The 55,212-nt window shown below is 58.2% G+C and carries 56 protein-coding genes and 2 pseudogenes (1 of these 58 only partly in view); 24 read left to right on the top strand and 34 right to left on the bottom strand.

The window, feature by feature from the left end; all coding sequences use genetic code 11:
- Positions 1–343, bottom strand: the 5' portion of a protein-coding gene (locus tag ACR0C3_RS18540) for a ribokinase (protein WP_480759860.1). The gene continues 530 nt to the left of window position 1, outside the view; only the first 343 of its 873 coding nucleotides appear in the window; the start codon lies at positions 341–343; its stop codon lies beyond the left edge, outside the window.
- On the bottom strand, positions 340–2,601 hold the full coding sequence (locus ACR0C3_RS18535; protein WP_480760008.1) for an NADP-dependent malic enzyme: 2,262 nt from the start codon (positions 2,599–2,601) through the stop codon (positions 340–342). Before ACR0C3_RS18535 ends, ACR0C3_RS18540 begins: the two co-directional genes overlap by 4 nt.
- 161 nt (positions 2,602–2,762) lie before the next feature.
- Between ACR0C3_RS18535 and mutS the strand changes: the two genes are divergently transcribed.
- A complete protein-coding gene (mutS, locus tag ACR0C3_RS18530; RefSeq protein ID WP_480760006.1) occupies positions 2,763–5,378 on the top strand; it encodes a DNA mismatch repair protein MutS in 2,616 nt (871 codons plus the stop codon).
- A gap of 58 nt (positions 5,379–5,436) precedes the next feature.
- On the opposite strand, the gene ACR0C3_RS18525 is transcribed toward mutS, so the two are convergent.
- Together ACR0C3_RS18525 and hrcA are read right to left on the bottom strand one after the other, a co-directional pair.
- Positions 5,437–6,000 (bottom strand): nucleotide exchange factor GrpE, encoded by a 564-nt coding sequence (locus ACR0C3_RS18525; RefSeq protein ID WP_170470713.1) that lies wholly within the window; start codon positions 5,998–6,000, stop codon positions 5,437–5,439.
- 10 nt (positions 6,001–6,010) lie between these two features.
- Complete coding sequence (gene hrcA, locus ACR0C3_RS18520; RefSeq protein ID WP_480759859.1) at positions 6,011–7,075, bottom strand: heat-inducible transcriptional repressor HrcA; 1,065 nt, start codon at positions 7,073–7,075, stop codon at positions 6,011–6,013.
- A gap of 112 nt (positions 7,076–7,187) precedes the next feature.
- Between hrcA and rph the strand changes: the two genes are divergently transcribed.
- From rph to ACR0C3_RS18500, 4 genes are read left to right on the top strand one after another with little or no spacing between them, the layout of a single operon-like run.
- A complete protein-coding gene (rph, locus tag ACR0C3_RS18515) occupies positions 7,188–7,901 on the top strand; it encodes a ribonuclease PH (RefSeq protein WP_170386956.1) in 714 nt (237 codons plus the stop codon).
- The gene (gene rdgB, locus ACR0C3_RS18510; RefSeq protein ID WP_480759857.1) at positions 7,898–8,509 is read left to right on the top strand and encodes an RdgB/HAM1 family non-canonical purine NTP pyrophosphatase; all 612 of its coding nucleotides are present in this window, start codon (positions 7,898–7,900) and stop codon (positions 8,507–8,509) included. Before rph ends, rdgB begins: the two co-directional genes overlap by 4 nt.
- A complete protein-coding gene (gene hemW, locus ACR0C3_RS18505; RefSeq protein ID WP_480759856.1) occupies positions 8,502–9,656 on the top strand; it encodes a radical SAM family heme chaperone HemW in 1,155 nt (384 codons plus the stop codon). The genes rdgB and hemW overlap by 8 nt, the downstream gene beginning before the upstream one ends.
- 3 nt (positions 9,657–9,659) lie before the next feature.
- A complete protein-coding gene (locus tag ACR0C3_RS18500) occupies positions 9,660–10,013 on the top strand; it encodes a YbaN family protein (protein ID WP_170660972.1) in 354 nt (117 codons plus the stop codon).
- Here ACR0C3_RS18500 and ACR0C3_RS18495 read toward each other — a convergent pair.
- From ACR0C3_RS18495 to ACR0C3_RS18465, 7 genes are all read right to left on the bottom strand, one after another.
- Positions 10,003–10,899, bottom strand: coding sequence for a ParB/RepB/Spo0J family partition protein (locus ACR0C3_RS18495; RefSeq protein WP_480759854.1), 897 nt, complete (start codon positions 10,897–10,899; stop codon positions 10,003–10,005). The two genes, ACR0C3_RS18500 and ACR0C3_RS18495, sit on opposite strands and share 11 nt — an antisense overlap.
- Positions 10,900–10,919: 20 nt before the next feature.
- On the bottom strand, positions 10,920–11,723 hold the full coding sequence (locus ACR0C3_RS18490; RefSeq protein WP_170380205.1) for a ParA family protein: 804 nt from the start codon (positions 11,721–11,723) through the stop codon (positions 10,920–10,922).
- On the bottom strand, positions 11,716–12,327 hold the full coding sequence (rsmG, locus tag ACR0C3_RS18485) for a 16S rRNA (guanine(527)-N(7))-methyltransferase RsmG (protein WP_480759853.1): 612 nt from the start codon (positions 12,325–12,327) through the stop codon (positions 11,716–11,718). Before rsmG ends, ACR0C3_RS18490 begins: the two co-directional genes overlap by 8 nt.
- Positions 12,324–14,192, bottom strand: coding sequence for a tRNA uridine-5-carboxymethylaminomethyl(34) synthesis enzyme MnmG (mnmG, locus tag ACR0C3_RS18480; protein ID WP_480759851.1), 1,869 nt, complete (start codon positions 14,190–14,192; stop codon positions 12,324–12,326). The genes rsmG and mnmG overlap by 4 nt, the downstream gene beginning before the upstream one ends.
- A 12-nt stretch (positions 14,193–14,204) precedes the next feature.
- Entirely contained in the window at positions 14,205–15,491 is a 1,287-nt protein-coding gene (gene mnmE, locus ACR0C3_RS18475; protein WP_480759850.1) for a tRNA uridine-5-carboxymethylaminomethyl(34) synthesis GTPase MnmE, read from the bottom strand.
- 30 nt (positions 15,492–15,521) lie between these two features.
- Positions 15,522–16,793, bottom strand: coding sequence for a transcription termination factor Rho (gene rho / locus ACR0C3_RS18470; RefSeq protein WP_170765196.1), 1,272 nt, complete (start codon positions 16,791–16,793; stop codon positions 15,522–15,524).
- 135 nt (positions 16,794–16,928) lie between these two features.
- Positions 16,929–17,378, bottom strand: coding sequence for a CopD family protein (locus ACR0C3_RS18465; RefSeq protein WP_480759849.1), 450 nt, complete (start codon positions 17,376–17,378; stop codon positions 16,929–16,931).
- 404 nt (positions 17,379–17,782) lie between these two features.
- Between ACR0C3_RS18465 and ACR0C3_RS18460 the strand changes: the two genes are divergently transcribed.
- Genes ACR0C3_RS18460 through dnaQ form a run of 4 tightly spaced genes read left to right on the top strand, consistent with a single transcriptional unit; the run spans position 17,783 to position 20,517 of the window.
- A complete protein-coding gene (locus ACR0C3_RS18460; protein ID WP_480759847.1) occupies positions 17,783–18,382 on the top strand; it encodes a Maf family protein in 600 nt (199 codons plus the stop codon).
- On the top strand, positions 18,379–19,212 hold the full coding sequence (locus tag ACR0C3_RS18455) for a shikimate dehydrogenase (protein WP_480759846.1): 834 nt from the start codon (positions 18,379–18,381) through the stop codon (positions 19,210–19,212). The genes ACR0C3_RS18460 and ACR0C3_RS18455 overlap by 4 nt, the downstream gene beginning before the upstream one ends.
- Positions 19,209–19,802: a dephospho-CoA kinase gene (coaE, locus tag ACR0C3_RS18450; RefSeq protein WP_480759845.1), complete on the top strand. Its 594-nt coding sequence runs from the start codon at positions 19,209–19,211 to the stop codon at positions 19,800–19,802. Before ACR0C3_RS18455 ends, coaE begins: the two co-directional genes overlap by 4 nt.
- Positions 19,795–20,517, top strand: a complete 723-nt coding sequence (dnaQ, locus tag ACR0C3_RS18445; protein WP_209252559.1) for a DNA polymerase III subunit epsilon — start codon at positions 19,795–19,797, stop codon at positions 20,515–20,517. The genes coaE and dnaQ overlap by 8 nt, the downstream gene beginning before the upstream one ends.
- Positions 20,518–20,542: 25 nt before the next feature.
- Here the strand turns inward: dnaQ and secB are convergent, their stop codons facing one another.
- Positions 20,543–21,052: a protein-export chaperone SecB gene (gene secB, locus ACR0C3_RS18440; RefSeq protein ID WP_170380195.1), complete on the bottom strand. Its 510-nt coding sequence runs from the start codon at positions 21,050–21,052 to the stop codon at positions 20,543–20,545.
- Between the two features lie 54 nt (positions 21,053–21,106).
- On the bottom strand, positions 21,107–21,607 hold the full coding sequence (locus tag ACR0C3_RS18435) for an FxsA family protein (RefSeq protein ID WP_480759844.1): 501 nt from the start codon (positions 21,605–21,607) through the stop codon (positions 21,107–21,109).
- Positions 21,608–21,715: 108 nt separating this feature from the next.
- Between ACR0C3_RS18435 and ACR0C3_RS18430 the strand changes: the two genes are divergently transcribed.
- The 3 genes from ACR0C3_RS18430 to ACR0C3_RS18420 are packed head-to-tail and all read left to right on the top strand — an operon-like array spanning position 21,716 to position 23,996.
- Positions 21,716–22,375, top strand: a complete 660-nt coding sequence (locus tag ACR0C3_RS18430; RefSeq protein ID WP_170643411.1) for a Tim44/TimA family putative adaptor protein — start codon at positions 21,716–21,718, stop codon at positions 22,373–22,375.
- Positions 22,372–23,409 (top strand): murein transglycosylase A, encoded by a 1,038-nt coding sequence (mltA, locus tag ACR0C3_RS18425; protein ID WP_480759843.1) that lies wholly within the window; start codon positions 22,372–22,374, stop codon positions 23,407–23,409. Before ACR0C3_RS18430 ends, mltA begins: the two co-directional genes overlap by 4 nt.
- Positions 23,409–23,996 carry a Smr/MutS family protein gene (locus tag ACR0C3_RS18420; protein ID WP_480759842.1) on the top strand — a complete coding sequence of 196 codons (588 nt, stop codon included), beginning with the start codon at positions 23,409–23,411 and terminating at the stop codon, positions 23,994–23,996. Before mltA ends, ACR0C3_RS18420 begins: the two co-directional genes overlap by 1 nt.
- Before the next feature lie 52 nt (positions 23,997–24,048).
- Here the strand turns inward: ACR0C3_RS18420 and ACR0C3_RS18415 are convergent, their stop codons facing one another.
- Both ACR0C3_RS18415 and hslU read right to left on the bottom strand, forming a co-directional pair.
- Positions 24,049–25,077 (bottom strand): alpha/beta hydrolase, encoded by a 1,029-nt coding sequence (locus ACR0C3_RS18415; RefSeq protein ID WP_480759841.1) that lies wholly within the window; start codon positions 25,075–25,077, stop codon positions 24,049–24,051.
- 181 nt (positions 25,078–25,258) lie between these two features.
- Positions 25,259–26,566 (bottom strand): ATP-dependent protease ATPase subunit HslU, encoded by a 1,308-nt coding sequence (gene hslU / locus ACR0C3_RS18410; protein WP_170640847.1) that lies wholly within the window; start codon positions 26,564–26,566, stop codon positions 25,259–25,261.
- 203 nt (positions 26,567–26,769) lie between these two features.
- Between hslU and ACR0C3_RS18405 the strand changes: the two genes are divergently transcribed.
- Both ACR0C3_RS18405 and ACR0C3_RS18400 read left to right on the top strand, forming a co-directional pair.
- On the top strand, positions 26,770–27,168 hold the full coding sequence (locus ACR0C3_RS18405; protein ID WP_480759839.1) for a DM13 domain-containing protein: 399 nt from the start codon (positions 26,770–26,772) through the stop codon (positions 27,166–27,168).
- A gap of 105 nt (positions 27,169–27,273) precedes the next feature.
- Positions 27,274–28,515, top strand: coding sequence for an MFS transporter (locus ACR0C3_RS18400; protein ID WP_170380187.1), 1,242 nt, complete (start codon positions 27,274–27,276; stop codon positions 28,513–28,515).
- 96 nt (positions 28,516–28,611) lie between these two features.
- Here the strand turns inward: ACR0C3_RS18400 and hslV are convergent, their stop codons facing one another.
- Positions 28,612–29,163: an ATP-dependent protease subunit HslV gene (gene hslV, locus ACR0C3_RS18395; RefSeq protein WP_480759838.1), complete on the bottom strand. Its 552-nt coding sequence runs from the start codon at positions 29,161–29,163 to the stop codon at positions 28,612–28,614.
- A gap of 197 nt (positions 29,164–29,360) precedes the next feature.
- On the opposite strand from hslV, the gene ACR0C3_RS18390 reads away from it, so the two are divergent.
- The gene (locus ACR0C3_RS18390; protein ID WP_170380185.1) at positions 29,361–29,555 is read left to right on the top strand and encodes a DUF1127 domain-containing protein; all 195 of its coding nucleotides are present in this window, start codon (positions 29,361–29,363) and stop codon (positions 29,553–29,555) included.
- Positions 29,556–29,611: 56 nt separating this feature from the next.
- Here ACR0C3_RS18390 and ACR0C3_RS18385 read toward each other — a convergent pair whose 3' ends face one another.
- The 10 genes and pseudogenes from ACR0C3_RS18385 to regB all read right to left on the bottom strand — a co-directional run bounded on the left by ACR0C3_RS18385 (position 29,612) and on the right by regB (position 42,215).
- Positions 29,612–29,974, bottom strand: coding sequence for a Lin0512 family protein (locus ACR0C3_RS18385; protein ID WP_480759837.1), 363 nt, complete (start codon positions 29,972–29,974; stop codon positions 29,612–29,614).
- Positions 29,971–30,321: a Lin0512 family protein gene (locus ACR0C3_RS18380; protein ID WP_170641065.1), complete on the bottom strand. Its 351-nt coding sequence runs from the start codon at positions 30,319–30,321 to the stop codon at positions 29,971–29,973. Before ACR0C3_RS18380 ends, ACR0C3_RS18385 begins: the two co-directional genes overlap by 4 nt.
- A gap of 68 nt (positions 30,322–30,389) precedes the next feature.
- Positions 30,390–30,731: pseudogene (gene trxA / locus ACR0C3_RS18375) on the bottom strand (thioredoxin); the annotation flags it as partial.
- Positions 30,732–30,770: 39 nt separating this feature from the next.
- On the bottom strand, positions 30,771–34,130 hold the full coding sequence (addA, locus tag ACR0C3_RS18370; RefSeq protein ID WP_480759835.1) for a double-strand break repair helicase AddA: 3,360 nt from the start codon (positions 34,128–34,130) through the stop codon (positions 30,771–30,773).
- The gene (gene addB, locus ACR0C3_RS18365; protein WP_480759833.1) at positions 34,127–37,051 is read right to left on the bottom strand and encodes a double-strand break repair protein AddB; all 2,925 of its coding nucleotides are present in this window, start codon (positions 37,049–37,051) and stop codon (positions 34,127–34,129) included. The genes addA and addB overlap by 4 nt, the downstream gene beginning before the upstream one ends.
- The gene (locus ACR0C3_RS18360) at positions 37,044–37,730 is read right to left on the bottom strand and encodes a nucleotidyltransferase family protein (RefSeq protein ID WP_480759832.1); all 687 of its coding nucleotides are present in this window, start codon (positions 37,728–37,730) and stop codon (positions 37,044–37,046) included. The genes addB and ACR0C3_RS18360 overlap by 8 nt, the downstream gene beginning before the upstream one ends.
- Entirely contained in the window at positions 37,727–38,731 is a 1,005-nt protein-coding gene (locus ACR0C3_RS18355; protein WP_480759831.1) for an aminoglycoside phosphotransferase family protein, read from the bottom strand. The genes ACR0C3_RS18360 and ACR0C3_RS18355 overlap by 4 nt, the downstream gene beginning before the upstream one ends.
- Positions 38,728–39,201 (bottom strand): tRNA (adenosine(37)-N6)-threonylcarbamoyltransferase complex ATPase subunit type 1 TsaE, encoded by a 474-nt coding sequence (gene tsaE / locus ACR0C3_RS18350; protein ID WP_480759830.1) that lies wholly within the window; start codon positions 39,199–39,201, stop codon positions 38,728–38,730. Before tsaE ends, ACR0C3_RS18355 begins: the two co-directional genes overlap by 4 nt.
- A 41-nt stretch (positions 39,202–39,242) precedes the next feature.
- On the bottom strand, positions 39,243–40,751 hold the full coding sequence (locus ACR0C3_RS18345) for a PAS-domain containing protein (protein WP_480759829.1): 1,509 nt from the start codon (positions 40,749–40,751) through the stop codon (positions 39,243–39,245).
- A gap of 66 nt (positions 40,752–40,817) precedes the next feature.
- Positions 40,818–42,215: a sensor histidine kinase RegB gene (gene regB, locus ACR0C3_RS18340; RefSeq protein ID WP_480759827.1), complete on the bottom strand. Its 1,398-nt coding sequence runs from the start codon at positions 42,213–42,215 to the stop codon at positions 40,818–40,820.
- 90 nt (positions 42,216–42,305) lie between these two features.
- Between regB and ACR0C3_RS18335 the strand changes: the two genes are divergently transcribed.
- On the top strand, positions 42,306–42,932 hold the full coding sequence (locus ACR0C3_RS18335) for an SCO family protein (protein WP_480759826.1): 627 nt from the start codon (positions 42,306–42,308) through the stop codon (positions 42,930–42,932).
- A gap of 81 nt (positions 42,933–43,013) precedes the next feature.
- Positions 43,014–43,568, top strand: coding sequence for an ActR/PrrA/RegA family redox response regulator transcription factor (locus ACR0C3_RS18330; protein ID WP_050604676.1), 555 nt, complete (start codon positions 43,014–43,016; stop codon positions 43,566–43,568).
- A gap of 44 nt (positions 43,569–43,612) precedes the next feature.
- Here ACR0C3_RS18330 and ACR0C3_RS18325 read toward each other — a convergent pair whose 3' ends face one another.
- The 3 genes from ACR0C3_RS18325 to ACR0C3_RS18315 all read right to left on the bottom strand — a co-directional run bounded on the left by ACR0C3_RS18325 (position 43,613) and on the right by ACR0C3_RS18315 (position 45,798).
- Positions 43,613–43,972, bottom strand: coding sequence for a CHAP domain-containing protein (locus ACR0C3_RS18325; protein WP_480759825.1), 360 nt, complete (start codon positions 43,970–43,972; stop codon positions 43,613–43,615).
- A gap of 441 nt (positions 43,973–44,413) precedes the next feature.
- The gene (locus ACR0C3_RS18320; RefSeq protein WP_480759824.1) at positions 44,414–45,127 is read right to left on the bottom strand and encodes a DUF2059 domain-containing protein; all 714 of its coding nucleotides are present in this window, start codon (positions 45,125–45,127) and stop codon (positions 44,414–44,416) included.
- Between the two features lie 77 nt (positions 45,128–45,204).
- Positions 45,205–45,798 (bottom strand): HD domain-containing protein, encoded by a 594-nt coding sequence (locus ACR0C3_RS18315; RefSeq protein WP_480759823.1) that lies wholly within the window; start codon positions 45,796–45,798, stop codon positions 45,205–45,207.
- A gap of 201 nt (positions 45,799–45,999) precedes the next feature.
- Here ACR0C3_RS18315 and ACR0C3_RS18310 point away from each other — a divergent pair, with 201 nt between their 5' ends.
- The 3 genes from ACR0C3_RS18310 (at position 46,000) to ACR0C3_RS18300 (ending at position 48,568) form a co-directional block, all read left to right on the top strand.
- On the top strand, positions 46,000–46,314 hold the full coding sequence (locus tag ACR0C3_RS18310) for a hypothetical protein (protein WP_170550925.1): 315 nt from the start codon (positions 46,000–46,002) through the stop codon (positions 46,312–46,314).
- A gap of 105 nt (positions 46,315–46,419) precedes the next feature.
- Positions 46,420–47,808: an adenosylhomocysteinase gene (gene ahcY / locus ACR0C3_RS18305; protein WP_480760005.1), complete on the top strand. Its 1,389-nt coding sequence runs from the start codon at positions 46,420–46,422 to the stop codon at positions 47,806–47,808.
- A gap of 13 nt (positions 47,809–47,821) precedes the next feature.
- Positions 47,822–48,568: an extensin-like domain-containing protein gene (locus tag ACR0C3_RS18300; RefSeq protein ID WP_480759822.1), complete on the top strand. Its 747-nt coding sequence runs from the start codon at positions 47,822–47,824 to the stop codon at positions 48,566–48,568.
- Between the two features lie 35 nt (positions 48,569–48,603).
- Here ACR0C3_RS18300 and ACR0C3_RS18295 read toward each other — a convergent pair whose 3' ends face one another.
- Positions 48,604–49,680, bottom strand: coding sequence for an L-dopachrome tautomerase-related protein (locus ACR0C3_RS18295; RefSeq protein ID WP_480759821.1), 1,077 nt, complete (start codon positions 49,678–49,680; stop codon positions 48,604–48,606).
- A gap of 91 nt (positions 49,681–49,771) precedes the next feature.
- On the opposite strand from ACR0C3_RS18295, the gene ACR0C3_RS18290 reads away from it, so the two are divergent.
- Complete coding sequence (locus tag ACR0C3_RS18290) at positions 49,772–50,662, top strand: LysR family transcriptional regulator (RefSeq protein ID WP_480759820.1); 891 nt, start codon at positions 49,772–49,774, stop codon at positions 50,660–50,662.
- 115 nt (positions 50,663–50,777) lie between these two features.
- On the top strand, positions 50,778–51,119 hold the full coding sequence (locus ACR0C3_RS18285) for a DUF2853 family protein (RefSeq protein ID WP_170380170.1): 342 nt from the start codon (positions 50,778–50,780) through the stop codon (positions 51,117–51,119).
- Positions 51,120–51,338: 219 nt separating this feature from the next.
- Here the strand turns inward: ACR0C3_RS18285 and ACR0C3_RS18280 are convergent, their stop codons facing one another.
- Genes ACR0C3_RS18280 through tsaD form a run of 4 tightly spaced genes read right to left on the bottom strand, consistent with a single transcriptional unit; the run spans position 51,339 to position 54,088 of the window.
- Positions 51,339–51,761 carry an EVE domain-containing protein gene (locus ACR0C3_RS18280; protein ID WP_480759819.1) on the bottom strand — a complete coding sequence of 141 codons (423 nt, stop codon included), beginning with the start codon at positions 51,759–51,761 and terminating at the stop codon, positions 51,339–51,341.
- Positions 51,761–52,030 (bottom strand): YciI family protein, encoded by a 270-nt coding sequence (locus ACR0C3_RS18275; protein WP_170765276.1) that lies wholly within the window; start codon positions 52,028–52,030, stop codon positions 51,761–51,763. The genes ACR0C3_RS18280 and ACR0C3_RS18275 overlap by 1 nt, the downstream gene beginning before the upstream one ends.
- 1 nt (position 52,031) lies before the next feature.
- Complete coding sequence (locus ACR0C3_RS18270; protein WP_480759818.1) at positions 52,032–52,994, bottom strand: NAD(P)H-dependent glycerol-3-phosphate dehydrogenase; 963 nt, start codon at positions 52,992–52,994, stop codon at positions 52,032–52,034.
- Entirely contained in the window at positions 52,991–54,088 is a 1,098-nt protein-coding gene (gene tsaD / locus ACR0C3_RS18265) for a tRNA (adenosine(37)-N6)-threonylcarbamoyltransferase complex transferase subunit TsaD (protein WP_480760003.1), read from the bottom strand. Before tsaD ends, ACR0C3_RS18270 begins: the two co-directional genes overlap by 4 nt.
- 97 nt (positions 54,089–54,185) lie before the next feature.
- Between tsaD and ACR0C3_RS18260 the strand changes: the two genes are divergently transcribed.
- Together ACR0C3_RS18260 and ACR0C3_RS18255 are read left to right on the top strand one after the other, a co-directional pair.
- A complete protein-coding gene (locus tag ACR0C3_RS18260) occupies positions 54,186–54,899 on the top strand; it encodes a uroporphyrinogen-III synthase (protein WP_480759816.1) in 714 nt (237 codons plus the stop codon).
- A gap of 54 nt (positions 54,900–54,953) precedes the next feature.
- Positions 54,954–55,212: pseudogene (locus tag ACR0C3_RS18255) on the top strand (hypothetical protein); the annotation flags it as partial.

The raw sequence follows: 55,212 nt of genomic DNA, 5'->3' as shown, positions 1-55,212 counted from the left end.
TGTCCAACGCGTGGTTAGCGCCGGGGTAGAGGATGATAAGGTTCTCGCCCTGCGCGTCCACAGCAATGATCGCGTGACCGGTCGGCACATCCACCTCAGCGATGAACCGCGTGTCGACGCCATATTCCGTCAGCCGATCCTTGGCCCAGCGCCCATCCGGACCGACAGCACCGATATGGCTGACCCGGGATCCCGCGCGCGATCCGGCAACGGACATATTGGCCCCTTTGCCGCCCAGAAAACGCTCAAGGCCGTCTGCCGCCAAGGTCTCCCCCGCCGCAGGCAGGTGCGGCAGGCCGTAAACCATGTCGGCGTTGATCGAGCCTAGGTTCCAGATCGTCATGACTTGCCAATATCGCAGGAGGCCAGAATGGCCATGTTCAGGATATCATTGGCCGTCGACACGGTCGAACAGATCTGAATCGGCTTATCGACACCAGACAGGATCGGGCCGATCACGGTGGCGCCGCCCATTTCTTGCATCAGTTTGGTCGAGATCGAGGCCGAGTGCCGCGCGGGCACGATCAGGATATTGGCCGGGCCGGTCAGGCGCTGGAACGGGTATCCGGCCTGCTGGTCCACGTTCAGGGCAACATCGACGGTCATCTCGCCTTCGTATTCGAAATCAACGCCGCGCTGGTCCAGAACCGCAGGCGCGCGGTGCATCTTTTCGGCCCGCTCTGAGACCGGATAGCCAAAGGTCGAGAAGCTGACAAAAGCCACGCGAGGTTCAAGCCCCATATGGCGGGCCACGTCGGCCGAGCGTTCAGCGATATTGGCCAAATCGTTCTCATCCGGCCATTCATGCACAAGCGTATCACCGATCAGAACAATGCGCCCCTTGTGCAGCAACGCCGTCACGCCCGCCGCGCCATGGGCGGCGTCGGCGTCAAATACATGGTTGATCCGGTCCAGCACGTGGGCCGATTTGCGTGTCGCCCCCGTCACAAGGCCGTCGCCATGCCCATGCGCCAGCATCAGGGATGAGAACACATGCCGATCCCGGGCCGCCAGACGGTGGATATCCTTGGGATCAAAACCTTTGCGTTGCAAACGGTTGTACAGGAAATTCGAATAGGTCTCGAGATGCGAGGTGTTGGCGGCGTTCACCACCTCAAGTTCACGCACCGCATCGCCCAGACCAGCCTCTTCCAGCTTGGTTTTCACATCATCTGGACGGCCCACAACCAGCGCCTTGCCAAAGCCCGAGCGCTGATAGATCACCGCAGCGCGCAACACGCGCGGATCGTCTCCCTCGGCAAAGATCATGCGGCTTTGTGCCTGGCGGGCACGGGCGTTCAGGCCGCGCAAGATGCTGGCGGTCGGGTCCATGCGGGATTTGAGGCTCAGCTCATACGCCTCCATGTCGATGATCGGACGGCGGGCCGCTCCGGTATCCATCCCGGCCTTTGCGACCGCCGGAGGGATGCGGTGGATTAGGCGCGGGTCAAACGGTGTCGGGATGATATAGTCCCGACCAAAGGTAAGCGACTTGCCATAGGCCATGGCGACCTCATCCGGCACATCCTCACGGGCCAGACGGGCCAGAGCATGGGCACAGGCGATCTTCATTTCGTCATTGATGGCGCGCGCATGGATATCCAACGCACCTCGGAACAGGTAGGGGAAGCCCAGAACGTTGTTCACCTGGTTCGGATAGTCGCTGCGGCCTGTGGCAACGATCGCATCAACGCGGACCTCATGCGCCTCTTCCGGCGTGATCTCAGGATCCGGGTTCGCCATCGCGAAAATCACCGGATTGTCGGCCATGCTGGCAACCATATCCTGCGTCACAGCCCCCTTGACCGAAACGCCCAGGAATACATCCGCACCCTTCATAGCATCTTCAAGCGACCGCAAATCGGTTGAGATCGCATGGGCCGACTTCCACTGGTTCATACCCTCGGTCCGGCCCTGATAGATCACGCCTTTGGTGTCACAGACAATGCAGTTCTCATGCCGCGCACCCATCGACTTGAGCAGCTCGATACAGGCGATGCCCGCAGCACCTGCACCGTTCAGAACGATCTTAACATCTTCAATTTTCTTGCCCGAAATATGCAGCGCGTTCAGCAGACCCGCTGCACAGATCACCGCCGTGCCGTGCTGGTCATCATGGAAGACGGGAATATCCATCTCTTCTTTCAGGCGCTGTTCGATGATGAAACATTCCGGCGCCTTGATGTCTTCGAGATTGATGCCACCAAAAGTCGGCCCCATCAGACGCACCGCGCGGCAGAACTCATCCGGGTCCTCGGTGTCCAATTCGATATCGATCGAATTCACGTCGGCGAACCGTTTGAAAAGGACGGATTTCCCCTCCATCACCGGTTTCGACCCCAGCGCGCCAAGATTTCCAAGGCCCAGCACGGCGGTCCCGTTCGAAACCACGGCCACAAGGTTGCCCTTGTTGGTATAATCATACGCCGTTTCAGGCGCTTCGGCGATAGCCTCGCATGGCACCGCCACACCCGGGCTATAGGCCAGCGACAGATCGCGTTGCGTGGTCATGGGAACAGTGGCCTGCACCTCCCACTTGCCGGGGGTCGGGTCGAGGTGAAAGGCCAGTGCCTCTTCTTTGGTGATCTTCGCTTTGGGCATCTTAAATGTCGTTTCCATGACTTCGGGGCTGATGCGTCATAGCGCAGCCACGCGCGGGCCTCAACGAGAATGAGTTTTCGGCTTTTACAGAAGATGGGGGATTTGTAAGGTCACGTCCGGAACACGCCAGAAGGGGGCCGCTTTTGTCCACAGTCACGCCGATGATGGCGCAGTACCTCGAGATCAAAGAGGCCCATGCCGACGCCCTTCTGTTCTACCGAATGGGCGATTTCTACGAGATGTTCTTCGAGGACGCCGTTAACGCCGCCGAAGCGCTGGACATCGCCCTGACCAAGCGCGGCAAACACAATGGTAACGATATCCCGATGTGTGGTGTCCCGGTGCATGCGGCCGAGGGCTATTTGCTGACCCTCATCCGCAAAGGGTTTCGCGTGGCCGTCTGCGAACAAATGGAAAGCCCTGCGGAAGCGAAGAAAAGAGGCTCTAAATCAGTGGTAAAGCGCGATGTCGTGCGTCTAGTGACGCCCGGCACGCTGACCGAAGACGCCCTGCTTGAAGCCCGCCGCCACAACTTTCTGGCCACCTATGCCGAGGTCCGTGATGAGGCCGCACTGGCCTGGGCCGATATCTCGACCGGGGCGTTTCACGTGATGCCTTTGACCTCCGTGCGGCTCAGCCCAGAGCTGGCGCGGCTTGCCCCATCCGAGCTGATCGTTGCTGACGGGATGGAGCAGTCGCTGAATGAAACCGTCCGCGACCTTGGGATTTCTCTGACGCCTGTCGGGCGGGCCAGTTTCGACAGTACCGCGGCGGAAAAACGCATATGCGGGCTGTTTCACGTGGGCGCGCTGGAGGCGTTCGGGTCCTTTGGTCGGGCTGAGATTTCGGCAATGGGTGCCCTGATCGACTATCTTGAGATCACGCAGAAGGGCAAACTGCCCCTCCTGCAAATACCCCTCAAGGAATCCGAAGACCGCGTGGTACAGATCGATGCCGCCACGCGCCGCAATCTGGAGCTGACCCGGTCTCTGTCGGGCAGTCGCGCCGGATCGTTGTTGTCGGTGGTTGACCGCACAGTCACGCCGGGCGGGGCACGGTTGCTGGAACAACGCCTCTCAAGCCCGTCCCGCAATTTGGATGTGATCCATGGCCGTCTCGACGCCGTCAGCTTTGCCGCCGAAGATAGCTTGATCGCCTCGGACCTGCGCGAGGCCCTGCGCAAAACCCCCGATCTGGACCGCGCCCTATCTCGCCTGTCGCTTGAACGTGGCGGGCCCCGCGATCTGGCTGCCATCCGCAACGGCCTGACCCAAGCCGCTGCAATTGCGGGCATCTGCGAAAGACTGAATCTACCTGTTTTGCTGGCAACTGCCTTGCAAAACCTTGTTGGCTTCGACGACCTTTTGAACCTGCTGGATGAGGCTTTGGTGGCCGAACCACCCCTGCTGGCCCGCGACGGTGGCTTCATCGCCCCCGGCTTTGACCCCGAACTGGACGAAGCGCGCACCCTGCGCGACGAAGGCCGATCTGTCATTGCCGGGTTTCAGCAGAAATATGCGGAACATACCGGCATCACCTCGCTGAAGATCAAGCACAACAACGTGTTGGGCTATTTCATCGAAACCACGGCTACGCATGCCGAGAAGATGCTGAACCCGCCGTTCTCCGAGACCTATATCCATCGCCAAACCACTGCTAATCAGGTGCGGTTCACGACTGTCGAACTCTCGGAGATCGAAACCCGTATCTTGAATGCTGGAAATCTGGCTTTGGAGGTCGAAAAGCGGCTCTATAAAAGGCTTTCTGACGAGATTTTGGCCCTTGCCGCCCGCCTCAATCAAGCCGCCCGAGGACTGGCCGAGCTAGATCTGACCACCTCACTGGCCGATCTCGCACGCGGTGAGGCTTGGTGTCGCCCGCAGGTAGATACTTCGCGCGCCTTTGAGGTTCAGGGCGGACGCCACCCGGTGGTCGAACACGCGCTGCGCCAGCAAAGCGGCGATGCCTTCGTCGCAAATGACTGCGATCTCAGTGCCGAAGACGGGGCCGCAATTTGGCTGCTGACCGGTCCCAACATGGCCGGTAAATCAACTTTCCTCCGCCAGAACGCTCTGATCGCCCTACTGGCCCAAATGGGCAGCTACGTCCCTGCGGAACAGGCCCATATCGGCCTTGTCAGCCAGCTTTTCAGCCGTGTCGGAGCATCAGACGATCTCGCCCGAGGCCGCTCGACCTTCATGGTCGAAATGGTCGAAACTGCCGCCATTCTGAACCAAGCCGATGACCGCGCACTGGTCATTCTGGATGAAATCGGCCGCGGAACCGCCACCTATGACGGCCTCTCCATCGCCTGGGCCACGCTGGAGCACCTGCACGCTGCCAACCAATGCCGTGCCTTGTTTGCCACGCATTACCACGAACTCACCGCGCTTGCTGGAAAGCTCAAAGGCGTCGACAACGCCACTGTGGCCGTGAAGGAATGGGAAGGTGAGGTCATCTTTCTTCATGAAGTCCACAAAGGCGCCGCCGACCGATCCTATGGCGTGCAGGTCGCCCAACTGGCGGGTCTGCCCGCCTCAGTCGTTGAACGTGCCCGCATCGTGTTGGATCAACTGGAAAAAACCGAGCGTGAGGGCGGTAAACAAAAATCCCTGATCGACGACCTTCCGCTCTTCTCTGCCGCTCCACCACCGCCGCCGCCTGCGCCGAAAGCCTCACCAGTCGCAGACATGCTGAACGACATCCTGCCAGACGAGCTGACCCCCCGCGAAGCACTCGACTTGATCTACAAACTGAAAGAAGCGGCCAAATCCTGACCGCCCCTTCTTCTGTTCAAAAATACCTCCGCCGGAGGCTTGGCCTCGCAGAGGCCAATCAGCTCGCAGGTGTCGACGACACACCGACCTGCGCCGGGCGCAGCAAACGGTCGTGCAACATAAACCCTTCTGCAGAGACCTGAATGATGTCCCCTGCGCGGGTTCCAGGCACTGGCGCTTCAAACATCGCCTCATGCACATTCGGGTCGAACCGATCCCCAACCTCGGGCGTGATCACTTCGATCCCGTGCTTCTGAAATACGTCCTTAAGTGCGCGCATTGTCAGCTCAACACCTTCCAGCAAACCAGCAGCCACTTCTTTCTGCTCATCGGTCGCTGCTTCAAGCGCGCGTTTCATGTTGTCATAAACCGGCAGCATGTCGCGGGCCAGTTTCGACCCACCATATTGCTCCGCGTCACGACGGGCCTTGTCACCACGCTTGCGCGCGTTTTCCGCGTCAGCCAAAGCGCGCATGAACTTGTCTTTGTAGTCATCCCGCTCGGCGCGCAACTCATCCAGTTCCAGCGCCTCGTCGCTGATCTCAGCGAACTCTTCGGCCAATTCTTCCGCTTCGGCCGCCATGATGTCGTCCAGAAATTCTTCGTTCTTGGGCTCTGCCATCTCTTACCCTCTAGCTCCGGTCGGATATCAGCTTGCCGACCAGTTGCGCCGTATAATCCACGATCGGTACGATCCGTCCATAATTCAAACGTGTGGGCCCGATGACCCCAACCGCACCAATTATCTTACGATCAGCGTTCATATAAGGAGACACCACCAAAGAGGAACCCGAAAGTGAGAAAAGTTTGTTCTCGGAGCCAATAAAAATGCGTACACCCTCGCCTTCCTCGGTCAATTCAAGGAATTCGGCAATGTCGCGCTTGCGTTCCAGATCATCGAACAAGGTGCGAATGCGGTCCAACTCCTCAGCCTCACCCGAATCTGCAAGAAGATTCGCCCGACCACGCACGATCAGACGGGCCGAGTCGCTTCCATCCCCGTCCCAGGCCGCAATCCCGCTTTCCACCATCTCTCGGGCCAGAATGTCGATCTCTTGTTTGCGGGCATCAATCTGCGACAGCATCTGACGGCGCACTTCGCTGAGGGTTCGCCCCTCGATCAGCGCATTCAGGAAATTCGCCGCCTCTCGCATCGAACTGGGCGTTTGACCCGGCGGCGGCGTGAAAAGCCGGTTTTCGACATGCCCATCCGAGAACACCAGAACCACCAACGCCCGGTCATGCGCCAAGGAAACAAACTCGATATGCTTGATCTCGGCCTCGTGTTTTGGCGTCAGAACCAGCGACGCGCCATGTGTCACGTGTGACAAGGCCGAGCCCACGCGATCCAGCATTCCGCCAACATCGCCTGCGTTAGAGCCTAAAGTCTCGTCCAGTTTTTGCCGATCGTCGGCGCCCAGATCGCCGACTTCAAGCAAACCGTCCACGAACATCCGCAGCCCCTGCTGCGTCGGAATTCGCCCTGCAGACACGTGGGGGCTGTCAAGCAAACCCAGAAACTCGAGATCCTGCATCACGTTGCGCACGGTCGCTGCGCTGACTTTTTCTGAGAGAGTCCGCGTCAGGGTGCGGCTTCCCACCGGCTCACCGCTGTCCAGATAGCTTTCGACGATCAGCCGAAACACCTCACGCGACCGGTCGTTCATCTCTGACAGAATTCTGCTGGCTTCGCTCATTCTCGGTCCCCTGCTGGACTGCCATTAAATCGCAGGTAAATGAAAGGTCAATCGGGGTTGCATCGTAATGCCGCAGGACGTTATCCCCAACCCAGCAAACAAAGGAATTCCCATGCGACCCTCAGGACGTGATCTAAACGAAATGCGCGACGTTTCAATCGAGACGGGCTTCACCAAACATGCCGAAGGGTCTTGCCTGATCAAGATGGGCGACACCCATGTGCTGTGCACCGCCACGATCGAGGATCGCGTGCCGCCCTTCATCAAAGGTTCGGGCCTTGGCTGGGTCACTGCCGAATACGGTATGCTGCCCCGCGCAACCAACACCCGGATGCGGCGTGAGGCGGCTTCGGGCAAGCAAGGCGGTCGTACCGTTGAAATCCAGCGCCTGATCGGTCGCGCCCTGCGCGCCGGCGTCGACCGGGTTGCATTGGGTGAGCGCCAGATCACCGTCGATTGCGATGTCATCCAGGCGGATGGCGGCACCCGCTGCGCCTCGATCACCGGCGGCTGGGTGGCGCTGCGTCTGGCCGTGAACAAGCTGATGAAAGCGGGCGACGTGATCTCAGACCCCTTGGTAGACCCTGTTGCAGCCGTTTCTTGCGGCATCTACGCGGGCCAGCCGGTGCTGGACCTCGACTACCCCGAAGACAGCGAGGCGGGCGTGGATGGTAACTTCATCATGACCGGCTCGGGCAAACTGATCGAAGTCCAGATGAGCGCCGAAGGCTCCGTTTTCAGCCGCGCGCAGATGGATCAACTGATGGATTTGGCCGAAAAAGGCGTGGGTGAACTGGCCGCAGCCCAAAAGGCAGCCACCGCATGACCCGCAAGTTCGACGGCGACAGGCTACTGGTCGCCACGCACAACAAAGGCAAGCTTGAGGAGATGGCGCATCTCCTCAGCCCCTTTGGCGTGACCGTGGTCGGCGCGGGTGAAATGAACCTGCCCGAACCGGACGAGACCGAGGATACATTCGTCGGCAATGCCCGGATCAAAGCGCATGCGGCCACGAAGGCCACCGGCCTGCCTGCCCTGTCGGACGATTCCGGGATCACCATCGACGCGCTGGACGGTGCGCCGGGCGTCTATACGGCCGACTGGGCCGAAACCGACAATGGCCGCGATTTCATGATGGCCATGACCCGTGCCAACAACGAATTGGAGGCGAAGAACGCCCCTCACCCGCGCGCCGCGCAGTTCCGCTGCACATTGGTTCTGGCCTGGCCCGACGGTCATGACGAAGTGTTCGAGGGCATCGCGCCCGGTCATCTCGTCTGGCCAATCCGTGGCAAGGACGGCTTCGGGTATGACCCGATGTTTGTCCCCGAAGGCCACGACATTACCTTTGCCGAGATGGATCGTTGGGAAAAGAATAAGATCAGCCATCGTGGTCGCGCGGTGGAGATGTTCGTGAAGGGCTGCTTTGACTGATGATTGGCGCAACGGGGGCTTTGGCCTGTATGTGCATTGGCCCTTTTGCGAGGCCAAGTGCCCCTATTGCGATTTCAACAGCCATGTTTCTAAAAATATTAATCAAAAACAATGGCTTGATGCTTATCTAGCCGAACTGCGCCGATCAGCCAGTGAAACGCCCGACAGGGTCCTCAATACGATCTTCTTTGGCGGTGGCACCCCGTCACTGATGAACCCCGACACCGTTTCAGCCGTCATTGACGAAGCCCGCAGCCTCTGGCGGCCCGCCAACGACATGGAAATATCGCTCGAGGCCAACCCCGGCTCGGTCGAGGCTGGGCGTTTTGCCACCTATCGTGACGCTGGCGTCAATCGGATTTCGATGGGTGTGCAGGCGCTGAACGATGAAGACCTCCGCCGCTTGGGCCGCATCCACACCGTCTCCGAAGCACGCGCCGCTTTCGACATCGCGCGCGCCTGTTTCGACCGCGTCAGTTTTGACCTGATCTATGCGCGCCAACACCAAACCCTTGAAGCTTGGCAGGCCGAGTTGACCGAAGCACTGTCAATGGCTGTCGATCACCTGTCGCTCTATCAGCTGACGATCGAGGAGGGCACCGCCTTTGGGGATCGCTATGCGGTCGGTAAATTGCGCGGTTTGCCCGAGGATGACCGCGCCGCCGATATGTATCTGGCCACGCAAGAGATCTGCGAGGCGCACGGACTGCCAGCCTATGAAGTCTCCAACCATGCCCGCCCCGGGTCCGAGTCTCAGCACAACCAGATCTATTGGCGCTACGGCGACTATGTTGGCATCGGACCCGGCGCGCATGGTCGTGTCACTTTGAACGGACGTAAATTCGCGACGGAGACCCATTTGTCGCCAAATACCTGGCTAAATGCGGTTTCAAACGGATCCGGAGAAAGTGATCGAACCGAGGTTTTTCCGGTGGAACAGGCAGCTGAATACCTTATGATGTGTTTGCGATTAACTGAAGGCCTAGATATGGAGAGGTTTAGCACTCTCTCCGGTTATCCTCTCCCACAAGACAAGCTCGAATCTCTCACCGACCTTGGCATGATAGAGGTGCCAGATACGCGTCTGAAGGCAACCAAAGACGGGCGTGCCGTTCTGAACGCGGTGATCCGCGAGTTGTTGGAGTAACCGATGCAGTACCTCTGGGCCGGTCTTGGTTTGCTCTGCGTCGCGCTAGCCATGGTCGGAGTGGTCTTGCCGCTTCTCCCAACCGTTCCCTTTCTGCTGCTAGCCGCGTTTTTCTTTGCCCGCTCATCGTCCCGGCTACACAATTGGCTTCTAACACATCAGGTGTTTGGTCCGATGATTATCGATTGGCAAAGCTCCGGCGCGATCCGCCCGAGCGCAAAAAAGGCAGCCACCGTGTCGGTCGCCGCCGTATTTGGTATCTCGGTTCTGCTGTCTTTACCGTCCTACGTCCTGATTATTCAGGCCGTGGTTCTGAGCGGCGTCATGATCTTTATCTGGACCCGCCCTAACGGCTGAGCTTAGCGCAAAGATCGTCCAACTGATCCAGGTTTTCATAGGTCAATACAACTTGGCCCGATTCTGTCCCGGCCTTGTGATTGATCGAAACCTTCATCGCCAAGATGGCTGAGAGGTCTTTCTCCAACGCGCGGGTATCTGCATCTTTACCTGCGTTCAGATCCCGAGACTTCGGCGCGTGACGATCACCTGAGCTCTGCTGTTGCTTTTTCACCAGGGCTTCTGTGGCTCGTACCGAAAGCCCCTCTTTCACGACCTGTTTGGCCAGTTCCGATGGATTCTCGGCCGTGATCAAAGCCCTTGCATGGCCAGCGGATAATTTCCCTTCGATCACAAAGGCTTGCACATCCATTGGTAGAGACAAAAGCCTCAAGAGGTTAGCGATATGGCTGCGACTTTTACCCAAAGCCTCGGCCAGTTTCTCCTGCGTGTGGCCGAAACGATCCATGAGCTGCTTGTAACCAGCCGCTTCTTCGACGGAATTGAGGTCCGCCCGTTGGATATTCTCGATAATCGCGACTTCCAGAACTTCGGTATCATCAAAGTCACGAATAATAACTGGAATATCATGCAGTTGCGCCATTTGCGCGGCGCGCCAACGGCGTTCCCCGGCAACGATTTCATACTCTCCGGCACCGATCGACCGCACGATCAATGGTTGGATGATTCCCTTTTCCTTGACCGAGGATGCCAACTCATCCAACTGCTCCGGCTGGAAAGTCCGGCGAGGCTGGTTCGGGTTCGCCTTCAGCTTTTCGATGGGAACCGTCATGTCCGGCCGGCGCGGCTCGGCCGGTGAGCGCCCATCGGTTTCCTGCGTGACATCCGCCATAAGGGCCGAAAGACCGCGACCAAGACCCCTGGGTTTCGCTTTTTTGGCGCTCATGTCGCCCTCCTCATTGTCGCTTAAGCGGCGACTTTGTTGTTCTTGTGCATGACTTCGCGGGCCAGATGACGATATGCCATCGCCCCAAGCGAGCCCGAGTCATATTGCAAAACTGGCAACGCGTAAGACGGTGCCTCACTGACCCGCACATTTCTGGGTATCTTGGTCTTAAAAACCATCTCACCCAAATTGTCACGTGCGTCTTTCTCGACCTGACGGGACAAGTTGTTGCGGTTGTCATACATGGTCAACACAATACCTTCGATTCTTAGATCCGGATTCGCAGTTTGGCGCACTTCTCGGATCGTCAGCATCAACTGAGACAAACCCTCCAGAGCAAAGAATTCACTCTGCAATGGAACAAGAACCGAATGCGAGGCAACCATTGCGTTTACCGTTAGCAGGTTCAAGGACGGGGGGCAGTCAATCAACACGAAATCCAGCTCGAATCCATCTATTGAGGTTTGTCGCAACGCATCATGCAACAGGTAGCTGCGTTTTTCGTTTGAAATGAGTTCAATATCCGCCGAGCTCAGATCGACAGTGGCAGGAATGACGAAAAGGCCACCTATCTCAGTCTCTTGTATGACCGCCTCCAGCGGTGCGTCGTCCAAAATAAGATCATAAGTGGTCCAATCCCGGTCTTCGACACCCAATCCAGTCGACGCGTTGCCCTGCGGATCGAGATCTACAACCAGAACCCGGCAGCCAGCTTCGGCCAGACCCGCGGCCAGATTTATAGCCGTCGTGGTTTTCCCAACTCCGCCCTTCTGATTGGCAACCGCAATTATCCGGGGCCCTGAAGGACGAGAAAGATCAACCACGAGATACTCCTTTGATTTTAAGGATTACGGCTTGGGGCTCTGTTAAACTTGTAATCGGCTCAACATCGAATTTCCATTCTTCCTGAGCCTCTGACAGTTCTTTTTTCCAGTTCGCGCCTTTCGGCAACAAAGCAGTGCCTTCTTCGCTTAAATGCCTGTCACAAAAGGACAATAACGTGCTTAGATCTGCCAAAGCGCGGGCTGATAGAATATCAGCTTCAAATGGATCAACGGATTCGATTCGCTTTGAAATAACTTGACACGTCACCCCACATTCACGAGCAACGTTCCTTAGAAAAGCTGATTTTCTCTGATCACTTTCGACGAATTTGAAACGGGTGTTTGGCGATTCTTCCAGTGCCAAAATTGCACACACCATCCCCGGAAATCCGCCTCCGGTTCCGATATCAACCCAGGTATCTGCGGCCATTGCACATCGGAATACCTGGACGGAATCCAGAATATGTCGATCCCAGATATCCTCCAGACTGTTCCTTGAGACCAGGTTGATCTTGGGATTCCAGCGTTTCACCAGCTCCACATACCTATCCAGCCGGTCGAATGTTTCACGTGAAACATCGAACTTGGAAAAATCAGGCTTCATGCTTGTTTAACTTTTTGATCACGCCGAAGTTTTGCCAAAACCAAGGTCAAGGCCGCGGGTGTAACGCCTTCCACCCTGCTTGCCTGAGCAATATTCCCGGGTTTTGCCTGAGACAGCTTTTGCTTCATTTCAGATGACAGACCATCCAGCGCGAAATAGTCGAAGTCTCTGGGAATCTGATAGGATTCATCCCTCTTCATTGCTTCGACATCCCGCTGTTGCCGTGCGATATAGTTTACGTATAGCGCATCCCTAGCGACCTGAAGCCGGATTTCTGGCGTCACCGTGTCCAGTTCGGGTATCAAGGGCAGCAGATCCTCATAAGCCACATCCGGAAAAGCCAGAATCGCCATTCCATCACGCCTATTCCCATCCTGATTGACATAAATACCGGCTGCCAGAACTTCTTTCGGCGTATAGGTTCTATCGCTCAGAAGAGATTTCGCGTTGCTCAATTGATCCATCTTTTCTGTGAAAGCTTGTCGACGCCTTCTTCCAACACAGCCCAACTGCAATCCAATTGGGGTCAAACGCTGATCTGCATTATCTGCTCGAAGTGACAATCTGAACTCTGCACGAGAGGTGAACATCCGATACGGTTCCGCAACGCCTCGGGTGGTAAGATCATCTATCATGACACCGATGTAACTATCGGCACGGGTGAAATGGATTGGCTCCTTGCCCTGAACAGCCAAAGCCGCATTGAGGCCAGCAACCATACCTTGAGCGGCAGCTTCCTCATATCCTGTGGTTCCGTTGATCTGACCCGCTAGATATAGGCCTGGAATTTCAGGCAGGGCCAAAGTCGCTGATAGGACACGGGGGTCTACATAATCGTACTCGATGGCGTAGCCGGGCTGCAGAATATCAGCATTCTCCAGACCTTTTATCGAACGAACATATTGTAGCTGCACATCCTGCGGCAATGACGTCGAAATACCGTTGGGGTATATCGTATGGTCGTTCACCCCTTCGGGCTCAAGGAAGATCTGATGCGAGTCTTTCTCTGCAAACCGAACGATCTTGTCTTCGATCGACGGGCAATATCTTGGACCCACCCCATCGATATGCCCGCCATACATCGCTGATTTGCTTAGATTCTTTTCAATTATTTCATGTGTCTGAGCGTTCGTATGGGTGATTCCACACGAAATCTGCGGCGCAACAACTGAAGTCGACAGAAACGAGAACAAGGTTGGTTCGTCGTCGCCGTCCTGACGTTCCAACCCTGACCAATCTATAGAGCGTCCATCCAGCCTCGGCGGGGTTCCCGTTTTCAAACGTCCAGTCGGAAGATCATAGGCGTCCAAACGTTCCGCCAGTCTCACGGATGGACGATCTCCCATGCGACCTCCGGGTCGCGAGACATCTCCGATGTGAATCACACCTCGAAGGAACGTGCCGGATGTAAGAATGACTGTCTTTGCTGAGATTTCCGAACCGTCGCCCAACCTAACGCCGGCTACTCGATCCTGATTCATTAGAAAGTCTACGACTTCGCCAACAATAACAGACAGGTTTTCTTGCCTATCCGTTTCCTTTTGCATCGCTGCTCGGTAAAGCGCCCTATCGGCTTGCGTCCTTGGACCCTGAACTGCTGGCCCTTTTCGGCGGTTTAGCAGCCGGAACTGTATCCCTGCTTGGTCTGCAACACGTCCCATGACGCCGTCCAAAGCATCTATCTCGCGAACTAAGTGGCCTTTACCCAATCCTCCGATTGCAGGATTGCAGGACATCACACCGATATCTGCCGCGGATAGCGTGACCAATGCTGTCGAAACGCCCATTCGGGCTGCAGCATGAGCAGCCTCGGTGCCCGCGTGCCCCGCGCCAATGACGACTACATCGAAGTCTGAATGTTTCACGTGAAACACTCCCTATTTTCCCAGACAGAAGCTCGAGAATATTTCGTCTAACAGATCCTCGACGCCTATTCTGCCCACTAAAGATTCAAGTGCGCGGATCGCAGTGCGCATCTCTTCTGCTGCTATATCATACAGGTCTGGACCCGATTCCAGAACCGACATTGCCGCAGTCAGAGCTTCCAAAGCTTTAATCAAAGCAGTACGATGACGTTCTCGTGTCGCAATACCATGACTAGTGGTACGATCACTCAGTACACGCGATATGTTGAAGATAAGTTGATCAATCCCCTGACCCGTTTTCCCGGAAACCCCACCGTCTTCTGAATTTCGAAGGTCCGCTTTCGGTGCCACCTGAATATCATCTGGCTGAATATCAACACCAAGATTCAACGGGTCGTCAGAAAGAAAAACACGCAAATCAGCAGATTCAGCGCGTTTCTTAGCCAATGCGATACCAAGGCTTTCAACGTGGTCGTCCGTATCACGCAGCCCGGCAGTGTCCAGTAGTGTCACTGGGAGTCCTGCCAGATCCATACGAACCTCGATGACATCACGCGTTGTCCCGGCATATTCTGATGTTATCGCGGCATCTCGACCTGCCAGAGCATTCAGCAAGGTGGACTTGCCCGCGTTGGGAAGGCCGACGATTGCAACTTCAAAGCCGGTTCTGATGCGTTCCGCGATCTGAACGCCATCTGCTTCGCGCTTCAAATCAGCCATAACGCCCGAGATCAGGTCGCGCACCTCAGGGGTAACGTCGGTTGGAACCTCCTCATCGACAAAGTCGATCACGGCCTCCAACAGAGAGGCAGCTCGGATCAGGTCCCTCCTCCATCGCTCGGCCAGGTTTCCCAACTCACCAGAGAGAATCGTTTGCGCCTGTTTGCGTTGGGCTTCCGTCTCGGCGTCGATCAAATCGGCAAGGCCTTCGACCTGGGCCAAATCCATCTTGCCGTTTTCCAACGCGCGGCGGGTGAATTCTCCAGGTTCGGCAAGACGCAGACCGTCCGTTTCCGACAAGCAGCGCATGACAGCATTGACCGAGGCCGTACTTCCGTGAATCTGCAGCTCAGCCACATCTTCACCGGTGAAGCTGGCCGGAGCCTTAAACGTCAACACCAGCCCATCATCCAGACGAGCACCGTCAGCATCCCGCAAAACCCGCAAAGACATCCCACGCGCTGGAAGTGCGCTGCCGGTCATCTCAGCCGCCGCTCGATGCGCGTCAAGACCAGAGAGGCGGATGATCGCCACCCCTGCTTTGCCTTGCGCGCTGGCCAAGGCGAATATCGTATCCATTCGAAGGCCTCGCGTCAGTTAAGACCTGTGTCAGGTGTTCATCGAATCGAAGAACTCGCCGTTTGTCTTCGTCTGTTTCAGCTTGGACAACAGGAACTCGATTGCATCGGTCGTGCCCATCGGGTTGAGGATGCGGCGCAGAACGAAGGTCTTGGCCAGATCGCCCTTGTCCACCAGCAGGTCCTCTTTCCGGGTACCGGACTTGAGGATGTCGATGGCCGGGAACACGCGCTTGTCTGCAATCTTGCGATCCAGAACGATTTCCGAGTTACCCGTGCCTTTGAATTCTTCGAAGATGACTTCGTCCATCCGGCTGCCGGTATCGATCAGCGCGGTGGCGATGATGGTCAGCGAGCCACCCTCTTCGATATTTCGGGCCGCACCAAAGAAGCGCTTAGGCCGCTGAAGAGCATTCGCGTCCACACCACCGGTCAGAACTTTACCCGAGGATGGGACCACAGTGTTAAACGCTCTACCAAGTCTTGTGATTGAGTCGAGAAGAATAACAACATCTCGTTTATGTTCGACCAGACGCTTGGCTTTTTCGATGACCATCTCGGATACGGCCACGTGGCGCGTTGCAGGTTCATCGAAGGTCGAGGAGACAACCTCACCCTTCACCGAGCGCTGCATGTCGGTCACCTCTTCCGGGCGTTCGTCGATCAGCAGGACAATCAGATAACACTCCGGGTGGTTCTGTTCGATCGAGTGCGCGATGTTTTGCAGGATCACGGTTTTACCGGTCCGCGGAGGCGCCACGATCAGCGACCGCTGGCCTTTACCGATGGGCGAGACCAGATCGATCACACGAGCCGACTTGTCCTTGATGGTCGGATCTTCGATCTCCATCTTCAGGCGCTCATCCGGATAGAGCGGCGTCAGGTTGTCGAACAGGATCTTGTGCTTGGCCTTCTCAGGATCTTCAAAGTTGATCTTGGTGACCTTGGTCAGCGCAAAATACCGCTCGCTATCGTCGGGCGCTTTGATTTCACCTTCAACTGTGTCACCGGTGCGCAATGAGTGCAGACGGATCATGTCAGGTGAGACATAGATGTCGTCCGGACCCGGAAGATAGTTGGCTTCGGGCGAGCGCAGGAAACCGAAGCCGTCCTGCAGGACCTCAAGCACACCATCGCCGCCAACAGTCCAGCCCTCATCCGCGCGTTCGCGCAGGATCTGGAACATCATCTCGCCTTTACGCATGGTCGAGGCGTTTTCGATCTCCAGCTCTTCGGCCATCGCCAGAAGATCTTTGGGGCTTTTGGCTTTCAGATCGGCCAGATTCAGGGATTCATTGGACATGATGCATACCTTCACCGCGGACTGCGGTTCGAAGTGGAATTTTAGTACGGAAAAGACGCCGCCCGGACGGGCGTGTTGTCCCCTACATAGTTGCGTCGATCTGCGGAGTCAAACAGGCCCGTGCTGGAATGGCCCTCAGAACTTCAGAATGACCGCCAGAACGATGACAACCATCAGAACGGTCGGAACCTCGTTCATCATGCGATACTGCCGCCCAGTGAGCTTATTTCGCCCCTCTGCGAAATCCTTGCTGCGGGCCAACAACCAATGATGAAACCAGGTCATGCCAATAACGGCTGCGCCTTTAAGCCAGGGCCATGCAAAATCCCAGCCGACGATACCGGGCGTGAACACCATGATCAGACCACAAACCCAGGCCACGATCATCGCAGGGCGCATGATCACGCGCAGCAGCTTCTCTTCCATTTCAAAGAAGATGGTTTCGGCCCCGTTAACCGATTGTGCCCTTTCTACGTGATAGACGAACAGACGGGGAAGGTAGAACAGTCCTGCCATCCACGAAATCACCGCCATGATATGAAGGGACTTTACCCACGGGTAAATCGTGAAAAGAAGATCAGTCATCTTGGCTCCGGGTGCTGCTCGGAACTCTCCCTAATAAAAAAATAAGAAAGAAGAAAGGAAGATGGTTTTGTAGGGTGGGTAAAATCCGTGGATTACTTTTTTACCCATTGGTTTCCCCCAGGTGGACAGTTTCGCACGAGATTTGAGTGATTCTGTGAATTTCAAAAATAATGAAATTAAAACATATAGTTAGTTCTGAAATCTGAGGATGTATCTGGGGATAACAGCTTGAACAATTCCAGATGTCCCGGTTATCCGCTGTTTCCAAGTTATCCTTACCCCGGCTGGATGATGTTTGAGCGACTCATGGAAGTTTTTCGCGAAATTCCCGGGCTTGCGTGTCAATCTGAAAACCATACAAAGCGTCCAAGACCGCTCAACGATTTGCCCACGGGGTTGTCCACATGTCTGTCCCCATCGTCCTGGCCTCAGGATCTTCCATTCGCGCGCAGTTGCTGGAAAATGCAGGCGTGCCTTTCTCTGTTCAGATCGCGCGCGTGGACGAGGATAGCATAAAGCGTGCCTTGTTGGCCGAAGGTGCCTCGCCGCGTGATATTGCCGATGCGCTGGCGGAAATGAAAGCGCGCAAGGTGAGTGACAAGACGCCCGGAGCGAAGGTGCTGGGCTGCGATCAGGTTCTGGATTTCGACGGCCAGCTGCTGTCGAAACCTCAGACGCCCGAGGACGCCTTTGCCCAGTTGAAGATGATGCGGGGCAAGCGGCACATGTTGCTTTCCGCGGCAGTGATCTATCAGGATGGTGAGCCGATCTGGCGCCATGTCGGCCAGGTGCGCCTGCGGATGCGGATGAGCTCGGATGCCTACCTGCGCGACTATGTCGACCGCAATTGGGACAGCATCCGCCACGCGGTGGGCGCATATAAGCTTGAGGAAGAAGGCGTGCGCCTGTTCGCGACCATTGACGGTGATTACTTTAACGTTTTGGGTATGCCACTGTTGGAGCTGCTCAACTATCTGGCTGTCAAAGGGGTGATTGATCAATGACGGACCACAAGATTCCTCTTGCCGGAGTGATCGGGCACCCGGTGGGTCATTCCCGCTCGCCCAAATTGCATGGGCATTGGCTGAAGACCTACGGGCTGGATGGGCACTATGTTCCCATGGATGTCGCCCCGGCTGATCTGGAGACCGTCCTGCGCACCCTGCCCAAGGCCGGTTTTGTGGGAACCAACGTGACGGTGCCGCATAAAGAGGCTGCCTTGCGTATTGCAGACCACGTCTCAGACCGAGCGACCGTGATCGGGGCCGCGAATACGCTGGTTTTCCGCGAGGACGGCTCGATCCATGCGGACAACACCGATGGATACGGGTTCATGGAGAACCTGCGCGCCGGCGCACCGGATTGGAACGCCAAGGATGGCCCAGCCGTTGTCTTTGGTGCAGGCGGAGCAGCACGCGCGGTGTTGCAGGCGCTGGCGGATGCGGGTGTGCCCGAGATTCTGCTGACCAACCGCACCCGCACCCGTGCCGATCATCTGAAAGAAGAATTCGGCCAGCGCATCACCGTTGTGGATTGGGTGCAGGCCGGAAACGTGATCGAAAACGCCGAGCTTGTGGTCAACACGACGTCTCTGGGCATGCAGGGCCAGCCCGAACTGCGGGTGCCATTGGATGGCTTGCAGCCGGGCGCCGTGGTGACCGATCTGGTCTACGCGCCGCTCAAGACCAACCTGTTGGAAACGGCGGAAGAGGCCGGATGCACCGTAGTCGATGGGCTGGGCATGTTGCTGCATCAGGCAGTTCCGGGCTTTGAACGTTGGTTCGGCGTACGCCCGGAGGTCAATGACGATTTGCGCGCGGCCGTTCTGGCATGAGTTTTGCGCTTGGCCTGACAGGCTCGATCGGGATGGGCAAAAGCACGACGGCGCAGATGTTCGTCGATGAAGGCTGTGCGCTTTGGGACGCGGATGCCGCTGTTCATCGTCTTTATGCCAAAGGCGGCGCGGCAGTTGGACCCATGGGTGAGGTATTTCCGTCGGCTGTCGTAGAAAGCGCAGTTAGCCGCGACGCTTTAAAACGGATTATTTCCGAAGACAGTTCTGCGTTGAAACAGATTGAGGCGATCGTTCATCCCCTGGTCGCCGCAGATCGCGCCGCGTTTCGCGAAAGTGCTGCGGCTAGTATTCTGGTGTTCGACATCCCCCTTCTGTTCGAAACGGGCGGTGAGGCCGCGATGGACGCGGTTGCTTGCGTTCGGGTATCGGCTGACGAACAAAAGCGCCGGGTGATGGAACGCGGCACGATGTCTGAGACTCAGTTCGAACAGATCCGCGCCAAGCAGATGCCGAATGACGAGAAATGCGCGCGGTCAGACTATGTGATAGACACCGACACACTGGACCATGCCCGCGCGCAGGTGCAGGATGTGGTCAGGCAAATACGGGCGGGGATGGCTGATGCGTGAGATTGTACTCGATACCGAAACCACGGGCTTTGATCCTGAAAGCGGTGACCGGATTGTCGAGATCGGCGCGGTTGAGCTGTGGAACCACGTGGCTACGGGCGAGACCTATCATGTCTATATCAACCCCGAACGCGGTATGCCGGAAGAGGCGTTTGGCGTGCATGGCATCGGCCCCGACTTGCTGGAAACCCCGCGCCCGCCCGAAAAAGGCGAGGTGACGCTGAAAGACAAACCGGTTTTTGCGAAGGTCGGTCAAGGGTTTCGGGATTTTGTTGGAGACGCGAAACTGGTGATCCACAACGCGTCATTCGACATGAAGTTCCTGAACGCCGAGCTGAAATGGATGGGCCTGCCGCCGATTCCGATGGACCAGGCGCTCGATACACTCGCCATTGCACGCAAACGGTTTCCGGGCTCTCCGGCGTCGTTGGATGCGCTGTGTCGGCGGTTCAATATCGACAACTCGAACCGGGTGCTGCACGGGGCCTTGCTCGACTCGGAAATTCTGGCCGAGGTCTATCTGGAGCTGATCGGCGGACGCCAACCGGATTTCGGCCTGTCCACCTCCGCCGCGTCCGGTGCGGGGGGTGCAGATGACTGGCGTCCGACACCGCGCGCAACGCCTCTGCCATCCCGGATCACCGAGGATGAGCGCGCAGCGCATGAGGCATTTGTCGAGAAACTGGGCGAAAGCGCCCTGTGGACCCGCGCCTGATCCGGTCAGGCACGGGTCAAGGAATTTAGGCGTCGGTCTGCTCGGCCTGTTCCGCCTGAGCGGCCTGACGGCGCATCAGCTCGTTGCGGTAAAGTGCAACGAAATCAATGTTGTCCAGGTTCACTGGCGGATAGCCGCCATCGCGGGTGACGTCGCTGACGATACGGCGCAGGAACGGGAACAGCATGCGCGGGCATTCGATCATCAGGAACGGGTGCAGCTGATCTTCTGGCACGCCTTCCACGTGGAACAGCCCGCAATAGTCCAGCTCGCACAGGAACAGAACATCGTCCATGCCCTTGGCTTTCGAGGTCAGCTTCAGCTTGATCGAAACTTCATACTGATGCTCGACCTGACGCTTTTTCGCGTCCAGGTTCACCTGAACCTGAATCTCGGGTTGTACGTCACCGGACACGCCTTTTTGCGCCATGACGTTTTCAAAGGACATATCACGAATGAACTGTCCCAGAACGCGCATCTGAACCTGAGGGGCGGCTTGGGCCGCAGTGTTTTCTGCAGCGTTTTCTTCGGCCATGGATCTACTCCAAAAATGAAATTCGACACTGCTTAGCAAGTTGCGCGCGGCACCTCAATGCTGGTGGGGACCTTCCACCCATTTTGACGGTTTCGAGGGGTCCTTGCGCGGGCGCACCTCGGTAAACTCGCCGTCAATCACGTCGCCTTGTTCAAACGGTTCGCGCGGCTGTTGAAAGCCCGCGCCCGGCCCCATCTGGAACTGGGTCACGGTCACCTTGGTCTTCAGATAGCGGAAAACAGCGATCCGCACGCCGGGGATTAACAATGCAAACCCAACGGCATCGGTGAAAAAGCCAGGTGTCAGCAGTAGTGCGCCGGATAGAAGGATCATTGCGCCATGGGCCAAGGGCTCAGTCGGGTCGTCCAGAGTGGCGAAGGATTGCTGCAATTGTCCAAGCGCCATGCGACCTTGTTTCCGTACCAATGTGGTACCCAAAACCGCTGTCAGAACCACGATGGCAAGGGTTGGCCACAGACCGATAAGACCGCCAACCTGGATGAACAGGGCGATCTCAAGGATCGGAACCAATAAAAATGCCAAGAACAGGTACATTTGCGTTATCCTTTACCTATGGCCGAACTGTGGACTTGCCACCAACTGTCACCTACATAGTGGCAGGAGGCCGCGTACACAAAGTCTCGGTTCTGAAAAGAGGATGAAATGAACGAACCCATGATCCAGCTGCTGGTACTGGCCGGAATTGCCGTTTTCCTGATCCTGCGTTTGAAAAGCGTGCTGGGAACGCGTGAAGGTTTCGAAAAACCCCCTGTTCCGCATCAGCCCGATGCGGGTACGTCCCGTCGTGATTTCGAGGTGATCGAAGGTGGTCCGGATCATGACATCACAGACCACGTCCCCGAAGACAGCGAGCAAGCGCAGACCCTGGCAGCGATGAAGCGGGTTGAGCCCAGTTTCTCGGTCAGTGAATTTGTTCAGGGTGCCCGCGGTGCCTATGAGATGATCGTGATGGGTTTTGAGAAGGGCAATTTGGATGAGATCCAGCCCTTCCTCGCCGAAGATGTGTTCGAAACCTTCGTCTCGGTTGTATCCGCGCGCGAAGATCAAGGCCTGACGATCGAGGCCGAGTTCATCGGCGTGCGCGAAACCACCTTGACCGATGTCTCCTTTGACAAGGACACCAACGAGGCCGAAATCACCATGAAATTCATTGGTGAGCTGACCTCGGTCGTGCGGGATCGTGGTGGTGACATCATCGAAGGCAACCCGAACACCGTGAAACGCCAAAAGGACAGCTGGACCTTTGCCCGCGTGATGGGCAAGGACGATCCGAACTGGCTGCTTGTTGCCACGGACGCATGATTGCAACACTCCGGTCGCTTATTCTGGTGGGTGCGATGACCACTGCCAGCGCCGCCGGAGCCGAGGCGACGCGGTCTGTTCTGTCGTTTGACGACCTGCAGGGCTGGGCCGAGGATGACCACGGCGCGGCCCTTTCCGTTTTTCTGAACACTTGCGGCGATCTGAACGACCCGGATTGGCGTGCACTTTGCGGTGTCGCCCGGACCTATGAGGGGGATGCCGCGCGGTCTTTCTTTGAACTCTTCTTCCGGCCCGTTTTGGTGGAGGACGGTAAGGATGGGCTGTTCACCGGGTATTTTGAGCCCGAGCTTGATGGCTCCAGAACCCGGACGGATCGGTTCAAGTACCCGATCTACAAGATGCCGCCCGAGGCGCGGGATGGGCCGTGGCTCAGCCGGCGCGAGATCCTGACCAGCGACGTGATGCAGGGCCGGGGGCTCGAGATCGCCTGGGTCGATGACCCGGTTGAGCTGTTCTTCTTGCAAATTCAGGGCTCTGGCCGGGTGCGCCTGCCGGATGGCGGTGCCTTGCGTGTGGGATATGGGGGCGCGAACGGGCAGCCCTACCGGTCCATCGGGGTTGAGTTGGTCCGGCGCGGCGCTTTGGGTGCCCACGCGGTCAGCGCGCAGATGATCCAGGCTTGGGTACGCAAGAATCCCGAAGCTGGGGCTGAGCTCTTGTTTCACAACCCCTCATACGTGTTCTTCCGCGAGGTTAGCCGGGTTGCGCCAGAACTGGGGCCTTTGGGTGCCATGAACCGGTCGATAACGACCATGCGCAGCATCGCGGCCGATCCTGCCTATACGCCGCTAGGTGCTCCGGTCTGGGTTGAGAAAGACGGCAAGAAGCCGTTGCGTCGTCTGATGATCGCGCAGGATACCGGTGCGGCGATCAAGGGCGCACAGCGGGCCGATATTTTCTTTGGAACGGGCGATGATGCAGGGCAAGCTGCCGGTCGGTTGAAAGACCCCGGTCGCATGGTCGTGCTACTGCCGATCCAGCGTGCCTATGCCATGGCGACGGATGACTACTAATGACCCGGCGCAAACTGACCAGCGACGAGATCGAGCTGTGGCGCAAGGTCGCCAAACAGGCTGAGCGGCTGCACCCCGAGACCCCTCAGACCGTGCATCCGACAACTCTGCCCAAACCCACGCCCAAGAAACTACCAAAACCCCGGATTGAAGCGTTTGAGCTGGGGCAGAACAAACCTTCCAAGCCTTCTTCCAACCGATTGAAGCCGTCGATCACCGAGACGCTGCGCGCCGCCCCCGTTCAGATGGACACCAAGACCTTTGGCCGCATGAAGCGTGGCAAGCTCAAACCCGAGGGCAAGCTGGACCTGCACGGGATGCGCATAGACACCGCGCATCCGGCGCTCGTGCGCTTTGTGCTAACGGCGCAGGCGCAGGGCAAACGCCTGGTTCTGGTGATCACGGGCAAGGGAAAAGACCGCGACGAGCCAGGGCCGATCCCGACCCCGCGGGGTGTGTTGCGCAATCAGGTGCCACATTGGCTGTCGATCCCGCCTCTGGCGCAGGCGGTGATGCAGGTGACACCTGCGCATATCAGCCACGGTGGGGATGGTGCCTACTACGTCTATCTGAGACGGGTCCGCTAGGCTCAGCCCGCCGACCGAGGAAGTCAGAGACCCTCTAGAAAGCCACTGATCCCTACTGAGTGGCGATCTGCGCCTGTCCGGTCTCAGACAGAACAACCTCGGTCGCACCCGAGGGGTTGCGTTGACTGCTAGGGATCAAATAATCGATTCCCCGGCGTCGGTTTCCAAGGGTGTTTCCAACACGCCGGGCTGAACTGAGCAGCGACAGCAAGGCGGGTGAGGTTGCAGCAACGAAATGCGAAGACTCAGCGTCGCTGTTGAAAGCGGTCGCGTCGATCACTTCGATCGGATAGTCGGCCAGCGCCTCGATGGTGCTGATATTTCCCAGCCGTTCGCTCCCCGGTGTGCCGCGAATCCGGGCCGAGATATTCAGGATTTTGTCCTTTTGCGAAACCATCACGACAAAGGGATCGGGCGGAGTTTTTATGCTGTCCATTTGCGAGCGAAACACGTCAATATCCAGATCGGGTGAGATCAGGAATACGCCATCAAGGTTGCGCCGCGACCAGCCGGGCGAGCGCAGCTCTGCCTGACGCATCATCTCCATGGACAAGGCACCGCCCATGGAGTGGGCGACCAGCACAACCCGTTTCACGCCGATGGATTTCAGGTCGCGGATTGTCTTCTCCAACCCGTCGCGGGCAAACAGCATGCTATCCAGGTCATAGGCATACCCTGCCCCGCGCGCCTGGCTGGGCCAGGAGTAAATCAGGACCGATCCGGGAATGTCCAGATCATGCGCCAACTGCGCCGCGCGAAACGCGGTCTCGGTATGGGTCGAGTTATATCCGTGCACGAAGATCGACACATCATCCTCTCCACGCAGCTGATTTGCCAGATCACGCGGGCCGGACAGATCTGTTGTGTTGGCCAAAACAAACTGCTTTTCCGGATTGGGGTTTGCATAAGAAAACTCCAACGTGCCTGGCGTGTGGTTTGGCGGGATTGAGACCGTCATTTTGTGGTACTGAACCCGCTCGCCCCGGTCGGCGTTAAACGTTCCGTCGGGGTTCCGCCCCCGGGTTGTGGCCGCGTAGACGGTTTCTGCGGATCCCACATTCAATGCGGATGGCACTGTCACCTGCGCAGTTCTGTCGACGCAAGCGCTCAGTGTAGCAACAGCAAGAAAGGCAATACTCAAACGCAACACGGCTCAACCCTCAAAGAAACAGAGTTTGAGTCACGGTTACCAGTTTCTGGTGCAAGGTCCAGCCGGAACGAAAATTCGCCGCCAAATCGGCGGCGAAATACAGCTGGATTTGTTACAATACGTAACGGCTGAGGTCGGCCGATTTCGTCAACTCGCCCAGATTGTCATCCACGAATTGCGCGTTTACCGTGATCTCGGTCCCGGCCTGATCGGGCGCGGTGAAAGAGAGTTCTTCGAACACGCGCTCCATCACAGTGTAAAGCCGTCGGGCGCCGATGTTTTCAACGGTCTGGTTCACATCCGCCGCAATCTTGGCTAGCGCCGCGATGCCGTCATCGGTGAAACTGACGGTGACCTCTTCGGTACCCATAAGGGCGGTGTATTGGAGGGTCAGCGCGTTGTCCGTCTCGGTCAGGATGCGCACGAAATCTTCTTCTGTCAGCGCGCGCAGCTCCACTCGGATCGGCAGACGGCCCTGAAGCTCGGGCAGCAGGTCCGAAGGTTTGGCAATGTGGAACGCACCCGAGGCGATGAACAGGATATGGTCGGTTTTCACCGGGCCATGTTTGGTGGACACGGTCGTGCCCTCGATCAGAGGCAGCAGATCGCGCTGGACCCCTTCGCGGCTGACATCGCCACCGCGCGCTTCCGCGCGCGCGCAGACTTTATCGATCTCGTCCAGAAACACGATGCCGTTCTGTTCGACCGACTCCAGCGCCACGCGGTTGACGGTTTCATCATCCAGCAGCTTGTCGGCCTCTTCCCCGATCAGTAGGTCATAGCTTTCGGCCACGGTTACTTTCTTTTTCACCGTGCGGCCGCCGAAGGCCTTGCCGAAGATATCGCCCAGATTCATCATGCCCATCTGGCTGCCGGGCTGGCCGGGTACGTCAAACATCGGCATCGGGTTTGAGGTGTCAGATAGCTCCAGCTCGATCTCTGTGTCGTCCAGCTCACCCGATTTCAGCTTCTTGCGGAACATTTCACGGGTCGCTTCGCGTGCATCGGTGCCAGCGATGGCTTCGATCACGCGATCCTCCGCGGCCTGATGGGCGCGGGCCTTCACATCTTCGCGCATGTACTCGCGGGTCTGGATGATCGCGGCATCGGCCAGATCGCGCACGATCTGTTCCACGTCGCGACCGACATAGCCGACTTCAGTGAACTTGGTGGCCTCGACCTTGATGAAGGGCGCGCGGGCCAGTTTGGCCAAACGGCGGCTGATTTCGGTTTTTCCGACGCCGGTGGGGCCGATCATCAGGATGTTCTTGGGGTAGACCTCATCCCGGATATCATCGGCCAACTGCTTGCGTCGCCAGCGGTTGCGCAGAGCCACGGCCACGGCGCGTTTGGCGTCTTTTTGCCCGATGATGAAGCGGTCCAGTTCCGAGACAATCTCGCGCGGGGTCAGGTCGGTCATATGTGTTTTATCCGTCTGTTTCGAAGCGGAACCTAATCATACGTCGCGAAAACACAAGCCGATCACGAAATCATCACGACAACTCACAGAAGACACACGGATATTCGTAGTGATGTGAATCGCCATGCGAGGGTCGCGTACGGCATAAAAAATGGCGACGGGCAAACAGGCCCGTATCTATCTTATGGAGATACCGCATCATGATGACTCGTCGTTCTCTTTTCGTGAAAGCCGCTGCCACCGGCGCTGCCCTGACCCTGGCCGGCACCACGGCTTCTGTGGCCGGTGGAGCCAAAAAGAAAGGCACGTTCGAGGGCCGTTCGAACCACATCACCACCGGTTCGGTGAAACTGGTCAAGGATGGCGATCGCTACATTGTTGAACTGGGCAAAGACTTTTCGCTGGATAACGGCCCCGACCCGCGCGTTGCATTTGGGAAAGACGGCAGTTACGCCCCGGACAGCAAACTCGGCGCGCTGTTGCACCTTGCAGGTAAGCAATCCTATGCCGTCCCACCGACCATGGATGTGTCGGGATACAACGAAGTATACATCTGGTGCGAGGTCGCCGGAGTACCTCTCGGCGTAGCATCGCTGAAGTAATCAGGTCGTCAGAGGTCGGGTTCTCCGGCCTCTGACACACTGTTAGGTAACGGCACAACTGTCTGCTACACTCGCCCCAAGTTATTGGAACCGGGGGCGTTTTTCATGACCAAGATTGCCAAGATCACCCTGTTGTTTGTGGTGTTTGTGGACCTGATCGGACAAGGGCTGGTCTTTCCGATCATCAACTCTCTGATCATGGAGACGAAGTCCGGTTTTCTGCCTGAAGGCACACCCGACGGCCGTCGCCATTTCTACTATGGGCTGGTGATCGGGTGTTTCTTCCTGTCGTGGTTTCTTGGGGTCGTTTACGTCTCGAAGGTCTCGGATTCCATCGGGCGCAAGAACGCGCTTCTGGTTTGTCTGGGCGGAGCGTTGGCAGGCTACGCCATTACCATCGCCTCGCTCTACCTCGACAGTCTGTTGCTGCTGATCCTGGGCCGGTCGATCACTGGTTTTACGGCTGGCAACCAGCCTATCGCGCAAGCGGCGATGATTGACGGTAGTACCGATGCTGCCGATCGTGACCGCAATATGGGGTATATAGTGACTGGCGTCAGCTTTGGCCTTGTCGGAGGGCCTATCATCGGCGCCGTACTGTCGGATTCCGCCTTGTTGGGTAGTTTTGCCACGCTCAGGACACCCTTCTATGGCGCCTTTGTTCTGGTGCTGATCGCCATCTTCCTCGTGCTGGCCTTCTTCAAGGACACCCGCAGCGAACGCGCGCCCTTTGTCTTTCGCCCGCGCGATATCACCGACAGCCTGATCGCTGTACGTGGCCATCCGATGGTTCTGAAAATCCTGCCGGTCTACTCGTTCTTCATGATCGCCAACGTCACCTTTTATGTGTTCGTCGACAATTTCCTGACCAGCCGTTTCGGTTATGGCGTGATCGGAGGCAGTATGGCTATGGTCGTCATCGGCTTTGCGCTGGCCTTTTCCAGCACCTTCCTTGTGAAACCCGCGCAAGAGAGGTTCAGCAAGCACAAGATTATCTATGTCTCACTGATCACGATGGTGATCTGCGGGCTTGCGTTCGCCTTCAGCCCCAGCGGCGCGCTGAGTTACATTCCGGTCTTCTTCTTTTACTTCTTTTTCGGGGTTTCATACCCGACCCTTCTGGGCCTGTTTTCATCCAGCGTCAGCGAGGCGGACCAGGGTTGGGTCATGGGTGTGACCACCGCAGTCTTTTGCCTTGCCGGAGGGATCATGTCCCTGATCGGCGGAGGGTTGATGAGCATCGACATCCGCGTGCCCTACTACATCGTGATCATCGCCGCGATCTTCGGCCTGATCGGGATGCACCGCCGCTGGAAAGGGAAAGAGATCAAAGCGCTGTTAGCTTGAGGCAGTCTACCGTTTGACTTGAATCGAAATACGCTGCCCTTCCCTTCGGTCGAAGGCGCATTTCGATTCAGTGTTTTTGGTGAAACGCAGAACGCCCTAGATCGTCTCGACCGTCAGGTTGCCGTTGGTATAGACGCAGATGTCGGCAGCAATCGCCATTGCCTCGCGCGCAACCGTTTCGGCAGGCTTGTCGCTGTCCATCATCGCGCGCGCAGCGGCGAGGGCGAAGTTGCCGCCCGATCCGATGGCGGCCACGTTGTGTTCCGGCTCCAGCACGTCCCCTGCCCCGGTGATCACCAGTAGGTCCTTGCCATCGGCGACGATCAGCATTGCCTCAAGCTTTTGAAGGTATTTGTCGGTGCGCCAGTCCTTGGCCAGCTCGACCGAGGCGCGGGCCAGTTGGCCGGGGGTGGCTTCAAGCTTGGCTTCCAGCCGCTCGAGCAATGTGAACGCATCCGCCGTCGATCCGGCGAAGCCTGCCACGACCTCGAATCCACCGGGTGACAGGCGGCGGACCTTGCGGGCGGTGCCTTTGATCACGGTCTGGCCCAGGCTGACCTGTCCGTCGCCGGCAATCACCACCTGGCCGTCCTTCTTGACGCCAATGATCGTTGTGCCATGCCAACCGGGAAAATCGCTGTCTGCCATCAGGGCCTCCGTTCATCACTGGGACCCTATATGGGCCGGAGCCAGCGCCAACGCAACTGTTCACAAACTGCCCAAAAGATATGCAAGAAACGCAGATCGGGTCTACCAGACTGGCAATTGTGAGACTCAGGTGCCTGCACTACATGGGGCTTACAACCGACATTGGGTCGGCTGTTTCAGTTTGAAGGACTGCGCAAATGGCAAATACTGCACAAAACACTGCGCCGCTCGGAGCAGCTACCATCCTGCACGTAGTGGACGCGTTCACTGTGGCTTTCGAAAAAGCGGTTGAGTGGAACGAAACTCGCAAGACACGCAAAGCGTTGTCGCAACTGAGCGACGCTCAGCTGGAAGATATCGGTCTGACCCGCAAAGACATCATCACCATCTGATCCGTTTCAGATCAGCCGTAGTAAAGATGAGCCGCTCGCCCGAGCGGCTTTTTCTTTTAAATCAGCCTGTATTTGCCCGACATATCAGGCAGATAGGCCTCAACCGCTGCGGTTGCGATGACGTGGCGGGTGCCTGCATCACTGTCCTCGACGTCCAGCCCGCCCAACACAGCCCGTACCTCGGCCCTGCCCCGTGGCAAATCCTGCGCGACCAGATCGCAATCCACGGCCTCGGGCTGTTGCACCCCAATTGTCACCACGACGCGCATCTCTTTGTGGTCCACGCCTAAGCGCGAAAACAGAGTGATCGAGGAATGATGCAGCGCGTCCTGCACCGCCCGCCGTGCGGCCTTGGTATAGTCCTGACCATAGAGGTCGTTGCCGGTGCCCATCTCAAGAATGATACGTTTCTCAGTCATCGCGCGGGCTCCATGTCGAATGAGACGATGATGGCGGCGTTTGCGATCACTGTGTGGCCATCGGCGTGCGGTTTTTCGATGTCTAGCCCACCGCGGGTGACTGTGATGTTCGGTTGACCGTATGGGAACACGGCCTTCAACGCCTCGCGGTCCACTTTATCGGGTTGCTGCACACCGATCTCGGCATCAATGATCATTGCCTCTTTGGGAAAATCGAACAGCTCAGCCATATTGACCGAGTTGTGCCACAGCGCATCCTTGATCGCGCGCAAGGCGGCCTCGGTATAGTCCTCACGCCGCAGGGACGTGCCCATACCAAATTCCACAAGTACTCGTGTTTTTGCCATCAAAACCTCCGGTCATAAAAAAGGCGCCCGGTTCGGGGCGCCTTTGATCAATCGCATTCCAATCCGGATCAGATGGATTCGTCGATCCAGCTTTGCAGCGCGGCTTTGGGTGCCGCGCCCGCGCGGTTCGAGACAACCTGACCGTCCTTGAAGATGAACAGTGCGGGGATGCCGCGCACGCCCATCGCAGCGGCTGCGTTCGGGTTGCTGTCCACGTCCACCTTGGCGATTTTCACCTTGTCGCCATACTCAGCGGCTAGTTCTTCCAGTGCGGGGCCGATCTGTTTGCAAGGACCACACCATTCCGCCCAGAAGTCCACAACCACGGGAACGGTCGAGTTCTTGACTTCGGCATCAAAGGTATCGTCGGTAACGGCTACGGTCGACATATTCTGTCTCCTGAATGGGGTAAACTCGGGAAAGGAACGTAGGTGCCGCGTCGGGTAAGGTCAAGATATCTGGGCGCGGGTCAGCGATTGCGTCACAAGATCGTGTGGCAGCCACATCAACGCGGCCGTCCGCGTCCACAGGATGGCGGTACGGATGGTCTTGTCCGGGTAAATCTGACTTAGCGCCTGCGCATAGGCTCCCATCTGCCGCAGCAAGCCTTCCGGGCAGGCTTCAGCCAGGTCGGGCACCGTGGCATTTGTTTTAAAATCAACAACATGCACTTCGGTATCCGTTATGATCAACCGGTCGATGACACCATGCATCCGCCGCCCGTTCAGTTCGGCTGAAACAGGGACCTCGGCCAACGCATCCGACGCGAACACTGGTTTCAGGTGATCTGCTGTCAGGATCTTGGTGACCTCAGACAACAACTCGGTTCGGTCATGATCCTGCATATCGGGTAGAACCCGAGCGCACAGCATAGGCCAATCTTCCTGAGGTGCGCTGGGAAGATGTTCCAGCAGCAGGTGCAATCGGGTGCCGCGCAGCTTTGCGGCCTCTTCATCCTGCCCCGCATCACCGGGCAGCGCTTTTGCCCCGCCAAGATCTGAGGGGCTGAGGGTTTCTGGTTCCGAGGGTGGATCCTCGGCGGGATGCTGGAAGTACGCAGGCAGGTCCTGACTTGGCTCGGCGTGTTCGCTGCGTTCGACCAGCGGCAACCCCTGCCAATCGCCATGGGCCAGTCGCCGTGTCAGCGACCCCTCTATCTGTGTCGCGCCCGCGCGCTCCATTGCGGCCTCGACCATCTGATACCAGCTGGTTCCATCCTTTCCGACATCCCCAGCAGCGGCCACGATCAACCACTTTTCTGCCCGTGTTAGAGCCACATATAGCAATCGAAGGCGCTCATTTTCCTCGCGGTTCCGAGCCTCCTCACGGGCGCTGGAGATCAGCTTGGGCGAGACATCGGCGGGAACCTTCCACAGGGGCGTTCCATCAGCCACCATGATCTCGGCATCGCGCGGGGCCTGCCGTTTGCCAGTATCCGGCAGGATCACGATCGGCGCTTCCAATCCTTTTGAGCCATGCACGGTCATCACGCGGATCATGTTTCCCACGCCGCTCATCTGGCGTTTGATCTCCAGATCGTCGGTCTGCATCCAGACCAGAAACCCGGTCAGGCTGGGAATATCGGTCCGCTCATAGGCCAAAGCCTGCGAGAGCAGCGCGTTGATCCCATCCTCGGCCTCGGCCCCCAGCCGACCCAGCAGCTTTCGCCTCCCGTCATGGCGGGTCAGGATGCGCTCAATCAGGTCATAGGGTCGCAGAAAGTCGATCTGTCCGCGCAGATCGTTGAGGATCGCAAGCGTTTCGGGAAACTCGTCCGAGCGATTGCGCAGCGCGGCCCACAGGAATTTCTTTTGCCGGCGATGGGCCAGATCGAACAGAGCCTGCTCGGACCAGCCGAACAGAGGGGATTTCAGGACCGTCGCCAGCGACAGGCTGTCTTCGGGCGTGGCCAGAAAGCTCAGTAATGCGGCCAGATCCTTAACGGCCAGCTCGGCGCCGACTTTCAAACGGTCGGCCCCGGCGATGGGCAAATGAAGCGCTTTGCAGGCGCGGATGATCTCGGCAAACAGGTCCGAGCGGCGCTGGACCAGGATCAGGAAATCCCCCGGCTGAACTTTGCGGCGCAGGAATGTGCCGGGCGTTTCGCCGTCTTCGGGGATTGTGGCCCCAGTGTCGATCATGTGCTTGATAGTCTGCGCCACCTGCTCGGCCAGAATGACGGTATGATGGCGCGACCCGGGCCGATCCACCGGATCAGTCCAATCGCCATCCTCGTCATCCTCGACCTTTTCCACCACGGGCCAGAGGTCTACGCGTCCAGGCAGATCTGCCTTGAAAGCGCGGTGCTGGCTTTCTTTGTGAAACCCGGCATCGGCCTGATTTTCGAACAGTAAATCAACCAATGACAGGATCGCGCTGGAGGATCGGAACGAGTATTCAAGCGTTGAATCCCACAGTTTAGAGCCTGATTCTTCCAGCCTTCGCCCAAACTCGGCCTGCATACGGTCAAAGGCTCGAGGGTCGGCGCCTTGGAATGAATAGATCGACTGTTTCTTGTCGCCGACCACAAAGATCGTGCGTTCAACCTCGGATCGGGCCCCTTCCCCGCTGGTGAATTCCTGCGCCAACTTCTCGACCACATCCCATTGGTCCGGGCTGGTGTCCTGCGCCTCGTCCACCAGAATATGGTCGATACCACCGTCCAGCCGGTACAAAACCCATTCGGCCACCGCCGGGTCGTTTAGAACCTGCCGCGCGCGGAGGATCAGATCGTCAAAGTCCAGCCACCCACGCAGCTGCTTACGGCGTTCGTATTCTGGCAGGAAAGCTGCAGCGAAGCGATGCAAAACGCTGGTTTTTTGCGCAGCAACCAGAGCTAGCCGTTGCTCACGCGCGGCCTCAACCCGCAGCATCAGCGATTCCAGCTGTGGCATGCGTTCCGCCAGAGCGCCTTCGCGCAGGGCTTTGGTGGGGAAACTGTTGATCTTGGCTGTGAACGGCTCCTTTGCGCCCTTGCCCGTCAGCAAGACGCCTTCCAGAATTGGCAGATGAGCCAGCCCTGCCTCGGTGAACACTGCGAGTTTTGCGGCGGCCTTGGCATTGTTGCCGCCGCTTTCGATCAGCGCGGGCAACATGGATTGGATCAGGTCAACCTCACCACCCAGAAACACCTGCGCTGATAGGGTGTCGTCGTCAAAGCCCTCAGGCAGGCCAAATCGCAGCAACAGATCCGCGCGCTGTAAGGGCTGCGCGAACAGGTTCCGCTTTTGAGTCACTGCTGCGGTTAGCCTTTCGAACCCTGTATCAGTGACGAACCGCGCAATATCCTCGATCAAACCGGCCTGAGGGCCCTCGGCGAAATCCTCGATGATCTCTTCCCGCAACAACGCGGCGGCGCGGTCCTCCATCTCGGCAAATTGCGGGCTGACACCGGCCTCAAGCGGGAAGCGACGCAGAAGTGAGGCGCAGAAAGAGTGGATGGTCTGGATTTTCAACCCACCCGGTGTCTCAATTGCGCGGGCAAACAAGGTGCGGGCCTGCGCTAGTCGGTCCAAGTCGATTGCTCCTTCGACGCCCAGATCCGTCAGCTGCGCCAACAACGGCGTGTCCCCCAACATCGCCCATTCCCCCAGTCGTTTGAACAGCCGGTTCTGCATCTCGCTGGCGGCAGCCTTGGTATAGGTCAGGCACAGGATGTGCTGCGGCTGCACCCCGCTCAGCAACAGCCGCGCTACGCGGTCAGTCAGCACGCGGGTCTTGCCCGACCCGGCATTCGCCGCCAACCAGGTCGAGGCATCGGGGCGCGCGGCCTGCACTTGCCGCTCGGTGGCGTCGTTGCGGGCGGTCATGTCAGGTCCTCAGGGAGGGTTTCGGCGGTGCGGTCCCATTCTCCGAACCGGGCCAGATGATCGTAGTCGCCGATATCGGTGTCTTTGTGTAGCATGCGGCGCGATGAGAAGCCCTGATTAGGCTCTAAATAAGCAGAAATCAGCTCTTTCAGTTCAGCCAACACCTTGTCGGTGGGTTCTTTGGCAAGCGGAGCCGCGACCTCTTTGTAACTGCCGCCCATACCGATGAAGATCGCCTCGGCCACGTCGGTGGGGTCGATCCCTTCGATGGCGCCCTGCTCAGCCATGGCGGCTTCGATCAGCAGCTGTTTGTCGAACTTTGCCTGCTGGCTTTCGGTCGGAGGCGCGCCGGTTTTGTAGTCCACAATCCGCAACGCACCTCGGCTGTTGCAATCGATCCGGTCGGCCCGTCCAGCGATGGTGAAATCCAGAGGCTCCAACACCAGCTTCATCACGGCCTCAAACGCGACCGGGCCACCGTCGCCCCGGCGATTGACCTCGGCACTCAGAAAGTCGTCCGCAATCCGTTCCAGCCGCGCCAGCCACAGTTTGCGGGCGGTTGGCCAGGCGACGTGTGTTTCTAGCAGATCATGGGCGCGTTTCAGGAAGTTTTCGCGGGTCAGCAAAGCGGTATCCAGCACGCTATCCTTAACGAAATGCTCCAGAATTTCATGAATCACGATCCCGCGTAGCAAGGCATCGGGGGCCTGCACAAGCGGATGGAGGGGTTTAAGACGCAGCACATGTTTGGCGTAAATCGCATAAGGGTCGCGGATCAGGCGTTTGATCTCGGTTACCGACAGGCGGCGCGGTCGGGCGGCGACCGGAGGTTTGGGCGAGGGGCGATGCGCCGGGTCAATCCGAGGGGCTTGCTCCAGTTTTTTAGCCCAGTTCAGATAGGTTCGACCCCGCGCGCGCATATCCGATAGCGCCGTCTGGCCGCCTTGGTCAGGCAGGCCCTGCAAGAGGTTGGTCAAACGGTTCAGCCAGCGCGAGGGCACGGTTTCCGCATCGTCCGAGCGGGTGGCGCGGGTCAGCCAGACCTCGGGCGCGCCGATGGCCTGTTGGAAGTCATGCGCCGAAAGCCCGATGCGCCGTTCGGGCAACAACAAACTCGCCTTGTCGCGCATCTGGCGGTTCAGCCATGGGTCCGGCGCTGGGGCTTCGGGCCAGCTGCCCTCGTTCAAACCGCCGAGGATCAACAGATCCGTACCCTGCACGCGGGCCTCGAGTGTACCCCAGATCATGATATGCGGGTGCGGGGCGTCGCGGTCGCGGACCTCTTCTCCGGCCAGAAGCGCGCCCAGCAGATCCGCGAAGTCATGCGCGGTCATAGGGCCGCCGTGATGCGCCTCATCCCGAAGATTGGTCAACACCGACAGGGCCTTCAGACCTGCGTTCTTGTCCCACAAGGTGCCTTGATCGCCCGAATGTCCGGCCGAGATCGCCTCGGCCAGAGTTAGTAACCGGTCGACCCATTCGGACAGGGGGAGTTCCCCGGTGATTTGCTGATCGCAGAAATGTGCGCTGACCCAGCTCACCCATCCCTCGGGCGCTTCGGTGCGGTTCGCGGATGCGGTAAGGCTGGCTTGGTCCGGGAATGGAGGGCCATGCCGGCGCAGGTCCAGCTCCAAATCGCGGGTATGCAGCAGGTGGGCCCCCCGTTCACCCCCGTCATGGCACAAAGGATGTTTCAGCAGCGTCAGCAGCGCCTCACCCTCCAGACGGCGCGCAAAAAGGCCCGCCACATGGCGCAGAAACCGGCCGGGCGGAGACAATTGCAGCGGAAGACCAGCACTATCATCGGGTAGGATGTTCCAGCGATCCAATGCCGCGCTGACCTGCCGGGTCAGCATCCGATCGGGTGTAATCAAAGCGGCGGTCTGGCCCGTCTCAGCCGCCTGTCTCAGGCGAAGGGCGATGGCAAGGGCCTCGGACCGGGGTGAGTCTGCCTCGACCAGTGTCAGGTCGCGCGTGGCCTGATCCAACTCGGTCAGGCATGGGCCTTCTGACATCCACGCATCGGTGATAGGGGCAGGGCGCAAAGCCAAAGAAACCAATCGGTTACGCGCGGGTGAGGGCGGTTGTTCATCCGTCCAGGGCAGGACCTGGTCATGCTCCAACCCCAGCTCTCGCATCAATTTGCGGAACCGATATTGTGGGTGATCCTCAGAGGTCAACGCTTCATCCAGACGGTCCCAAACGGCGCGCGGCTGGTCGAAATCATAGCCCGGCAGGATCAAGGCCCCTTGTGGCAGGCGCGCGACGGCTTGCATCAGCATCAGCGTGGTGCCGCGTGATCCCGTCGAGCCGGCCAAAATGACGGGATGTTGCGGCGGAGCCTCCTGCCAGCGGTCGATCAGATTTTCGACCACTCGACGTTGCCGCGCCTGTGCGTCCATCGCCTGATCGCTGGCATCAACAAAATGATCCGCGATGCCGATAAACGCCTGTGCGCGGGCCCAATGGCCGGACATATCGCTGACATCCAGTTGGCGGATCGCCTCTGGCGGCACGCCCTCACCCTGCATCTCATCAATCAAGGCGGCCAGGCTGTCGGACAGATCGAACAGGGTGGCCCGTGCAGCCAGATCAGGCTGCTGGTCGAGCAGTTTTGAGATCAGCTGGGTCAGCTCCAACCGTCGTCTCAGCGGGGGGATGGCGGGCGGAATCTGTGCCAGATCAACGTTTTCACCCAGATCGGTGACCAGAGAAAGCCGAGGCAACAGACATGGCGGCCCCTGATCAAACAGGTCTCGTACCCGTCGGGCCATGCGGCGCGTGTTGACCACCAATTGCGCGCGGGCCAACGCCTCGGGCGGGCCGGAGGCGCGCTGCCGCAGCCCGGCAACCAGCGCGTTGGGGAAATCCGTGCCTGGCGGAACGGCGAACACCCGTGGATGAGCGCTGAGGTCAAACATCCGCCAGCATCCCCTCAGCCAGAGCGATCCCTTCAGGACGCCCGACATCACACCAACGGCCGGGATATTCCAGTGCAAACAGGCGTTTGCGGTCGTGCATCTGGTTCCACAACAGGTTTAGCGAGAAGGCCTGTTCCGGGATATGCTGCAGCCCATCGGTTTTCAGAATCTGCACGCCGCCATATACTAGGCCCGGCCCGCGCTCAATCCGGCCTTCGGCATCAGCGGTGAAGTCCCCATCGCCCGCATACCCGATGGTTTGACCAATCGGGACGCACATCAAAAGCGCATCCATCCGGTCCGGGTCCCATGCCTGTTTCAGTAGGCTCAGCGGGTTGGGCCCGGCCCAGATCGCATCGGTGTTCATGGTGAACACCGGACCTGTGCCAAGCAGAGGCAAAGCCGCCCGTAAACCGCCGCCGGTTTCCAGAATCTCGGGCGTTTCATGCGAGAGCAGGATGCCTTTGGGCGCTAGGTGAGCCTGCAACTGATCGGCGTGATAGTGCAGGTTTGCAATTACACGGGCCGGTTGAACGGCGTCCACCAGCGCAAGCGCGTGGTCGATCAGCGGGCGTCCGGCGACCTCGATCAGAGGTTTTGGCCGGTCCTTGGTCAGTGCGCCCATCCGGGTGCCGAACCCGGCGGCAAATAGCATCACGGCGTCGGGGGATTGGCTCATGATGCTTTCAGCCTTGCGAGGTTTTCCGCGGTTGGTTCGGGCAGGGCGTCGCGCAGGATACCGGCAACCGGGATCAGTGCGGGGTGTTCCAGATCGCGCATTAGATGCGCCCATGTGGCAGGTATCAGATCAACGTATAGTGGCTTGCCATAGTCTGTAGCCAGCCGTGCAAAAACACCCAGAATACGTAGGTTTCGTTGCGCGCCCAGAACGCTGTAGGCGGTGCGGAAGTCATGATCATCCATACCAGAGGCCGCGATATAGCGATTGACCATCTGCATTTCGATCCCGGTTGGCACGGTCCGGCGTACATCCTGCAAGAGCGAGACCAGATCGTAAGCCGGGTGCCCCAGCATCGCCAGTTGGAAGTCCAGAAGCCCGACGCGCTGCACGCCGTCACGTTCCGGCAGCCAGATCAGGTTTTCGGCGTGGTAATCCCTCTGCACGACGACTTTGGTGCCCGAGGTCTCCTGCAGCAGGATATCAGCAAAGCGCAGCTCGAACCTCTCCTGCGCATCTGCATCGTGGTCACCCAGAATGGCCTGCGCGTATTTGGTGAAAGCCAGAGCGGCCAGTTCGGTCATCAATGTGGGGTCGTATGAGGGCAGGGGCAGGATCGGGGCCTCATGCAGGTGCAGAAGAACATCCGTCGCTGCCTCATATAGGAGGCGTTCCTGGCTCGGGTCCTTGGTCAGAACGCGTGAAAACAGATCATCGCCCAGATCCTCCAGAACCAGAAAGCCGTTCTGATTGTCCTCGGCGTAAATCTCGGGCGCGCTGAGGCCCACCGCGCGCAGATGGTTCGCGATCCGGACGAAGGGTTCGACATCCTCTCCCCGATCCGGCGGGGCGTCCATCAGAACCGCCGTGCGACCGGTCGCCGAATCTGTCAGACGCTCATACCTGCGGTTCGAGGCATCCCCGGCCAGAGGCGCGCGCGTGGCATTGGCCCATGGCGTCTGTGCAATCAGGGCCTCGGCCAGCACAGTACGATCTGTCATAGAGTATTCTCCAGTTTTCCAACCCATTTCGGATCAGACCAAGACAGGGTCAGATGGCGTGTCTCGGTTTCGACTGGGTCGGTTTGGAAGGCAAGCGTCAATGCAGTGTCGGGGGTCAGCGGCCCAAGTTTGTCGGGCCATTCCACAAGACATAGCGCAGTGTCGAAGGCTTCGGTCAGGCCCAGCTCGTCCGCCTCATCTACCGAGGTCAGCCGGTAAAGGTCACAATGCCAAATCTCGCCGATCTGCGTGTCATAGACCTGCACCAGCGTGAAGGTGGGCGAGGGCACATCCTCGGGCGGGTTCATCAGTGATTGGATGAGGCTACGGGCAAAGTGGGTCTTGCCGCTGCCGATCTCACCTTGCAGCAGCAACACATCCGCAGGTCTCAGGCTCGCGCCAAGACGCGCCGCAAAATCTGCGGTCTCCTGAGGGCTTTGCAGGGTGAGAGTAACAGGTGCTGAAGTCATGGCGCCACAATGGACCTGCGCCCCAGCGGCTGCAACCCGGTTCAGGCGCCGATCTGGGCCATGGGTTCGGCGGTCAGAAAATTGCTTGCCGTCGCAAAGCGCACGATCGTGGCACCGTTCTGCATGGGTATGACGGTACAGTCCAGCGCGGTGCCGTTACGCATCCGGATCTCGGCGCTCCATTCGGTGCGGTCATCGCGCATGTCCACGAAATCGCGGATCTCTCCCAGGACCGGGGTGGCGACGCAATGATCCTGCCAGATACGCGTGACCTCGGTCACGGTCTCACTGTGAAATCCGGCCTCATCCTGCGTTCCCCAAAGCCGCTGGTAGGCGTAGTTGGTCAGGGCCAGTGTGCCATCCTCGGAAAAGACCGCGATTGCGTCGGCCAGTTTGTCGAGGATCGATTGCATCAGGTCCATCTCGGATCGAAAGCGCCGGGTCAGGGTGATCTCGGCGGTGATGTCTTCGAACAAAAACGCTACGGCGCCATCGGGGTGCGGGCGGCCGCTGACGGAATAGACCGAGCCCGAGGGCAGGGACCATGTTTCCTGATAATTCCCGTCTTCAGCCGCCTCGAGCAGATCGTTCATCTGATTGCGCCATGACCGGTAGTTTTTGGGCTCGGGCATCATATGCTGATCCCGCAGCCGGTCAAAAAAGCTTGAGATATTGGGACGGCAGCTGAGGAAATCCGGCGGCAGGGTGGTCAGGTCGATCAGCGCCGGGTTGAACAGGGCCAGTTGACGGTTGCGGTCGAAAATAGCCAACCCAATCGACAGCTGCGCAAAGGTCTTGGTCATCGTCTGCACGAATTTTCGCTGGGCGGTTTCAGCCTGCACAATCGCATTGATATCGACCGCATAGAACAGGCGGCCTTCCGCATGGTCCACCTGGGTCAAATCAAACCACAATTTGCTTTCACTTCCTTCCACGTCGATCGAGACGCGGGATTTCCCGCCGCGCCGCGGCTCGGCCCCGGTGTCCGGGAACAGGGGCAGGGTCAGGTCGGCATCCAGCCCGCGCGCCTTGCGAACAAGGGCGACATAGGCCGCGTTGCACCAGCGCACGCTTGCGTTCTGATCCAGCAGCCAGACCGGATAGGGTGCCTGATCCATCGCCAGTCGGATCGGATCATTCGGATCCCGAAGCTTGGTTTTCTTTTCTCTCGTCGGTTCGTGCAGTTGAATCCGAACGATCCCGTCGATCCATTCGCACAGAACCTCACGCTCAACCGTGCAGTCGATGGCTGAGACAACCAGATTGCCCTGATCGCGCACGATTTCGGGCGTTTCTGGGAAGGTCGGAAAGTCGCGCTGCAGCAAGCGTCGCAAATCGTTCCAGTCCGCGACATTTTCGAAACCTGCAAGCGCTATATCAGAGTGGCTGATCAGGCGGTCGCCATCGAACAGAAAAACGGCGTCGAACAGGGAGCTTGCGGTGAACATGCCATAGCTGTTGTCCCGCCGGGCACGACGCGGCAGCAGCCACATGACCGCAAAACAGCACGAGACCAAGCTGATCGCGGCCAGAATGATCCAGTCTGCCATCTTCTTCCCTTACGACTGCGGAACCCCGACGCAAACTATGGCAAAAATGGTTAACGGTGTCTTAACTCAGACCTGGATAGGCTGGTTGCGCCCGGATGGTACCGGGGTATCGCCCTGTTGCGCGTCGATGCGTTTGCGCGGCCATTCGACCTTGACGATAGCACCCCGGCGGTCAGGCTTGTCCGAGAGGTGCTGATACGGGTCCGAACCGTTGGCAAATTCCAGATCCGCCCCACTGCGTTCCAGCAGAGTTTTGGCGATGAACAGGCCCAGACCCATGCCCTCATATTCAGGGCGCGCGCGCTGGTCGGTCTCGGCCCGTCTACGCCGCATCAAGGGATCACCAATCCGCCCGATCAGATGCGAGGGGTAGCCGCGCCCGTCATCCATGATACAGACGGTGATCTTGTCCGAGGTCCACTCTGCCTCGACCCAGACATTCGCGCGCGAGAAATCCACCGCGTTCTGGATCAGGTTTCGCAACCCGTGAATAATCTCGGGTTTGCGCAGGATCGAAGGTTGTTGCACATCCCCATCCAGCACCGGGCCTTCGGCGAAATGCACGGTTTTGCCCCGGTCGATATGCGGCTCTGCCGCTTCATGCACCACTGTGGACAAGGGCGCTTGACGCAGATGCAGATCGTCTTTGCCGGCACGTCCCATATCGCGCAGGATGTCCCGGCACCTGTCCGCCTGTTCGCGGATCAGGGCGGCGTCTTCTTTCAGTTCGGGGCGGTCGTCGAGTTCCTCGATCAACTCGGAACTGGCCAGTTTGATCGTCGCCAGAGGAGTCCCCAACTCATGCGCGGCGGCGGCGACAACTCCTCCCAGATCGGTCAGCTTCTGTTCGCGCGCCAGCGCCATATGCGTGGCCGCCAGCGCCTCGGACATCGAGCGCGCCTCGGAGCTGACCCGGTGCGAGTAGGCCCCGATAAAGACAATGGCGATGATGATCGCGGCCCAGTTGCCGAACAGAAGAATGTCGGGGATCTGCAGGACCAGGCCAATCTCGGTCCGCAGGGGCAGGTGAAACTCAGCCAGAAGGGTGGCCAGCGCAATTGCCACGGCCCCCACTATCAGCGTTGAGCGGGTACTCATGACATTTGCCGAGATCGTGACCGGACCCAGCAACAGCAGGGCAAAGGGATTGTTCAATCCGCCGGTCAGATACAGCAGGATCGCAAGTTGAAACAGGTCGAATAGCACCATCAAGAAGTTTTGAAACTCAGTCAGGCGTTTGTTTTGTGGGAACAGGAAGCTGGCAGTCAGGTTGCCGATCACCGAAACGCCGATCGCCAAGTAACACAGGGTGACCTCAAGCTGCACATGATAGCTGTGCTGAGCCACCGTAATAGCCGTGATTTGGCCAACGATGGCCACCCAGCGCAGCAGGATAAGGGTACGCAGCCTGATCCAGCTGCTGCGTTCCTGACCGCCCCATAAACTCTGGTTGGATTCTGCCATTGGTCACTTATGTCCTGTTGCATCGGCTGATCATCTTGATAGGTGTCCCGGCTGATACGATCAACAACCCCTTGCACACGGAAAACGATCATGACCCGCCTGTATGCTATTCTCGCAGCTGTCGTTCTTGCTATCGGCCTTGGCGCCATGTGGCTTTTGACAATGGGGTCCGGGTCGGATGACAAATACGCGCGATGCCGTTCCAGCCAGATCGCGGGTGGAGCGGCGGCGATCGGTGGTCCGTTCGAACTGGTCAATGGTAAGGGCGAGACGGTCACCGACAAGGATGTGATCACCGAGCCGACGCTAGTCTATTTCGGCTATACGTTCTGTCCCGATGTCTGCCCGTTTGACATGTCCCGCAACGCTGAGGCAGTGGACATTCTGGCCAAGCGTGGACAATCCGTGACGCCTCTGTTCATTTCCATCGACCCCGATCGCGACACGCCCGAAGTGGTCGGAGATTACGCCTTCAACCTGCATGAACGTCTGATCGCTCTGACCGGTTCGCCCGAGCAGGTCAAGGCCGCCAGCCAGGCCTACAAGACCTACTACAAAGCCCATGACAAAAGCGACGAATACTATCTGGTCGATCATTCTACCTTCACCTATCTGGTCACACCCGAAGATGGGTTTCTTGAGTTCTTCAAACGTGAAGACACAGCGCAGCAAATGGCGGACAAGGTCGGCTGCTTTTTGGATCAAGCCGGGTCCTGACAAGCCAGTTTGACCTTTGGCCCCGCGCTGCTATTACTTCTAGATAAAGCCAAAGGCATGAAATAGCGGAAAGACTCAACGATGGCAGACAGTTCCCAGCTTGATATCGGCCCCGATAAATCTCTGCTTCTGGTGGATGATGACGAGCCGTTCCTGAGACGCCTTGCCAAAGCCATGGAAAAACGCGGTTTCGAGGTTGAAACCGCAGGTTCTGTCGCCGCAGGCCGTGCCATTTCCACCGCGCGTCCGCCGGCCTATGCGGTTGTCGATCTCCGGCTAGAGGATGGCAACGGTTTGGATGTCGTCGAAGTGCTGCGTGAAAAGCGCCCCGACAGCCGGGTCGTGGTGCTGACCGGCTACGGGGCCATTGCCACAGCCGTCGCCGCCGTCAAGATCGGCGCGACCGACTACCTGTCCAAACCCGCTGATGCCACAGATATCACAAACGCATTGCTGGCCAAGGGCGACGAACTGCCCCCGCCGCCGGAAAACCCCATGAGTGCCGACCGTGTGCGCTGGGAACATATCCAGCGGGTCTACGAGCTGTGCGACCGCAACGTCTCGGAAACCGCGCGGCGCCTGAACATGCACCGTCGGACATTGCAGCGTATTTTGGCGAAGCGCAGCCCGCGCTAAAAAGCAGAGCTTTCACTCGTCTGATCAGAGAGTCGTCTTTCAGGCTACTCGCCAGACTTAGGATAGATGAACCCGTTCACCGGGTACAAACTGCCGTATTGCCCCGGCACGCTCTCGACCCGAACCAGTGTCCAGTCATTGTTCTTAGAGACATCTTTCACGCCCATTTTCAATGACACTTTGTTGCGGTGCCAATTGGCGTGGTTCACGATAACGACCCGGTCGCTAACAACATCGGACACGACAGCCACATGGCCCAGAGGCATCCCGCGTGTTGCCCGAAACGACATGACCGAACCGACAGCCGGTTCGTTGCCTCGCTCAAACACACTGCGCGCCTTGCCCCACCAGTCCTTGGCATTGCCGCGAATTTCGATACCGCTGAGGCTACGTGCGTAGGGCACGCACCATACTCTTTGTCCTCGAGCCTGCTTTTGCGAGACCTCTTGCAGCGCCATTGACTGACGTTCTGGATCAAGTTGCACATCGGTTGGACCATGGGCGCAGGCAGATACCAGACTCAAAAGCCCCACCGCAATTGCGGTTCGCGCGCCGCCAGATAAGCGCGGCAAAGTTGTGTCCGTTTTGCGTTTGCCCGTATTCAAGAATCTTCACTGCCCATTTTGAAGACACGCAAGTTTTAGGGTGACCTGATGTGTTGTGAAAAGAGGCTTGTCAGCGTGCGGCAAGATTTCGCCGGTTCCTCGCTACATCGCTAGGACAATTGGGTGAGATTGTAGACGCATCTGCAACCGAAGTGCTGATTTCTGGGCGTCGCCTGAACGTGCACCGCCGAACGCTGCAGCAAATTTTGGTGCAGCCAGTCTGCAATCAACCCAGCGACTTTAGTCAATGTTCTTTTGAATCTGTAAAATCAGATCATTGCGAACAATTGGGTTCGGGAAGGAAAGTACCCCCTTCGCTTTGACGATATCCAACATATAGGGAGTGTTCAGCGTTGTTTGGGTTTTCGCTGCCTCTGCAGGAGCACTGAATACCAAGGGTAATGTGGAAAGCGCGATTTCAGAGCCCTTGAGATTAAACTCAATACCAATCGCGCTTGAGATAAACTCCTGATACTGAATTGCTTCTTCTGGTGTTAGAAGGCGCAAAACGTCGCTTTCTTTGGTTCCCATGACCCCTGGGAGAAAAACATACATTTCTTCTCGTGGCGTATTCAGCGGTGCATTCTCGACAATCCGTGTTCCTGCACCTGTCCGGAGAAAAAGAACAATTTCCGATAGCTGCCACGCAGAGAAAGAATCGAGGTAAGCGTCTATTAGGCCCTGCCGGAAATGATCGACCGCAACATCGGTCACCTGTTCGGATACCATTTCAGCAAAACGATCTTGGTCAATGATCTTGACGTTCATTTCAAGAAGTTGTGGTGCGAGCGCGTCGGCGACTTTGGAGCCAGCGAAATTGCGCATGGATTCAACGACCTCTTCGTTCATATGTTTATCTACAATGAACGCAGCATCATCATTTGGTGAGGCGGCCGCTGACAAATCCAAAGAAAAACAAAGCAATACGGTGCTAAAAAATTTATTGAATCGCATAAGTGGAGTATCTGTGAACAACAAATTCATTAATGGCTCGCCAATGCGGCAAGTTTGAGGCGGAGCTTTCTGGCCATTCAAATCTGTGCCAGCAACGCTCCATGCCTCGCCAAATAGGCCTCGCGTACCTCGACCGGTGGCCTTAGCCTGATCTCCAATCCCTCCATCACCGCCCGATCCGGACGACCGAAGAACTTCGTCGCCTCAGCCTCAGAGAATCCAGCGATCTGGGTGGCCTCCATCCATGCGCTGATCTTGTCGGCCTTTTTTATCTGCCGTTTCACCGTTTTCGGCACCGCGCCCGGAAGCCCAAAGCGGATGTGGATCGCTGCTGCCAGACGGTCGTCCAACGCGCCATAATCCGGGCCAACGGCGGATTTGACGGGGGAAATCATGTCTCCGATCACGTATTCCGGCGCGTCGTGCAGCAAAGCCGCCAGCCGCCACTTCACGGGCGCTTTCGGGGCAATACGACCAAAAAGCTCTTCGACCAGAAGGGAATGCTCGGCCACGGAATAGGCAAAGTCCCCCGCCGTTTGGCCGTTCCAACGCGCCACAAAGGCCAGACCATGGGCGATATCCTCGATCTCGATATCCACCGGGGTCGGGTCCAGCAGGTCTAGCCTGCGGCCGGACAGCATCCTCTGCCATGCGCGGGGTTGTGTTGCCATTATGCCATGCCTTGTGAAGTGGGACACAATAAAACCAAATTGTTTCTGCTATGATGTACCTGTCAGGATCACCAGCTGCCAACGTTTTCTTGAGCATTCGTGCTTTGAAACAACACCAACTGATCCCGACATTTAAACCGAGGGGGGCACTGGCTTCTCCCGGTGCGCTCCTCTCACAAAGTGAAACGAAAGGAGTTTGCTATGTTCAAACGTATATTCGCAGTCGCCCTGACCTTTGGCATGGCCGCCACGGCCCCGCCCGCCTTTGCCCAAAATTGTGCACAGCGCGAGCATGTGGTTGACAAGCTGCAGAAAAGCTACTCGGAAGAGCTGGTTTTTGGGGGTTTGCAGAAAACACGCGGCGCGCAGTCGGTCATGGAGGTCTGGACCTCACGAGAAACGGGTAGCTACACCGTTTTGGTGACCCATGCGAACGGCTTAAGTTGTATTGTCGCCGTTGGCACCGATTTTTTTGAAGCGATTCCGAAGGTCAAGGTTGACGGCACGCCCAGCTGATTTTTGCGGCGTAGATTCCCGTTTTCGGTCATCCACATTGCCACCTGCCCCAAGGGATGCTAGGGGCAGCCGGAACTGTGATTGACCGCAAAAATGGAGCGCCTTATGGCCGGGGACTATATCGTCAAAGACATTTCGCTGGCCGGGTTCGGCCGCAAGGAACTGGATATCGCCGAAACTGAAATGCCGGGCCTGATGGCGCTGCGTTCGGAATATGGTGAAAGCAAACCTCTGAGCGGTGCGAGGATCGTTGGGTCGCTGCACATGACAATCCAGACCGCCGTTCTGATCGAAACGCTGGTTGCCCTGGGCGCGGATGTGCGCTGGGCGTCGTGCAACATCTTCTCGACTCAGGACCACGCAGCCGCTGCGATTGCCGAGGCGGGTATCCCTGTCTTCGCCATCAAAGGCCAGACGCTGGAAGAGCATTGGGATTACCTGGACAAATCCTTCCTGTTCCAAGACGGCCCGAACATGATCCTGGACGATGGCGGCGACGCGACGCTCTACATCCTGCTGGGCGCACGCGCTGAGGCGGGTGAAGACATCATCCCTGTTCCGGGTTCGGAAGAGGAAGAGGTGATCAAGAAGCAGATCGCCAAGCGTATGGCGGCCTCGCCCGGTTGGTTCACCAAGATGCGGGATCAGATCCAGGGTGTGTCCGAGGAAACCACCACCGGTGTAAACCGTCTGTATCAGCTGGTGAAAGACGGCCACCTGCCGTTCCCGGCGATCAACGTGAACGACTCAGTAACCAAGTCGAAGTTCGACAACAAATACGGCTGCAAGGAATCGCTGGTTGATGGCATTCGCCGCGCCACCGACACCATGATGGCTGGTAAGGTTGCAGTTGTGTGCGGCTATGGCGATGTGGGAAAAGGCTCGGCTGCTTCGCTGCGTGGCGCAGGTGCCCGTGTGAAAGTGACCGAAGTTGACCCGATCTGCGCGCTTCAGGCCGCGATGGATGGGTTCGAAGTCACCCTGCTGGAAGACGAAGTTGCCAGCGCGGATATCTTCATCACCACCACCGGCAACAAGGACGTGATCCGCATCGAGCATATGCGCGCGATGAAGGACATGGCCATCGTCGGCAATATCGGTCACTTCGACAACGAAATTCAGGTGGCCAGCCTAAAGAACCACAAATGGACCAACATCAAGGAACAGGTGGACATGATCGAGATGCCCTCGGGCAACCGCATCATTCTGCTGTCCGAAGGCCGTCTGCTGAACCTCGGCAACGCCACCGGTCACCCGTCCTTCGTGATGTCGGCCTCGTTCACCAACCAGGTTCTGGCGCAGATCGAGCTGTTCACCAAAGGTGACCAGTACGAAAACAAGGTCTACATCCTGCCCAAGCATCTGGATGAGAAAGTGGCCCGCCTGCATCTGGATCGTATCGGCGTGAAGCTGACCAAGATGGACAACGAACAAGCGGCCTATATCGGTGTTGCGCCGGAAGGCCCCTACAAGCCCGAGCATTACCGCTACTGATTGCGGATCGGGTATGACCAAACGTTCAGAACGCCGCCGGATCATGTATCTGGCGGCGTCTTTCTTTTCGATCACCGTATTTCTATTTCTTGTTGGGTCGGCAGGGTATGTGTTGCTGTCACACCCCAAATCGCCGCTGCCCGACCACTGGAACCCCCTGCGGGATTTGACCCTGACTGCACCGGTCACACCCGTTACCAAGTATCAGTTGAACCGGGCATTGGCGGATGAGGCGCAATGCCGGGCGACGCTGTCTGAGGTCGGTGTTGTGTTCTCAGAGAAGGAGGATCTGGTGGTCGACCAGAACTGCGGCATCTCCGGGCGGGGTGAGCTCTCCCGCTTGGTCAGTGCCCGGATGAGCGCGGTCGAGACCCGCTGTACAACGGCCCTGCGTCTGGCAATGTGGGAGCACCACGTGGTTCAGCCCACCGCGCAGGACCTGTTGGGTACTCAAGTACGCGTCTTGCGGCATTTGGGTAGTTACAATTGCCGCCGCATGCGGACCGCGCAGGGTGAGAACAGCGGTTGGAGCAGCCACGCCACGGCGGATTCGATTGATATCATCGGGGTGGAACTGGCGGATGGGCGGGCGCTCAGCCTGCTTCAGGATTGGTCCGCGCCAGGACCCGAGAGCGCTTTTCTACATCGGATCGGGAAGGGGGCGTGTGACTGGTTTCGCGTGGTGTTAGGCCCCAATTTCAACCGCCTACACGCGGACCATTTTCATCTACAAGGCCCCGGTTGGGGCTATTGCAGATAAGTTTCCCGACCCCGCAGAACAGGGCCGGGCCAGGATCAGCGCCCGCTGACCGCGTCCGCCAGTGACTTGAACCGGACGATCTTGTAGATCCCCTTGGAGGCATCCTCGCCATTGTTCAAAACGGGCGAGCGGTGCAACTCGTTAATCGTGGCATAGACATACCCATCCGCACCGATCGAGAAGCCGTCCGGCCACGGCAACTCATCATCCGACTGGAACAGAACCTCATAGCTGCCGTCCGGTTTGGTGACACCCAGCGCGTTGTCCGTCATCGCAGTGATATAGACATTGCCGCCGGTATCCACGGTCGAGCCGTCCGAGATCGGTTTGTCGCCATAACGTTCCACCTGCGCCTCAAGATCGGCATCCGATAGGCTTTCATCCAGTAATGCCGCCGTGGGGATACGGTACATCGCGCTTGCCGTCATCGGGGCGAAATAGACCCAGGTATTGGTCGGATCGACGGTGATTGGATTGATACCGATCTTGGCCGGATTGCCGCCCAGCGTGATTTCGCGCCCGTCAATCACCATCGGAGTATCCTCGGGGATCGTGTATTGGGACCCTTCCAGAACGCGCCGCGCGCGGCCCGTCTCAAGATCAACCACGATGATGGCCGAGTTCTGACCGTCACCCGTATCCGAGATGTAAATCGCCCCATGATCGCGGTCGACTGCAAGGTCGTTCAGGAACGAGGTCGGCCGCGCGACCGGGGCGCCGATATAGTGGATCGCATGTAGTGTTTCGGTCTTGGTGTCCCAACCGACAATACGCCCGGTCTGGTTTTCACCCTGTCCGTCCAGCATCCACAGGATACCATCGCGATCTGCCCGCAGTCCCAGAACGCCGTTCAACCCATCGGCATCGTCTTGCGGGGCACGGGCCCAGTCCCTGGTCGGGTAGGGCTTGGTTGACCCGTCGGGCATCACTTCGACCACGCGCAACTCGGGCCCGTAGAATTCATGCACCGACATGAACATGCGCCCATCCGGTCCAATCGCCAGATTGCCCGGAGGCATGGCCTTCTCGAACTCAAGATACGTTTCCAATTCGGCTGCCGCCGCGGGCAAAGCCAGCGCCAAGGCGCATGTAGCTGCATAGAGCGATTTCATCGGGTACTCCTCTGATGTGCCCGATCAGATACCATTTGAAATTTTCGCGGATAACTGGCTCAATTTCGAAACCAGTGTTAGGAATTTTCGAATGTACCATGTGAATGATCTGCTGACCTTTGTCTCCGTCGCCAAAACCGGAGGGGTCGGATCGGCTGCAAAGGCGCTGGGCATTTCGGCAGCGACGGTCAGCCATCGGATCGGGAAGTTAGAAGAGGTGCTGAACCTCAAACTCTTTCACCGCAACAGCCGCCGGGTGCAACTGACCAATGAAGGCCTGATCTTTCTGGATCGAATCGAACCTGTCCTATCCGATCTGCGAGAGGCCGAGTTGGAGGCCGGAAGCGGCAAGGGAGCGCTGCGCGGCCATCTGCGTGTGACCCTGTCGCCGTGGATCTTGTCCCGGTTCATCATGCCGTTGATGGACAGCTTTCAGGAGGATCACCCGGACCTGACGATCGAGTTTCTGGCCGTGGACCGCTATGTCTCTCTGGTCGATGAGGGCGTTGATTGCGCCATTCGCGTCGGACAGTTGGCGGACAGTACCCTGAAAGCGCGCAAGCTTTGCGACAATGACCGGATCATCTGCGCCGCTCCGGGCTTCATTGCGCGACACGGGATGCCCAGATCCGTCGAAGACCTACGCAAGATGCGCTGGGCGTGTTTGCCTTGGCAGACGCGTTTCGACACTCATGAGGGGCAACTGTCCGTCACGCGAAGAATTGCCGTTTCCAACTCGGACATGTTGACCGAAGCTGCGGTGCAGGGGCTGGGGCTGGCGGTCAAATCCCGTCTGGCCGTACAGCGTGAGTTGCAGCAGGGTACGCTGGTCGAGGTTTTGGCCGGTGCGTTGAAATCCCCATCTGCACCAATCGCCTTTGTTCACGCAGGCAGCAGCACCCCGGGGCGCAAGGTTCGCGCGTTTTCGGACCTTGCAGATCGAGCCTTTCAAGGCTCGCGGCAAAGGCGCTCCTCCGCTTAGGGGGAAAGAGCGGAATTTTTCCCTTTGTGGGAATAAGAGGAATGGCTAGGCTTCCGACACCTGTTTTTAGGATTTGAGTAACCGCAGCCTGGACTGCTGATAGGGAGACTGTTTTATGGGAAAACGCGACGATCTGATCGCCAAATACGCAGATGATCTGAAAAACAAATGCGGCATGGATGCCGATATGGACCTGCTGACCAAGGTCACCATCGGGTGCGGTCCGGCGATCTATGACGCCGACGCGTCGACCGTGGCAGCCAGCCAGGACGGAGAGCTGGAGACCGTCAAAAACAACTTCCTCATAAAAAAGCTGGGTCTGGCCGACGGACCTGAGCTGATGGAGGCCATCAACTCGGTTCTGGAAACCTATGGCATGTCCGAGCGCAACAAGTACCGTGCCGTGGTCTACTACATGCTGACCAAGCATTTCGGCAAAGAATCCGTTTACGGCTAAACGTAACGTTTTCCACCCAAACGCCCGCCTCCCCATCGGCGGGCGTTTTTGTTTTGATATATTTTTTAAGGACTTGGTGTTTGAAGTGGCCTGAGAAAACAGACTATGGTCCTTATGTGGCCAGGACGGTCAGAACCAACAGATTCCAATACGCGTGTGGTGAGTAGGGAGCACGTGGGGTAGGGAAGGTTCTGCACCGTGCAGGGCCTTCCCTCTGTTTTAGTCGGCCTCAGTCGAGCCCAGGGCGCAGATCACCTGCCATTCGGCTTCAGTGACCGGCTGCACCGACAGACGAGAGTTTTTGACCAGCACCATCTCACCCAGACGTTCATCCGCTTTGATCTGATCCAGCGTGACGTGAACTTCAAACGGCTTTACAGCCTTGATGTCCACGCATTCCCAGCGTTCGTCATCGGTGGTGCTGTCGGGATGGGCTTCGGCGCAGACCTCAACGATGCCGACGATCGCCTTGTCCTTTTGGGAGTGGTAAAAGAAACCGCGATCACCGATTGCCATTTGCCGCATGAAATTGCGCGCTTGATAGTTGCGCACGCCGTCCCATTCTTCGCCCGCTTCACCTTTGGCAACCTGCTGATCCCAACTCCACGTCGATGGCTCGGATTTGAACAGCCAGTATGCCATCAGCCAATCACCTTTTTCCAAGGGATCAGTTCGACAGACTGGAACAGGCCTGCCTTGGCATAGGGGTCATTGTCGGCCCAGCTTTGTGCAGCGGCCAGATCTTCGACATCGAGGATCACCAGCGAGCCGATCATCGCGTCTCCGTCCAGCAGCGGGCCGGCCTGCGATACAACGCCGGTTTCCTCGATATAGGCCAAATGGGCCGAGCGGTTGTCCAGACGGGTTTGCAGCGCGCCGGGTTTGTCACGGGCGATGAGGGCGATCAGCATGTTATTCCTCCTTGAGGGGTCGGTTGAGCAGGGTTTCGATGGCTTGCGCCACACTGTAGGCGCCTTGGCTCAGGTCGGCCACAGTGGCGTTGATGGGCATGTCCAGACCTTCGTTCTTGGCGATATCGGCCATGGCGCGGGCGGTGGCGACACCTTCGACAGTTGTTGTGGTGTCAAAGGGTTCGTTTCGACCCAAACACAGGCCAAAACGGTAGTTTCGGGACAGCTCGGATGAGCAGGTCAGCACCAGATCACCCAGTCCAGAGAGTCCCATCAGTGTCTCTGGCTGTGCGCCGCGCATTAGGGCAAAGCGCTGCATTTCCGCAAATCCGCGGGTCATCAGGGCAGCACGGGCGCTGTCGCCAAGACCGGCCCCGATGGCAGCGCCACATCCGATGGCCATAACGTTTTTCAATGCGCCGCCGAGTTCCGCTCCGATCACATCGGTTGTGCGATAAAGGCGCAGATTGGCAGTGGTCAGCTCGGATTGCAGTGTTTCGAGCAGATCGGCATCTGCACACGCCAGGGTCAGCGCTGTCGGCAGGCCACGCGCGATGTCATCCGCAAAGCTGGGGCCAGTCAGAAGCGCAGGACGTGTATCCGGAATGGTTTCGCGGATCACGGAAATCGGACCGAGACCCGAGGACAGTTCAATCCCCTTGCAGCACGCGACCAGCGTTTTCCCGGCCAGTACCGCTGCGTGTTCCCGCAGCGCATGGCGCAGTTGTTGCATCGGAACGGATACCAGAAAGACATCGTTTGCCGCCGCTGCTTCGATATCCGAAGTGACGGTGATGGCATCGGGCAAGGTGACATCGGGCAATCGGCTCTTGTTGATCCGACTGTCCTGCATGGCTTTCGCCTGATCGGCGCTGCGCGACCACAGGGTGACTGGCCCGTTACCGGCCAGTGAGATTGCCAGTGCCGTACCGAACGCCCCTGATCCGAGAACCGAAACGCTCATGCCTTTGCACCCTTCTTACCGCTACCCAGCATGGCGGGGCTGGTCTGATCCAAAGGCCAACGAGGTCGCGCTGTCAGATCCAAACCGTCGCGCGCGCCGGTGCGAAAACGTTCCATCCCCGCATAGGCGATCATGGCGGCATTGTCGGTGCAAAGCGCAAGGGGCGGGGCCGTGAATCGCGTGCCTTTTTCGGCACAAACAGTCTCTAACGCAGCGCGAATAGCGGAGTTTGCAGCCACACCACCCGCGACTGCGATCACCGGATCCGAGGGGGTCTTGGCCAGATACATATCCATAGCGCGTCGTGTTTTCTCGGCTAAAGTATCCACGACAGCCTGCTGAAACCCGGCACATAGATCGGCGCGATCCTGACGGGTCAGGCCGCCTTTCTCCGCGACGATCTGATCCCGCATCCGCATCAGCGCGGTTTTCAGCCCCGAGAAAGACAGGTCACATCCGGGCCGGTCCAGCAGGGGCCGCGGAAAGCGGAACCGCTTTGGATCGCCCTGGCGCGCCGCGGCCTCAACCGAGGGTCCACCAGGTTGCGGCAGGCCCAGAAGACGGGCCGTTTTGTCAAAGGCCTCGCCGGGGGCATCGTCGATAGTGCCGCCCAGACGGGTGAATTGCTCGGGTCCGTGGGCGATCAGATATTGGCAGTGCCCGCCCGAGACCAGCAGCATCAGGTACGGAAAGGCTACTCCATCCGTCAGGCGCGGGGTCAGAGCGTGACCGGCTAGATGGTTTACCCCGATCAGAGGCAGTCCGGTCGCAGCACTGATCCCCTTGGCGCACATGACGCCGGACATGACCCCTCCGATCAGGCCGGGCCCGGCGGTGACGGCGATGGCATCCATATCGGCCAGTGTTAGACCCGCATCCTCTAGAGCCTGTACGACGCAGATATCTAGTTTCTCGGCATGGGCGCGTGCGGCGATCTCAGGGACGACACCCCCATAAGCGCTGTGTAGTTCGGTTTGGCCATGGACAATCGACGACAGCACTTCGGCCTCCTCGCCGTCGGTTTGGCGCACGACGGCGGCGGCTGTGTCGTCACAGCTGCTTTCCAATCCAAGGACGGTAAGTGTTTGCACCATTGGCGTGATCCGTTGCATCATGATTGCCAAGCGGGGTACCACCCTGCGCGGACGCAAACAATCCCAAGGCCGAAGGCGCCGATAGTTGTATTTGTTGATGACCCGCCCTCGCGCCGCCTCGGAGAGGTTTGTTGCGCAGCTTCCAACCCGCGTCAGATCGCGTGTTGAGGTCATCCATTCCCCCATTCTGGAAATCAAACCGCTGGCGGTTCCGATTTGCACGGCCGAGACGCAGGGGCTGATATTCACGTCCTCCAATGCGGTGAATGCGGCAGCCTCGGCGGGTGTGCGCCGGGATTTGCCTGCCTATTGCGTGGGTCCGACCACGACTGCAACCGCCGAAGGCGCCGGCTGGGATGCACGTATGGTCGGTGGCACGGCGGAAGAGCTTGTGGCCGGTCTTTTGCAGATCAGACCAACAAGCCCGCTATTGCATCTGCGCGGCGAACACAGCCGGGGCAACATCGCCGAGCGTCTGACCGAGATGGGCGTAACCACGCGCGAACAGGCGGTGTACCAGCAACTTCTGCTGCAGCTCAGCCCCGAGGCAAAGGCCGCATCCGAGGGCGACAGGCCAGTGATCGCGCCTATTTTCTCACCCCGCACCGCGCGACAATTTGCCGACATCTGGGCGGGCACTGCCCCGCTATGGCTGGCCGCAATCAGCGAGGCAACGGCGGAACCCCTTAAATCCTTGGGGTATGAACGTCTGAGGATCGCCAAGGACCCGACGCCCAAAAAGATGCGTAAGGCCGTTAAAAAGCTTGTGAAACACGCGATGCGGGTTGAGAGAGAGCCGGGTGCAGATTAACTTGGAACAGTCTGTAGTTCTGGTGATTTTAGAATCGATAAGGGGAATTTGACGGTGGCGGGCAAAAAGAAATCCGATCAGGAACCGGTGGAAACCCCTAAAACAGACGATGTGGTCGAAGATGTAAGCGTTGAACCCGGTGGTGAAACTGAAGGGTCGCCTGTTGACGAAGATGCGCCGAATGAGGACCTGATTTCCGAAGCCGAAGCCGAAGCCGAAGCCGAAGCCGAAGCCGAAGCCGAAGCCGAAGCCGAAGCCGAAGCCGAAGCCGAAGCCGAAGCCGAAGCCGAAGCCGAAGCCGAAGCCGAAGCCG

Source organism: Ruegeria sp. CK3, from assembly GCF_056536565.1.
This window is presented reverse-complemented; position numbering and strand designations above follow the sequence as displayed.

Coding starts and splice junctions, on each gene's coding strand:
- ACR0C3_RS18535 (WP_480760008.1), bottom strand. CDS start 2,601: ATGCCCAAAGCGAAGATCACCAAAGAAGAGGCACTGGCCTTTCACCTC.
- mutS (WP_480760006.1), top strand. CDS start 2,763: ATGATGGCGCAGTACCTCGAGATCAAAGAGGCCCATGCCGACGCCCTT.
- ACR0C3_RS18525 (WP_170470713.1), bottom strand. CDS start 6,000: ATGGCAGAGCCCAAGAACGAAGAATTTCTGGACGACATCATGGCGGCC.
- hrcA (WP_480759859.1), bottom strand. CDS start 7,075: ATGAGCGAAGCCAGCAGAATTCTGTCAGAGATGAACGACCGGTCGCGT.
- rph (WP_170386956.1), top strand. CDS start 7,188: ATGCGACCCTCAGGACGTGATCTAAACGAAATGCGCGACGTTTCAATC.
- rdgB (WP_480759857.1), top strand. CDS start 7,898: ATGACCCGCAAGTTCGACGGCGACAGGCTACTGGTCGCCACGCACAAC.
- ACR0C3_RS18500 (WP_170660972.1), top strand. CDS start 9,660: ATGCAGTACCTCTGGGCCGGTCTTGGTTTGCTCTGCGTCGCGCTAGCC.
- ACR0C3_RS18495 (WP_480759854.1), bottom strand. CDS start 10,899: ATGAGCGCCAAAAAAGCGAAACCCAGGGGTCTTGGTCGCGGTCTTTCG.
- rsmG (WP_480759853.1), bottom strand. CDS start 12,327: ATGAAGCCTGATTTTTCCAAGTTCGATGTTTCACGTGAAACATTCGAC.
- mnmE (WP_480759850.1), bottom strand. CDS start 15,491: ATGGATACGATATTCGCCTTGGCCAGCGCGCAAGGCAAAGCAGGGGTG.
- rho (WP_170765196.1), bottom strand. CDS start 16,793: ATGTCCAATGAATCCCTGAATCTGGCCGATCTGAAAGCCAAAAGCCCC.
- ACR0C3_RS18465 (WP_480759849.1), bottom strand. CDS start 17,378: ATGACTGATCTTCTTTTCACGATTTACCCGTGGGTAAAGTCCCTTCAT.
- ACR0C3_RS18460 (WP_480759847.1), top strand. CDS start 17,783: ATGTCTGTCCCCATCGTCCTGGCCTCAGGATCTTCCATTCGCGCGCAG.
- ACR0C3_RS18455 (WP_480759846.1), top strand. CDS start 18,379: ATGACGGACCACAAGATTCCTCTTGCCGGAGTGATCGGGCACCCGGTG.
- coaE (WP_480759845.1), top strand. CDS start 19,209: ATGAGTTTTGCGCTTGGCCTGACAGGCTCGATCGGGATGGGCAAAAGC.
- dnaQ (WP_209252559.1), top strand. CDS start 19,795: ATGCGTGAGATTGTACTCGATACCGAAACCACGGGCTTTGATCCTGAA.
- secB (WP_170380195.1), bottom strand. CDS start 21,052: ATGGCCGAAGAAAACGCTGCAGAAAACACTGCGGCCCAAGCCGCCCCT.
- ACR0C3_RS18435 (WP_480759844.1), bottom strand. CDS start 21,607: ATGTACCTGTTCTTGGCATTTTTATTGGTTCCGATCCTTGAGATCGCC.
- ACR0C3_RS18430 (WP_170643411.1), top strand. CDS start 21,716: ATGAACGAACCCATGATCCAGCTGCTGGTACTGGCCGGAATTGCCGTT.
- mltA (WP_480759843.1), top strand. CDS start 22,372: ATGATTGCAACACTCCGGTCGCTTATTCTGGTGGGTGCGATGACCACT.
- ACR0C3_RS18420 (WP_480759842.1), top strand. CDS start 23,409: ATGACCCGGCGCAAACTGACCAGCGACGAGATCGAGCTGTGGCGCAAG.
- hslU (WP_170640847.1), bottom strand. CDS start 26,566: ATGACCGACCTGACCCCGCGCGAGATTGTCTCGGAACTGGACCGCTTC.
- ACR0C3_RS18405 (WP_480759839.1), top strand. CDS start 26,770: ATGACTCGTCGTTCTCTTTTCGTGAAAGCCGCTGCCACCGGCGCTGCC.
- ACR0C3_RS18400 (WP_170380187.1), top strand. CDS start 27,274: ATGACCAAGATTGCCAAGATCACCCTGTTGTTTGTGGTGTTTGTGGAC.
- hslV (WP_480759838.1), bottom strand. CDS start 29,163: ATGGCAGACAGCGATTTTCCCGGTTGGCATGGCACAACGATCATTGGC.
- ACR0C3_RS18390 (WP_170380185.1), top strand. CDS start 29,361: ATGGCAAATACTGCACAAAACACTGCGCCGCTCGGAGCAGCTACCATC.
- ACR0C3_RS18385 (WP_480759837.1), bottom strand. CDS start 29,974: ATGACTGAGAAACGTATCATTCTTGAGATGGGCACCGGCAACGACCTC.
- ACR0C3_RS18380 (WP_170641065.1), bottom strand. CDS start 30,321: ATGGCAAAAACACGAGTACTTGTGGAATTTGGTATGGGCACGTCCCTG.
- addA (WP_480759835.1), bottom strand. CDS start 34,130: ATGACCGCCCGCAACGACGCCACCGAGCGGCAAGTGCAGGCCGCGCGC.
- addB (WP_480759833.1), bottom strand. CDS start 37,051: ATGTTTGACCTCAGCGCTCATCCACGGGTGTTCGCCGTTCCGCCAGGC.
- ACR0C3_RS18360 (WP_480759832.1), bottom strand. CDS start 37,730: ATGAGCCAATCCCCCGACGCCGTGATGCTATTTGCCGCCGGGTTCGGC.
- ACR0C3_RS18355 (WP_480759831.1), bottom strand. CDS start 38,731: ATGACAGATCGTACTGTGCTGGCCGAGGCCCTGATTGCACAGACGCCA.
- tsaE (WP_480759830.1), bottom strand. CDS start 39,201: ATGACTTCAGCACCTGTTACTCTCACCCTGCAAAGCCCTCAGGAGACC.
- ACR0C3_RS18345 (WP_480759829.1), bottom strand. CDS start 40,751: ATGGCAGACTGGATCATTCTGGCCGCGATCAGCTTGGTCTCGTGCTGT.
- regB (WP_480759827.1), bottom strand. CDS start 42,215: ATGGCAGAATCCAACCAGAGTTTATGGGGCGGTCAGGAACGCAGCAGC.
- ACR0C3_RS18335 (WP_480759826.1), top strand. CDS start 42,306: ATGACCCGCCTGTATGCTATTCTCGCAGCTGTCGTTCTTGCTATCGGC.
- ACR0C3_RS18330 (WP_050604676.1), top strand. CDS start 43,014: ATGGCAGACAGTTCCCAGCTTGATATCGGCCCCGATAAATCTCTGCTT.
- ACR0C3_RS18320 (WP_480759824.1), bottom strand. CDS start 45,127: ATGCGATTCAATAAATTTTTTAGCACCGTATTGCTTTGTTTTTCTTTG.
- ACR0C3_RS18315 (WP_480759823.1), bottom strand. CDS start 45,798: ATGGCAACACAACCCCGCGCATGGCAGAGGATGCTGTCCGGCCGCAGG.
- ACR0C3_RS18310 (WP_170550925.1), top strand. CDS start 46,000: ATGTTCAAACGTATATTCGCAGTCGCCCTGACCTTTGGCATGGCCGCC.
- ahcY (WP_480760005.1), top strand. CDS start 46,420: ATGGCCGGGGACTATATCGTCAAAGACATTTCGCTGGCCGGGTTCGGC.
- ACR0C3_RS18300 (WP_480759822.1), top strand. CDS start 47,822: ATGACCAAACGTTCAGAACGCCGCCGGATCATGTATCTGGCGGCGTCT.
- ACR0C3_RS18295 (WP_480759821.1), bottom strand. CDS start 49,680: ATGAAATCGCTCTATGCAGCTACATGCGCCTTGGCGCTGGCTTTGCCC.
- ACR0C3_RS18290 (WP_480759820.1), top strand. CDS start 49,772: ATGTACCATGTGAATGATCTGCTGACCTTTGTCTCCGTCGCCAAAACC.
- ACR0C3_RS18285 (WP_170380170.1), top strand. CDS start 50,778: ATGGGAAAACGCGACGATCTGATCGCCAAATACGCAGATGATCTGAAA.
- ACR0C3_RS18280 (WP_480759819.1), bottom strand. CDS start 51,761: ATGGCATACTGGCTGTTCAAATCCGAGCCATCGACGTGGAGTTGGGAT.
- ACR0C3_RS18275 (WP_170765276.1), bottom strand. CDS start 52,030: ATGCTGATCGCCCTCATCGCCCGTGACAAACCCGGCGCGCTGCAAACC.
- ACR0C3_RS18270 (WP_480759818.1), bottom strand. CDS start 52,994: ATGAGCGTTTCGGTTCTCGGATCAGGGGCGTTCGGTACGGCACTGGCA.
- tsaD (WP_480760003.1), bottom strand. CDS start 54,088: ATGGTGCAAACACTTACCGTCCTTGGATTGGAAAGCAGCTGTGACGAC.
- ACR0C3_RS18260 (WP_480759816.1), top strand. CDS start 54,186: ATGACCCGCCCTCGCGCCGCCTCGGAGAGGTTTGTTGCGCAGCTTCCA.